55 protein-coding genes and 1 tRNA gene (1 of these 56 cut by a window edge) are annotated in these 56356 nt (G+C 70.2%); 11 read left to right on the top strand and 45 right to left on the bottom strand.

Features of this window, described 5'->3' with window-relative positions; all coding sequences use genetic code 11:
• The 7 genes from HOW07_RS18800 to HOW07_RS18770 all read right to left on the bottom strand — a co-directional run.
• Window positions 1-340, bottom strand: the 5' end (the start) of a protein-coding gene (locus HOW07_RS18800; RefSeq protein WP_175118288.1) for an ATP-binding protein. Its footprint begins 845 nt before the window's first position; the window shows 340 of its 1185 coding nt (coding positions 1-340); its start codon is at window positions 338-340; the stop codon falls past the left edge of the window.
• A gap of 96 nt (window positions 341-436) precedes the next feature.
• Window positions 437-1618: a M20 family metallopeptidase gene (locus HOW07_RS18795; RefSeq protein WP_175118286.1), complete on the bottom strand. Its 1182-nt coding sequence runs from the start codon at window positions 1616-1618 to the stop codon at window positions 437-439.
• The gene (locus HOW07_RS18790; protein WP_175118284.1) at window positions 1615-3285 is read right to left on the bottom strand and encodes an amidohydrolase; all 1671 of its coding nucleotides are present in this window, start codon (window positions 3283-3285) and stop codon (window positions 1615-1617) included. Before HOW07_RS18790 ends, HOW07_RS18795 begins: the two co-directional genes overlap by 4 nt.
• A complete protein-coding gene (locus HOW07_RS18785) occupies window positions 3285-4748 on the bottom strand; it encodes an amidohydrolase family protein (RefSeq protein WP_175118282.1) in 1464 nt (487 codons plus the stop codon). The genes HOW07_RS18790 and HOW07_RS18785 overlap by 1 nt, the downstream gene beginning before the upstream one ends.
• On the bottom strand, window positions 4745-5419 hold the full coding sequence (locus HOW07_RS18780; protein ID WP_175118280.1) for an FMN-binding negative transcriptional regulator: 675 nt from the start codon (window positions 5417-5419) through the stop codon (window positions 4745-4747). Before HOW07_RS18780 ends, HOW07_RS18785 begins: the two co-directional genes overlap by 4 nt.
• Window positions 5416-6396 carry a hydroxymethylglutaryl-CoA lyase gene (locus tag HOW07_RS18775; protein WP_121290492.1) on the bottom strand — a complete coding sequence of 327 codons (981 nt, stop codon included), beginning with the start codon at window positions 6394-6396 and terminating at the stop codon, window positions 5416-5418. The genes HOW07_RS18780 and HOW07_RS18775 overlap by 4 nt, the downstream gene beginning before the upstream one ends.
• Window positions 6393-7667, bottom strand: a complete 1275-nt coding sequence (locus HOW07_RS18770) for a hydroxymethylglutaryl-CoA reductase, degradative (protein ID WP_121290490.1) — start codon at window positions 7665-7667, stop codon at window positions 6393-6395. Before HOW07_RS18770 ends, HOW07_RS18775 begins: the two co-directional genes overlap by 4 nt.
• Before the next feature lie 202 nt (window positions 7668-7869).
• Between HOW07_RS18770 and HOW07_RS18765 the strand changes: the two genes are divergently transcribed.
• A complete protein-coding gene (locus tag HOW07_RS18765) occupies window positions 7870-9675 on the top strand; it encodes a GAF domain-containing protein (RefSeq protein ID WP_217485424.1) in 1806 nt (601 codons plus the stop codon).
• A 14-nt stretch (window positions 9676-9689) separates the two neighbouring features.
• On the opposite strand, the gene HOW07_RS18760 is transcribed toward HOW07_RS18765, so the two are convergent.
• From HOW07_RS18760 to HOW07_RS18710, 12 genes are all read right to left on the bottom strand, one after another.
• On the bottom strand, window positions 9690-10115 hold the full coding sequence (locus HOW07_RS18760; RefSeq protein WP_175118276.1) for a cupin domain-containing protein: 426 nt from the start codon (window positions 10113-10115) through the stop codon (window positions 9690-9692).
• Between the two features lie 36 nt (window positions 10116-10151).
• Window positions 10152-10925 (bottom strand): ATP-binding cassette domain-containing protein, encoded by a 774-nt coding sequence (locus HOW07_RS19210; protein WP_217485423.1) that lies wholly within the window; start codon window positions 10923-10925, stop codon window positions 10152-10154.
• Window positions 10922-11791 (bottom strand): ABC transporter ATP-binding protein, encoded by an 870-nt coding sequence (locus HOW07_RS19205; protein ID WP_217485422.1) that lies wholly within the window; start codon window positions 11789-11791, stop codon window positions 10922-10924. Before HOW07_RS19205 ends, HOW07_RS19210 begins: the two co-directional genes overlap by 4 nt.
• A gap of 57 nt (window positions 11792-11848) precedes the next feature.
• Window positions 11849-13420: an ABC transporter substrate-binding protein gene (locus tag HOW07_RS18750; protein WP_121290482.1), complete on the bottom strand. Its 1572-nt coding sequence runs from the start codon at window positions 13418-13420 to the stop codon at window positions 11849-11851.
• Window positions 13417-14397 (bottom strand): ABC transporter permease, encoded by a 981-nt coding sequence (locus HOW07_RS18745; RefSeq protein WP_175118274.1) that lies wholly within the window; start codon window positions 14395-14397, stop codon window positions 13417-13419. The genes HOW07_RS18750 and HOW07_RS18745 overlap by 4 nt, the downstream gene beginning before the upstream one ends.
• Complete coding sequence (locus tag HOW07_RS18740; protein WP_175118272.1) at window positions 14394-15344, bottom strand: ABC transporter permease; 951 nt, start codon at window positions 15342-15344, stop codon at window positions 14394-14396. The genes HOW07_RS18745 and HOW07_RS18740 overlap by 4 nt, the downstream gene beginning before the upstream one ends.
• Window positions 15345-15348: 4 nt before the next feature.
• The gene (solA, locus tag HOW07_RS18735) at window positions 15349-16509 is read right to left on the bottom strand and encodes an N-methyl-L-tryptophan oxidase (protein ID WP_079002628.1); all 1161 of its coding nucleotides are present in this window, start codon (window positions 16507-16509) and stop codon (window positions 15349-15351) included.
• A 145-nt stretch (window positions 16510-16654) separates the two neighbouring features.
• On the bottom strand, window positions 16655-18601 hold the full coding sequence (locus tag HOW07_RS18730; protein WP_175118270.1) for a GAF domain-containing protein: 1947 nt from the start codon (window positions 18599-18601) through the stop codon (window positions 16655-16657).
• Between the two features lie 57 nt (window positions 18602-18658).
• The gene (locus HOW07_RS18725; protein WP_175118268.1) at window positions 18659-19438 is read right to left on the bottom strand and encodes an enoyl-CoA hydratase/isomerase family protein; all 780 of its coding nucleotides are present in this window, start codon (window positions 19436-19438) and stop codon (window positions 18659-18661) included.
• On the bottom strand, window positions 19438-20724 hold the full coding sequence (locus HOW07_RS18720) for a CaiB/BaiF CoA-transferase family protein (protein ID WP_175118266.1): 1287 nt from the start codon (window positions 20722-20724) through the stop codon (window positions 19438-19440). Before HOW07_RS18720 ends, HOW07_RS18725 begins: the two co-directional genes overlap by 1 nt.
• A gap of 179 nt (window positions 20725-20903) precedes the next feature.
• Window positions 20904-22607: an AarF/ABC1/UbiB kinase family protein gene (locus HOW07_RS18715; protein ID WP_254628493.1), complete on the bottom strand. Its 1704-nt coding sequence runs from the start codon at window positions 22605-22607 to the stop codon at window positions 20904-20906.
• A gap of 61 nt (window positions 22608-22668) precedes the next feature.
• A complete protein-coding gene (locus HOW07_RS18710) occupies window positions 22669-23160 on the bottom strand; it encodes a PadR family transcriptional regulator (protein WP_064295500.1) in 492 nt (163 codons plus the stop codon).
• 199 nt (window positions 23161-23359) lie between these two features.
• Between HOW07_RS18710 and HOW07_RS18705 the strand changes: the two genes are divergently transcribed.
• The gene (locus HOW07_RS18705) at window positions 23360-24232 is read left to right on the top strand and encodes an oxidoreductase (RefSeq protein WP_175118264.1); all 873 of its coding nucleotides are present in this window, start codon (window positions 23360-23362) and stop codon (window positions 24230-24232) included.
• Between the two features lie 21 nt (window positions 24233-24253).
• On the opposite strand, the gene HOW07_RS18700 is transcribed toward HOW07_RS18705, so the two are convergent.
• Window positions 24254-24739, bottom strand: a complete 486-nt coding sequence (locus tag HOW07_RS18700; protein WP_056005205.1) for a glutathione peroxidase — start codon at window positions 24737-24739, stop codon at window positions 24254-24256.
• Window positions 24740-24924: 185 nt separating this feature from the next.
• Between HOW07_RS18700 and HOW07_RS18695 the strand changes: the two genes are divergently transcribed.
• Genes HOW07_RS18695 through HOW07_RS18685 form a run of 3 tightly spaced genes read left to right on the top strand, consistent with a single transcriptional unit; the run spans window position 24925 to window position 27331 of the window.
• On the top strand, window positions 24925-25551 hold the full coding sequence (locus HOW07_RS18695) for a dihydrofolate reductase family protein (RefSeq protein ID WP_175118262.1): 627 nt from the start codon (window positions 24925-24927) through the stop codon (window positions 25549-25551).
• Window positions 25548-26963 (top strand): NAD(P)/FAD-dependent oxidoreductase, encoded by a 1416-nt coding sequence (locus tag HOW07_RS18690; protein ID WP_175118260.1) that lies wholly within the window; start codon window positions 25548-25550, stop codon window positions 26961-26963. Before HOW07_RS18695 ends, HOW07_RS18690 begins: the two co-directional genes overlap by 4 nt.
• A 44-nt stretch (window positions 26964-27007) precedes the next feature.
• Complete coding sequence (locus HOW07_RS18685) at window positions 27008-27331, top strand: YciI family protein (RefSeq protein ID WP_175118258.1); 324 nt, start codon at window positions 27008-27010, stop codon at window positions 27329-27331.
• A 120-nt stretch (window positions 27332-27451) separates the two neighbouring features.
• Here HOW07_RS18685 and HOW07_RS18680 read toward each other — a convergent pair whose 3' ends face one another.
• Both HOW07_RS18680 and HOW07_RS18675 read right to left on the bottom strand, forming a co-directional pair.
• Window positions 27452-28012, bottom strand: coding sequence for an NADPH-dependent FMN reductase (locus tag HOW07_RS18680; protein ID WP_121290461.1), 561 nt, complete (start codon window positions 28010-28012; stop codon window positions 27452-27454).
• A 160-nt stretch (window positions 28013-28172) separates the two neighbouring features.
• Window positions 28173-29030, bottom strand: a complete 858-nt coding sequence (locus tag HOW07_RS18675; RefSeq protein ID WP_175118256.1) for a helix-turn-helix transcriptional regulator — start codon at window positions 29028-29030, stop codon at window positions 28173-28175.
• Between the two features lie 174 nt (window positions 29031-29204).
• Here HOW07_RS18675 and HOW07_RS18670 point away from each other — a divergent pair, with 174 nt between their 5' ends.
• A complete protein-coding gene (locus tag HOW07_RS18670) occupies window positions 29205-30125 on the top strand; it encodes an SDR family oxidoreductase (protein ID WP_175118254.1) in 921 nt (306 codons plus the stop codon).
• Window positions 30126-30246: 121 nt separating this feature from the next.
• Here the strand turns inward: HOW07_RS18670 and HOW07_RS18665 are convergent, their stop codons facing one another.
• Entirely contained in the window at window positions 30247-31236 is a 990-nt protein-coding gene (locus HOW07_RS18665; protein WP_175118252.1) for a YafY family protein, read from the bottom strand.
• 96 nt (window positions 31237-31332) lie between these two features.
• Here HOW07_RS18665 and HOW07_RS18660 point away from each other — a divergent pair, with 96 nt between their 5' ends.
• The gene (locus HOW07_RS18660) at window positions 31333-31716 is read left to right on the top strand and encodes a glyoxalase/bleomycin resistance/extradiol dioxygenase family protein (RefSeq protein ID WP_175118250.1); all 384 of its coding nucleotides are present in this window, start codon (window positions 31333-31335) and stop codon (window positions 31714-31716) included.
• Between the two features lie 132 nt (window positions 31717-31848).
• A complete protein-coding gene (locus HOW07_RS18655) occupies window positions 31849-32400 on the top strand; it encodes an AAA family ATPase (protein WP_175118248.1) in 552 nt (183 codons plus the stop codon).
• A gap of 187 nt (window positions 32401-32587) precedes the next feature.
• On the opposite strand, the gene HOW07_RS18650 is transcribed toward HOW07_RS18655, so the two are convergent.
• Window positions 32588-32953, bottom strand: coding sequence for a DoxX family protein (locus HOW07_RS18650; protein WP_175118246.1), 366 nt, complete (start codon window positions 32951-32953; stop codon window positions 32588-32590).
• A 119-nt stretch (window positions 32954-33072) separates the two neighbouring features.
• On the opposite strand from HOW07_RS18650, the gene HOW07_RS18645 reads away from it, so the two are divergent.
• Window positions 33073-33447 carry a helix-turn-helix domain-containing protein gene (locus HOW07_RS18645; RefSeq protein ID WP_175118244.1) on the top strand — a complete coding sequence of 125 codons (375 nt, stop codon included), beginning with the start codon at window positions 33073-33075 and terminating at the stop codon, window positions 33445-33447.
• A gap of 66 nt (window positions 33448-33513) precedes the next feature.
• Here the strand turns inward: HOW07_RS18645 and HOW07_RS18640 are convergent.
• A tRNA-Pro gene (locus tag HOW07_RS18640) sits at window positions 33514-33587 on the bottom strand.
• 220 nt (window positions 33588-33807) lie between these two features.
• Here HOW07_RS18640 and HOW07_RS18635 point away from each other — a divergent pair.
• Window positions 33808-34008, top strand: a complete 201-nt coding sequence (locus HOW07_RS18635) for a hypothetical protein (protein WP_071260713.1) — start codon at window positions 33808-33810, stop codon at window positions 34006-34008.
• A gap of 59 nt (window positions 34009-34067) precedes the next feature.
• Here the strand turns inward: HOW07_RS18635 and HOW07_RS18630 are convergent, their stop codons facing one another.
• From HOW07_RS18630 to HOW07_RS18615, 4 genes are all read right to left on the bottom strand, one after another.
• The gene (locus HOW07_RS18630) at window positions 34068-35762 is read right to left on the bottom strand and encodes a long-chain-fatty-acid--CoA ligase (RefSeq protein WP_217485429.1); all 1695 of its coding nucleotides are present in this window, start codon (window positions 35760-35762) and stop codon (window positions 34068-34070) included.
• Window positions 35763-36041: 279 nt separating this feature from the next.
• The gene (locus HOW07_RS18625; RefSeq protein ID WP_064295482.1) at window positions 36042-37562 is read right to left on the bottom strand and encodes a flotillin family protein; all 1521 of its coding nucleotides are present in this window, start codon (window positions 37560-37562) and stop codon (window positions 36042-36044) included.
• A gap of 46 nt (window positions 37563-37608) precedes the next feature.
• A complete protein-coding gene (locus HOW07_RS18620) occupies window positions 37609-38097 on the bottom strand; it encodes an NfeD family protein (RefSeq protein ID WP_079002642.1) in 489 nt (162 codons plus the stop codon).
• 100 nt (window positions 38098-38197) lie between these two features.
• Complete coding sequence (locus tag HOW07_RS18615) at window positions 38198-39112, bottom strand: NUDIX domain-containing protein (RefSeq protein WP_175118240.1); 915 nt, start codon at window positions 39110-39112, stop codon at window positions 38198-38200.
• Window positions 39113-39258: 146 nt separating this feature from the next.
• Between HOW07_RS18615 and HOW07_RS18610 the strand changes: the two genes are divergently transcribed.
• Complete coding sequence (locus HOW07_RS18610) at window positions 39259-39906, top strand: TetR/AcrR family transcriptional regulator (RefSeq protein WP_175118238.1); 648 nt, start codon at window positions 39259-39261, stop codon at window positions 39904-39906.
• Window positions 39907-39999: 93 nt separating this feature from the next.
• Here HOW07_RS18610 and der read toward each other — a convergent pair whose 3' ends face one another.
• The 16 genes from der to HOW07_RS18530 all read right to left on the bottom strand — a co-directional run bounded on the left by der (window position 40000) and on the right by HOW07_RS18530 (window position 55655).
• Window positions 40000-41508, bottom strand: coding sequence for a ribosome biogenesis GTPase Der (gene der, locus HOW07_RS18605; protein ID WP_079002645.1), 1509 nt, complete (start codon window positions 41506-41508; stop codon window positions 40000-40002).
• Complete coding sequence (gene cmk / locus HOW07_RS18600; protein ID WP_175118236.1) at window positions 41495-42232, bottom strand: (d)CMP kinase; 738 nt, start codon at window positions 42230-42232, stop codon at window positions 41495-41497. Before cmk ends, der begins: the two co-directional genes overlap by 14 nt.
• A gap of 8 nt (window positions 42233-42240) precedes the next feature.
• On the bottom strand, window positions 42241-43341 hold the full coding sequence (locus tag HOW07_RS18595) for a prephenate dehydrogenase (protein WP_175118234.1): 1101 nt from the start codon (window positions 43339-43341) through the stop codon (window positions 42241-42243).
• Entirely contained in the window at window positions 43338-44159 is an 822-nt protein-coding gene (locus tag HOW07_RS18590) for a pseudouridine synthase (RefSeq protein WP_079002647.1), read from the bottom strand. Before HOW07_RS18590 ends, HOW07_RS18595 begins: the two co-directional genes overlap by 4 nt.
• The gene (gene scpB, locus HOW07_RS18585) at window positions 44125-44760 is read right to left on the bottom strand and encodes an SMC-Scp complex subunit ScpB (RefSeq protein ID WP_121290430.1); all 636 of its coding nucleotides are present in this window, start codon (window positions 44758-44760) and stop codon (window positions 44125-44127) included. Before scpB ends, HOW07_RS18590 begins: the two co-directional genes overlap by 35 nt.
• Window positions 44753-45520 carry a ScpA family protein gene (locus tag HOW07_RS18580; RefSeq protein ID WP_064295504.1) on the bottom strand — a complete coding sequence of 256 codons (768 nt, stop codon included), beginning with the start codon at window positions 45518-45520 and terminating at the stop codon, window positions 44753-44755. Before HOW07_RS18580 ends, scpB begins: the two co-directional genes overlap by 8 nt.
• A gap of 103 nt (window positions 45521-45623) precedes the next feature.
• Window positions 45624-46499, bottom strand: a complete 876-nt coding sequence (locus HOW07_RS18575) for a ParA family protein (protein WP_071260744.1) — start codon at window positions 46497-46499, stop codon at window positions 45624-45626.
• A gap of 85 nt (window positions 46500-46584) precedes the next feature.
• A complete protein-coding gene (gene xerD / locus HOW07_RS18570; protein ID WP_121290426.1) occupies window positions 46585-47520 on the bottom strand; it encodes a site-specific tyrosine recombinase XerD in 936 nt (311 codons plus the stop codon).
• 3 nt (window positions 47521-47523) lie between these two features.
• Window positions 47524-48162 carry an NUDIX hydrolase gene (locus HOW07_RS18565; protein ID WP_175118232.1) on the bottom strand — a complete coding sequence of 213 codons (639 nt, stop codon included), beginning with the start codon at window positions 48160-48162 and terminating at the stop codon, window positions 47524-47526.
• Entirely contained in the window at window positions 48155-49849 is a 1695-nt protein-coding gene (locus HOW07_RS18560; protein WP_199862395.1) for a CTP synthase, read from the bottom strand. The genes HOW07_RS18565 and HOW07_RS18560 overlap by 8 nt, the downstream gene beginning before the upstream one ends.
• A gap of 86 nt (window positions 49850-49935) precedes the next feature.
• Entirely contained in the window at window positions 49936-51633 is a 1698-nt protein-coding gene (recN, locus tag HOW07_RS18555) for a DNA repair protein RecN (RefSeq protein ID WP_175118230.1), read from the bottom strand.
• On the bottom strand, window positions 51630-52640 hold the full coding sequence (locus HOW07_RS18550) for an NAD kinase (RefSeq protein WP_079002652.1): 1011 nt from the start codon (window positions 52638-52640) through the stop codon (window positions 51630-51632). Before HOW07_RS18550 ends, recN begins: the two co-directional genes overlap by 4 nt.
• Window positions 52641-52644: 4 nt before the next feature.
• Window positions 52645-53496 (bottom strand): TlyA family RNA methyltransferase, encoded by an 852-nt coding sequence (locus HOW07_RS18545; protein WP_175118228.1) that lies wholly within the window; start codon window positions 53494-53496, stop codon window positions 52645-52647.
• Between the two features lie 3 nt (window positions 53497-53499).
• A complete protein-coding gene (locus HOW07_RS18540) occupies window positions 53500-53658 on the bottom strand; it encodes a hypothetical protein (RefSeq protein ID WP_167620469.1) in 159 nt (52 codons plus the stop codon).
• Between the two features lie 91 nt (window positions 53659-53749).
• Window positions 53750-54751: an HAD-IIA family hydrolase gene (locus HOW07_RS18535; protein ID WP_240555473.1), complete on the bottom strand. Its 1002-nt coding sequence runs from the start codon at window positions 54749-54751 to the stop codon at window positions 53750-53752.
• 4 nt (window positions 54752-54755) lie between these two features.
• Complete coding sequence (locus HOW07_RS18530; RefSeq protein ID WP_254628491.1) at window positions 54756-55655, bottom strand: hypothetical protein; 900 nt, start codon at window positions 55653-55655, stop codon at window positions 54756-54758.
• Between the last annotated feature and the right edge of the window lie 701 nt (window positions 55656-56356).

The following is a 56356-nucleotide window of genomic DNA, read 5'->3' as shown; positions in this document are numbered from 1 at the left end:
GACTCGAGGCGTAGAACCGGACGTTCGCGATCTCGCCCGTCACGAACGGGTTCGTCGAGAACCGCTCGTCCTGGCGGGCATCGGACACCATCGTGCGGGTGTGCTCCTGGAACACGACCGCGCACATCGAGTCCTCGCGCGAACAGCTCGCCGGTTCGAGCCCGACCGCGGCGATCTGATGCTGGAACCGGTCGTCGATGATGTTGATGACGGCCTTCGGCACATCGCACATGGTCGCGGCGAGCTGGACGAGGCTCTGCAGATCGGTCTCGGGTGGCCGACCGACGACCTGGTACTCGGCGATCGCGGCACGCCTCGTGATGTCCTCTGCGGTGATCACGCGCGCCCTTTCGTCGTCGGAATCCGGAACGTGTCCATGCTACCCATCCAGGGCACATGCACCGCCCCGGCTGTCGGGGATGTCTCATCCCAGCGGTCAACGGATCCGGAGTCGCCTCCAGGCGAGTTCGGCGAGCACCGCGGCCTGCAGGTCGAGGACGCCGTCGTCGAACACTGCGCGTTCGGAGTGCAGGGCGACGGAGCCATCGTCGGGGGCGGCGCCGACGAAGACGAGCGTGCCGGGGACCTCGTCGAGGATGTAGGCGAAGTCCTCCGACGCCATCGACGGCACCTCCTGCCGGGTCACCCGGTCTGGCCCCACGAGCGCGTCGAGCGTGCTGAGGACGAACCGCGTCTCCTCAGGATCGTTGACGGTGACGGGGTAGGACGCGATGAACGTCGACTCGAGGGTGCAGCCGTGCGCCTCGGCGATCGCGGTCAGCAGCTCGGGCAGCTGCTCGCGCACCGTGGTGAGCGTCGCCTTCGACAGCGTGCGGATGTTCGCCTCCAGGCTGACGGCCGAGGCGAGCACGTTGCTGGCCTCGGAGTCGCTGCTCAACCGGGTGACGGAGATGACGGCCTGGTCGGTGGCCGGGAGTCTCCGTGCCGCGAAGGTCTGCACCGCGAGGATGAGGTGCGCGGCGACCGGCACCGGGTCGACGGCGAGGTGTGGAAAGGCCGCGTGACCGCCCGTCCCACGGATGGTGAGCTGCAGGGCGTTGGCACTCGCCATCATGGCGCCCTCCCGGGTGACGAGCTGCCCGCGTGGGGTGCTGCAGTCCACGTGCAGCGCGTACGCCGCGACGGGTCGCTCTCCCGCGCTGTCGAGGAGGCCTTCCTCGAGCATGAGCCGCGCGCCGGCCTGGCCCTCCTCCCCGGGCTGGAACATGAACACGACCGTGCCGGCGAGGTCGTCGCGACGGGCGGCGAGCAGACGGACGGCGCCGAGGAGACCCGCCATGTGGAGATCGTGGCCGCAGGCGTGCATGGCTCCGGACGTCGACGCGAACGGCAACCCGGTCGCCTCGGTCACCGGCAGACCGTCCATGTCGGCACGGAGCAGCACGGTGGGGCCCGGAGCACCACCCCGGAGGACGGCGACGACCGAGGAGAGGCCGGTGCCCGTCGTGACCTCCAGGCCGAGCCCTGCGAGTTCGCGCAGGATGATCCCCTGGGTCGCGGGCAGGTCGAGGCCGACCTCGACGGCCTGATGCAGTTCGCGCCGGACCGCCACGAGCTCGTCGCGTATCGCCGTCGCGTCCTCCTGGAAGACGGTCACGAGCGCACCGTTTCGACGTGCGGCGAGCGCCGGTACACCTGCTCGCCGCGGATCCACGTCTCCGCGACCCTGACGGTGGCGATCTCGTCCGCGGGGACGGAGAAGACGTCGCGGTCGAGGACGGCGAAGCTGCCGTCGTACCCCGTGGCGATCCGACCGACACTGTCGAGCGGCGAGAGCAGGCCGGCTCGTCCCGTGTACAGCAGGAGCGCCTGGGCGACGCTGACGGCTTCCTCGGGGACGAAGTCGGCGCCGTTGTAGGCCTGTCGTCGGACGGCGGCCTCGACGGAGAGCATGACGTCGTCGGCGCCGCTCCAGGCGGTGGCGGGGCGATCGGAGGAGAGCGCGAGTGGCCCGATGGTGCGGAACAACCGGGCGATCGGGTAGGCGTCGGGGACCTGTTCGGCGCGGAGTGCGAGTTCGTAGCCGTCGTATTCGGCGAAGAAGAACACGGTGTGGGTGGCGATCCCGAAGGTCATGCGCGCGCCGCGGAGCCGTTCGGCGTACTCCTCGCTGATGATGGTCGCGTGCTCGATGCGGACGGACGGGATGCCGTCGAGCCAGGGCTCCTGGTCTGCGAAGAGGCTCGCGACGCGGTCGAGCGCTTGGTCACCCATGGCGTGCACCGCGAGCTGGACGCCGTTGCGGCGAGCCCAGGCGCCGGCTGCGAGGACGTCGTCGTCCTCGACCAACCGGAGTCCGTGGTCGCAGGATTCGGGATACGGTTCGGCGACCCAGGCGGTGCGGTTCGAGTAGGCCCCGTCGAGGACGACCTTCACCCCGCCGATGCGGATCCGCCCCTCGCGATCGTCAGGGGTCAGCTCGTCGAGTGGCGCGGAGGGGTCCCAGCCCGGGTAGAGGGCGACGCGGGTGCGGAGCCCCTTGGCGGCAGCGGCGCGGAAGGCGTCGAGCGGGTCGTGCAGCCGGTTGGACAGCAGGTCGCACACGGCGACGATCCCTCGTGAGGCCAGTTCCTCGCCGATCGCGACGAGCGAGGCGACCTGCTCGTCGCGTTCCGGCACGGGGATGAACCTGGCGACCGCATCGACCGCGGCGATCTCGGTGAGGACGCCGTTCGGTTCGCCGTCCGGTCCGCGTTCGAAACGTGCTCCGGCCGGGTCGGGCGTGATGGCCGTGATGCCCGCGAGGCGGAGCGCCGCGGTGTTGCAGACGGCGGAATGGGCGTCGCAGCGCCAGACGAGGACGGGGCGTTCTGTGGACACCGCGTCGAGATCGGCCGCGGTCGGCATCCGCCCCTCGGGGAACTTCGTGTCGTCGAACCCTCGGCCGAGCACCCAGGCGCTCGGCGTCGTCAGGGTCGCCTGGTGCTCGCGCAGCCGCTCCACGAGTCCGTCGATCGAGACCACCGACGGCGGGAAGCACTCGGCGGCCACAGCGGTGGCGACCATGAGCGCCGGGTGGGTGTGGCTGTCGATGAGGCCGGGCAGCACGGTGCGTCCGCCGAGGTCGACCGCGGATTCCCCCGCAACGGCGGACGCTTCGCCCACCCAGTCGAAGCGGCCGTCGACGATGCGGAACGCGGAGGCGACGTCCGTTTCGTCGGTGCCGGTGAACACCCGGGCGTTCGTGAAGAGCTGCGAGGTGGCCGGCGTCACGGTGGGTTGCGGTGTCACGGTGGGGGTCTCCGTCTCGGTCTCGGCTGCCATCAGATCGCGCGCCAGGTGAATCGACCGCCGAGCAGGGTCGCGGCGACCGGCATCGACCGCAGCCGCTCGGCGTCGGCGTCGAACGGATCGAGGTCCGTGATGACGAGGTCGGCGGGCTGCCCGACCGCGATCGACGTCCGGACGCTCGCGGCCAGGGCCACGTCCAGCGGGAGCCGTTGCTCGGGGTGCCAGGCGTCGCGTCCGTCGCGACTCCGGCTCGTCGCGGAGGCGATCGCCTGCCACGGGTCGAGAGGCGAGACCGGAGCATCCGAGCCGAGTCGGAGGCCGACGCCTGCGCGGTGCAGGGATCCGAACGCGAAGGCGCGACCCGTGCGGCCGCTCCAGTGGCGGTCGGCGACGTCGCGGTCGTCCATCGCGTGCTCGGGTTGCACGCTCGCGATGAGCCCGAGGCTCGCGAACCGGGCGAAGTCCTGCTCGCGCACGAGCTGGGCGTGCTCGATGACGCCAAGCATCCCGAGCGCTTCGAAGGTGTCGAGGACCTCGGTGTTGGCTCGGTCGCCGATCGCGTGGACGGCCGCCTCGATCCCGGCGCTCCTCGCTCGTTCCAGCAGTCGGCGAAGCTCGTCGACGGAGACGCTCTCGACCCCGCAGGCGTGCGGGCTCGAGGGGTCGGCGCCCGGATACGGGTCCCAGCACCAGGCGGTCCTCGTGTTGAGGGAACCGTCGACGACGACCTTGAGTCGTCCCATGGTGAGGAGTCCGGCCGGGTCGATCGTGTCGCCGGTGCGGAGTCCCGCCGCGATGACGGACTCCAGCCGGTCGGGCCACGCGGCGGCCTCGATCCGCAGGCTCGTCGCGCCGTCCGCGATGCGCTCGGACCACTCGCCGAGGTTGTCGGTGTTCTCGAACTCGACGACTCCGACGACGCCGCGGCGGGCTGCCGCGTCGGCGGCGTCCCGGTAGGCGTGCGCGGCGAGCCCGGAGCGCTGGTCGATCCGCTGCAGCGCCTCGATCCACGGTGCTTCGGCGACGACCCCGCTCGCGTCGAGGTCCAAGCCGAGGCGTCGCGCGGCGCGCGTGTTCATCCAGGCGCAGTGCAGGTCGCCGCTGACGAGGACGACGGGCACGTCCGATTCGGTGGCCTCCAGCGCGGCGAGGGTCGCCGGCTGCGTCCACAGGCCGTCACGGAAGCCGTACCCCATGAGGAAACCGTCGGTGAGGGGTGCATCGGTCTCGACCGCGCGACGGACGGCCGCGAGGACGTCGGCCGCGCTCGCGGTGGCGGTCAGGTCGATCCGGCGCCGCTGGATCACCCACTGGGTCATGTGGACGTGGGCGTCCCAGAGCCCCGGTCCGACGGTGCGTCCGGCGACGTCCACGACCTCGCCGGACGCCTGGACCGTCCCGGCCGGTCCGATCTCGGCGATCCGACCCTCGCGGACGAGGATGTCGACGGGCTCGCCGCCGGAGGGCCGTGCATTCCGGAGCGTGAGCTCGGTCACGGTGTCCCTGTCCCGTCGTCGGTGGTCGGCGCCGTCGTCCCCGTGTCGAGCCCATGGAGGGCCGCCATGCGGGCGGCCAGGGTCACGTTCTGGTACGGACCCGGCTCCCCGAGCGCCGTGACGACCCGTTCGACGACCGCGGCCGGTTTGTCCTGGCTCATCTTCTCCTTGGCCTCGAACCGGGTCACGCGCAGGCGGAACCCGACCGTCCCGTGGACGATGCGCGCCGCGTACTCGCTGTTCGCGATCGTCCCGTTCATCAGGTACGGCTCGGGCAGCACACGCTCGAAGTGGGCGACGAGGCGGTCGAGTACCTGCAGGTTCTCCTCGTCCGGGAGCAGTTCGGGCACCCCGTACAGGTGAGCGACCGCGAAGTTCCAGGTGGGGACGGCCGGCGAGGTGTCGTACCAGCTCGGGGACACGTACCCCTGGGGCCCGTAGACGATCACCATGACCTCATGCTGGCCGAGCTCGTGCAGTCGCTCATCCGGCCGCCCGACGTGGCTGAGGAGCACGATCCCGTCCTCGTCCTCCTCGAGCAGGACCGGATAGTGCGACGAGACGAGCCCACGACCGGGGACGTGACTGACGACCGTCGCCCAGGGGTGCTCGCGCACGAGTGCGCGGACGGCTTCGACGTCGCCCTGGACGTACTCGGGGGTGTGCCTCATCTGCCGCCTCCTGCGGTGCTCGGGGTGTCGACCGCGGACGCTGCGGCCGCCAGGGCCGTCGCCACGTTCGAGGGGGCTGCGACGCCCCGGACGCGCGCCAACCAGGCGGTCGTCGCGGCGAGGGCCCCGAGGTCGAGCCCGGTCTCGATCCCGAGCCCGTGGAGCATCCACACGAGGTCCTCGGTTGCGAGGTTACCGGTGGCGCCCTTCGCGTACGGGCAGCGACCCAGGCCACCCACGGAGGAGTCGAACTCGGCGACGCCCAGGGAGAGCGCCGCGTACACGTTGGCGAGTCCCTGCCCGTAGGTGTCGTGCAGATGCAGCGCGACCGCCTCGACCGGTATCCCGGCGGCGAGCACGTCCCGGACGACGCGGGTCGTGAGCCCGGGCGTCCCCACGCCGATCGTGTCGCTGACGGCGACCGTCGAACACCCGGCGCGGTAGAGCCGCACGGCGGCCTCGACGACCGTCGCCGGATCGACAGCACCCTCCCAGGGGTCCCCGAACGCCATCGACACGTAGCCGCGCACCGGGACGCCCTCCGCGGTCGCGGCGGCGACGACCTCCTCGGCCCGTTCGACGGCCCCCTCGCGCGAGGTGTTGAGATTGGCCCTGGCGAACGACTCCGACGCGCTCACGACCACGGACGCCTCCCGGACACCCGCGTCGATCGCCCGATGCAGACCGCGCAGGTTCGGCACGAGGCCGACCGCCCGAGCACCCGTCGGCACCTCGAGTCCCGCGACGAGCCGTTCCGCATCCGCGAACTGCGGGATCCAGGTGGCCGGTACGAAACTCGTCACCTCGAGGTCCCGCGACCCCGCCTCGTACAGGCGCCGACAGAGCTCCGCCTTCACCGCCGTCGGCAGGATGTCCGTCTCGGCCTGCAGCCCGTCCCGCGGTGCCACCTCGTAGACGCGCACCCGTGTCGGGAGACCGTCCACCGGTTCCATCCGGGGCTGCGGAAGGCCGCTCATGCCGACGTCGCCCGGAGCTCGTCGAGCACCTCACGCGCGTACTCGACCCGGATCCGACGGTCGGCGACGATCCTCGACGCGACCGCCCCGATCTCGTCCACGGTCGCGCCGGCGCTCGCCGCGATCGTCCGTGCGTGCAGCGTCATGTGTCCGCGCTGGATGCCTTCGGCGGCGAGCGCCCGACACGCGGCCAGGTTCTGGGCGAGGCCCACCGAGGCGATGACGGCTGCGAGTTCCCGGGCTGTCCCCACACCGAGGAGGGTGACGCCCGCCTGCGCCGTCGGGTGTGCTTTCGTCGCTCCACCGACGAGTCCGACGGCCAGTGGGACCTCGATCGTGCCGACGAGGTTCCCGTCGACGTCCTGCTCGAACTGCGACAGCGCCGAGTAGTGACCGGACCGCGCCGCGTGGGAGTGGCAGCCGGCCTCGACGGCCCGGGTGTCGTTGCCCGTGGCGAGGACGACGGCCGTGATGCCGTTCATGATGCCCTTGTTGTGTGTGGCCGCCCGGTACGGATCGGCCTCGGCGAACGCGCTCGCGGCGACGATGTCGGCGACGACCTGCGCACCACCGAGGAGGTCGGCGTCGAAGACCGCTCTCGCCCGGGTGATGCGCTGATCGGCCTTGTTCGTGAGGATCCGCAGGAGGGTCCGCGATCCGGCGATCTCGGCGATGCGGGGCGCGATCGCCTCCGCCATCGTGTTCACGGCGTTCGCGCCCATGGCGTCGCGGACGTCGACGTGGAGGTGGACGATGACCTGCGTCCCGACGCGCGTCGGCAGGATCCGGACGTCGATGTCTCGGGCGCCACCGCCGAAGGAGACGAGGATCGGGTCGAGCTCGTTCGCGAGGGCGAGCAGTTCGTCCCGGGCCTCGAGGACACGGAGCCGCGCGGCGTGCGGGTCGACCGCGTCGAGGATCTGGATCTGCGCGATCATGACGTCGCCCGACGACGACGTCCGGAAGCCGCCGTGCACGCGCGCGATGCGGGCGGCGTTGGAAGCCGCGGCGACGACGCTCGGCTCCTCCGTCGCCATGGGGACGAGTCGGTCCTCGCCGTCGATCGTGAAGTTCGTCGCGACGCCCACCGGGACGGCGATGACGCCGACGACGTTCTCCACCAGGTGGTCCGCCTGGGCGATCGACAGGCCGGCGTCGGGGCGCAGTGCGGCGAGAGCCTCCGCCTCGATCCCGGCCCCATCGGCGACGAGCTCGAGCCGCTCGTCCGGCGTGTGGTCGCGCAGCCCCTGGATTCGGCTGTTTCTCGGCATGGGTCGCCCTTCGGTACAGGCAGACACCGGATCCTCGGTGCTGCGGTCAAGACGACCCTAGGAGCGGTGATCGTCGACGACGATGGGTGGATGACTCAGCGGATCGACGATCGTGTGGGCGGATCCCACACCCCGCTGGACCGGCCGTCGCTTTAGACTCCTGAGGGACCAGTCAGGAGACCCGATGCGAGAGCCTGCCGACATGCGAACGGCCACCGACCTCGTCGACGCCGACCCCGTCCACGACACCGAGCGGGAGCTGATCCGGCTGCGACGCCGCGAGCACGAGCTCTCCGCCCTGTTCTCCAGCGCCCGTGAACTGGCCGAGCTCCGCGACAGCGACGCCGTGCTCGCCAGGCTCGTCCAGCGCGCCCACCAGATGATGGGCGTCGATCTGGCCTACCTGTCCGAGTTCGACCCGGTCACGCACGAGTTACGGGTCCGCGAGACGAGTGGCTCCGTCAGTCCGTCGTTCCAGACGCTCCGGGTGCCTCCCGGGCGAGGGCTCGCGAGCGTCGTCGTCGAATCGCGCACGGCCCAGTGGGTCGCGGACTACTCCGACTACTCGACCGACCGACACGAGCGCGGCATCGATGACGCGGTCGCAGCGGAGGGGCTCGTCTCCCTGCTCGGCGTGCCGATGCTCACGAGCGACGACGTCATCGGCGTCCTCTTCGTCGGTAACCGCGACCGGAAGGACTTCTCTTCCGACGAGGTCGCGCTCCTGGCGGCGCTCGCGGACCACGCCTCGGTCATCCTCCAGACGACGCAGACCCTCCGCGACCTGCAGGACTCCGAGGACGCCAGCCGACGGAACCTCGCGGACCTCACCGCCCACCTCGTCGAACGCGACCGGGCGAACACCGTCCACCAGGAACTCGTCCAGGCGGTCCTCGCCGGGGGCGGATTCGCGCCCGTCGCGGAGACGCTCGCCACCGCACTCGGCCGTGCGGTCGCCGTGACCGACGCGCAGGACCGGGTGATCGCGGCGGCCGGGCTCCCGCTCTCCCCCGGCATGCTCGACCTCGACGACGCCACCCGCGCAGCCATCACCGACAGCCGTCGCTCGGGCCACTGCGTCCTGGTCGCGAGCGGCGGTGTCGGAGCGGTCGCCGCCCTGTCCGCCGGCAGCCGTCATTTCGGTGCGCTCATCCTCGGTGACGGCGACTTCGAGCTCGGCGCCGTCGACCTCCGCACCGTCGAACGCGCGGCCCAGGTCGCGGCCCTCCTCGAGCTGCAGCAGGAAGCGGCCTCGGGCGCCGACCACCGCGTCCGCAGCGAACTCATCGCCGACCTCCTCGACGACGTGCCCGAACGCCGATCCGACGTCGAACGACGCGCCAGGCGCCTCGGCATCGACCTGCACGAACTCGACTCCCTGCTCATCCTCGCCGTCCCGGGAGACCAGCAGACCACCGCCGCCAGAGCGCTCAGCCGCCGACTCGACGACCATGCGCTCGTCGGCGAGTACCGCGGGTACGTCGTCGCCGCACACGCCTCCGACGGCCGGCCGCTCGACGCCGACGCCGTCCGCCGACACGTCGCCGGCAGCATCCAGCAGCCCGTCGTCGCCGTCGTACCCCGCACCGCTCCCGACGCCCTCACCTCCGCGTTCACCAGCGCGATGCGCACCGCCAGACTCATCGCCGCGCTGGAACTCTCGGACCTCACCGCTTCGACCGACGACTTCCTGCCCTACTCCGCGATCTTCGACACCGATGCGCGGGCGCTCGCCGACTTCCTGCGCGACACCATCGGACTCGTCCGGCGCTACGACGCCGAGCGGAACGCCGACCTGCTCGGGACGCTGCGCGCGTTCGTGCGGAACAACGCGAGCCCCACCCGCACGGCGCGCGCCCTGAACTTCCACACGAACACGATCCTCCAGCGGCTCGACCGGCTCGACCAGGTGCTCGGAGCGTCCTGGCGCGAGGACGAGCGCATGTTCCGGCTCGGCATCGCCGTCCGCCTCGACGAGCTCCGTGAGCAGTTGCAGGCCGGACGGTAGGCGAGGTCGCCGGATCAGCGGTCCGTGTCCGCGGAGAAGGCCTCCACGCCCGACTGCGGGAACGGGTTGCCCGTCGGAGGGCCGAAGACGAGGATCATCTCGGCCACGGCGTCGGACTCGTTGCGGACACCGTGGACGAGCCCGGCCGGCGCGTAGAACGCGTCGCCGGATCGCAACAACCTCCGGTGCTCACCCGAGGTCACGACGAGTTCGCCCGCGGTGACGACGTACAGTTCGTCGGAGCTGTTCGGCGAACAACTCGCGTCGTCACCCTCCAGGTGGAGGTGCTCGCCCTCTGCTGCTCCGGGTTCGAGGCGATACCGCATGACCGATGACGGCAGGGCCGTGGTCTGCTGGAAGTACCACTCCAGCTCGATCCGGCCCGGGCCCTCGTACAGGGCCGCCTCGTGAGCGTTGTCGCCGAGTCGTTGCACGCGCATCAGATTCCTCCCGGTGGTCGTCGATCGGTGGTGGGATCAGGTCCGGTAGAGGACGGGCATCGACTCGAGGAGTTCGCGCGTGTAGGCGTCCTGAGGCCGGGTCATGACCTGCTCCCCCGTCCCCTCCTCCACGACGCGGCCGTTGCGCATCACCGCCACCCGATGCGCGACGTGATGGACGACCGCGAGGTTGTGGGTGATGAAGAGGTACGTCACACCCGTCTCCTCCTGGAGGCGGACGAGCAGGTTGAGCACCTGCGCCTGCACGGAGACGTCGAGGGCCGAGGTCGGCTCGTCCAGGACGACGAACTCGGGCTTCGCCGCCATGGCCCTGGCGATCGCGATGCGCTGCCGTTGCCCGCCGGAGAACTCGTGAGGGAAGCGCCCCGCGGCGTCCCCCGGCAACCCGACCTGGTGAAGTGACTCGACGACCCGGGCTCGACGCGCGGCCGAACCCATGCCTGCGGCGACGAGCGGTTCGGCGATCGAACGTGCCACCGTGAAGCGCGGGTCGAGGGAGTCGCTGGGGTCCTGGAACACCATCTGCACCCGCCGCCGGTGCGTCCGCAGCGCCGACCCACGGAGCCGCGAGACGTCGCCACCGTCGAACTCGATGCGGCCCGAGCTCGGTCGCCGCATCAGGAGGATCGCCCGGGCGAGGGTGCTCTTCCCGGAGCCGGATTCTCCGACGAGTCCGAGCGTCTCGCCCCGACGCACCTCGAGCGACACGTCGTCGAGCGCGAGCGTCGCGTGCTCACCGTGGCCGAACCGTTGCGTGACGCCGTCGACGCGGAGCAGGGTGTCGCTCATCGGACCTCCTCCAGGACCGCCGGTGCCTCGGCGAAGCCGTTGTCGACGGGGATGACCGCCAACGGCGACCGCACCGGCACCGACGGTCGCGGAATGCTCTCGAGGAGCGCCCGGGTGTACGGATGCTGCGGGTCCGCGAGGACCCGCTCGGCGCGGCCGGTCTCGACGATGCGCCCGCGGTACATCACGGCGACCCGCTCGCAGAGCTGCCCGATGACGCCGAGGTCGTGGCTGATGAACAGGACGCCCATCCCCGTCTCGTCGCGCAGAGTCCGCAACAGCTCCAGGATCTGTGCCTGCACCGTCACGTCGAGCGCGGTCGTCGGCTCGTCTGCGACGAGCAGGGTCGGTCCGGCGGCCACCGCGATGGCGATCACGACTCGCTGGCGTTGGCCGCCGGACAGCTGGTGGGGGTAGTAACCGAGCCGTCGTTCCGCGTCGGGCATCCGAACGAGGTGCAGGATCTCCAACGCCCGCGCCCGAGCCTGCCGTTTGTCGGCGATCCCGTGGATGCGGAGGACCTCGGCGATCTGCGCCCCGATCCGCATGCACGGGTTGAGGGCGGACATCGGCTCCTGGAACACCATCGAGGCGCGCGCTCCGCGGAGCCCCGACCAGTCACGTTCCGTGGCACCCTGCATGTCGGTCCCCGCGACGTCGAGACGGGACGCCGTGACCGTCGCCGAGTCCGGCAGCAGCCCCATCATCGCGAGGGCGATGCTCGACTTCCCGCTCCCGGACTCGCCGATCACCCCGACGATCTCCCCCGGACCGACGCGCAGGGACACGTCCTGCACCGATGGCGCAGCGCCACCGTAGGCGATGCTCAGCCCCTCCACGTGGAGGGCGTCGACGTCTCGATCCATGGTCAGACCAGCTTTCGCTCGAGTGGTGCGGGAGGGACGGTGGGGTGGACGACAGGACTACTGGCTCAGCCAGGCCTCGTCGAGCCGGTACCTGGAGTAGTACGCGTCGCTCTGGTAATCGTGCAGCTTGGCGCTGTCCCAGACCTCGAAGTAGACCGGGACCGCGACCGGCACGATCTCGAGCACCTGCTCGGCCGCTTCCTCTGCCAGCTGGTCGACGAGTTCGGCGTATTCGCCCGGGTCCGAGGCGCTCTTCGCCTGCTGGAAGAGCTCTCGAGCCGCATCCGCCTCGGGGTTCCCCTCCCAGTGGTTGTAGACCCCGCCGTCGACGAGCACGGGGTCGTAGTAGAACAGCGACGCAGCACGAGGGCTGCCCGGGATGGCGACGAGGTCGGTCCAGCTCTCGCCGGTGGTGAAGACCGGGGCGATCTCCGACAGCGGCTTCGCGTCGAGCTTCAGGGTGATGCCCGCTTCGGCGAGCTGCTGCTGCATCATCTCGTAGACGGGGTGGTGCGACTGTGCGACGTCGCCCATGTAGCTGAGCGTGATGGTCGGATTCGGCTGGCCGGCGTCCGCGAGGAGTTCCTTCGCCCGGCTGACGTCGCGCTCGTAGTACGGCAGCCCCTTCGGGTCGAGCGCGCCGGGGTCACCGGCCGGTGGCACGAACGACAGCGCGGCGTAGCCGAGCATCGCCGTGTCGACGAGGGCCTGGCGGTCGAGGGACAGCGCGACGGCGCGACGGACGTCGATATCGGCGAGCGGCCCGGTCTCCGGGTTGATGTAGATCGCGAGGTTCTGGCGGTAGGACGCCTCCCCGAGGGTGAATCCGGCCTGGACCGCCTGATCGGCGAGGCTCCCGTCCGTGAAGTAGGCGGCCTGGATGCTGCCCTGCTGCAGCGCGGCGAGGCGTGCGGACTCGTCGGGGATGAAGTCGAAGACGATCTCGTCGAGGTACGGTTTCGTGTCCTGCCAGGCGTTCTCGTTCTTCGCCATCGTGACGCTGACACCGTCGCTCCAGTCGGTCACCTGGAACGCGCCGGTCCCGAAGGTGGTCCGCTGCCGCTCGTCCGGGGTCGCCGCGCCATAGCCCTCCTCGCTCACGATGAAGAACGTCTGGCGTGCGGAGACCGCGTCCACGAAGGTGCCGTCCGGTGCGCTGAACCGGAACGTGACCTCGGTCTCACCGGTCTTCTCGATGCTCGAGACGTTCGCCAGGTAGGTGCTCGCCGACGTGGTGGCCTCTTTCATGAGGTTGAAGGAGTAGACGACGTCGTCGGCGCTGAACGCGCTGCCGTCGGCGAAGGTGACGTCGTCGCGCAGCTCGAAGACCCAGGTGAGTTCGTCCGGTTGCGACCACTCGGTGGCGAGCGCCGGGATGACCTCGCCGTCGTCGTCCTTCGCGAGCAGCGTGTCGTACGCGACGGCGTTGATGACCTCGGCGGCGATCGCGCTGGCGGCCATCGGGTCGAGTCCGCCGGCCGACGGCTCGGCCGGGACTCCCCAGTGCAGGGTGCCGCCGGCGACCGGGTCGCCGCCCGCGTCGGCCGTGGATCCGCCGGGCGCACAGCCGCTGAGCGCGAGGGACGCCGCCACGATGGCGACCGTCCCCGCGAGGATGCGTGTCTTCATTGCTGCCTCTTCTCTGGAGCGTCGTCCGTGGACGCCGCGTCGATGGTGGTGCCGGATGACGTGCCGTGGTGCGCCGCTGACGCTCGGCGACGCCCGCGTGGGCGGCTGAGCGAGAACGCGGGCTCCCGCCTCGGGGCGAAGCGGTCCTGGAGCCCGTCGGCGAGGAGGTTCCAGGCCGCCGAGAGCAGGATGATCACGAGGGAGGGCAGGACGATGAGGAGGGGCTGCACCTGCATGAAGCGCGTGAACTCGCTGATCATGCGGCCGGCCGAGGGTTCGGGCGCCTGGACACCCTGTCCGAGGTAGCTGAGCGCGGCTTCGATGAGGACCACCTGCGAGGCGACGGACGCGAACTGCACGAAGAGCGGCGTCAGGACGTTGGGGAGCAGGTGCTCGACGATCACCCGATGTCCCCGCACACCACTGAGCGTCGCTGCGAGGACGAAGTCCCGTTCGCGCAGCGCGATGACCGGGGCTCGCATGACCCTGGCGAATCCCGGCGCGAACACGAGGCCGAGGGCGATGATGAGCGGCCAGGGCCCGGTGCCGATGACGACCCCGACGACGAGCGCGACGAGGATCGCCGGCAGGGCGAGCGCCGCGTCCACGATCCGCATGATGATCGCGTCGACCCAGCCGCCCAGGTACCCGGCCACGAGCCCCAGCGCGGTGCCGATGACCGCACCGAGCAGGGCGGCGGCGCCCGAGATGAGCAGACTCGTCCGTGCGGCGAGCGCCAGCCGGGTGAGGTTGTCGCGGCCGAGGTTGTCGGTGCCGAGCAGGTGGTCGAGGCTCGGCGCGGCGAGGGCCGGTCCGGAGGCGGCGAACGGGTCGTAGGGCGGCGCGAGGGTCATCCATCCGGCGAGCAGGAGGATGCCGACGAGGATGCCGGATCCGCTCCAGAAGGCGGGGCCGAACCCGTTGCGACGGCGGCGGCCGTCGATCTTCGCGAGCGCGATGGCGCGGGTGACCGTCATGACGTGTGGGCCCTCACTCGTGGGTCGATCAGCGGGTAGATCAGATCGACGATGAAGTTGATGAGCACGTAGACCGCACCGATGAGCAGCACGGTCGCCTGGATGATCGGGTAGTCGGACGAGCGGATGCCGGTGAGGAGGAGCGAGCCCATCCCGGGGAGCGCGAACACGGTCTCGATGACGACCGTCCCGCCGACGAGCGCGGCGAGTTCGATGCCGATCACGGTCGTGACCGGGATGAGGGCGTTGCGCAGCGCGTGCCGACCGACCAGCCGGGACGGTGACGCCCCTTTGGCTCGCGCCGTGCGGACGAAGTCCTGTCCGAGCGTGTCGAGCAGGGTGCCGCGGGTGTACCTGGCGACGATCGCCGCGAGGACGAGACCGATGAGGAGTGCCGGCAGGACCAGCACGCCGACGAGTCGCAGCGGATCCCCGCTCGCCCCCGCCGTACCCACGAGCGGCAGGCGCAGGGTGAGTGAGTTCACGAGGATGAGGACGGTGCCGAGCACGAACGGCGGCGTCGCGAGGAGCACGAAGGACAGCCCTCGGACCGCGTTGTCGGGGGCCCGACGCCACCGGGTCGCTGCGAGGACACCGGCCGGGATGCCGAGGACGGTCCCGAACAGGGTCGCCATGACGGCGAGGGTGAGGCTGAGCGGGAGGCGCTGGGCGATGAGGTTGGACACCTCGTTCGGGACGGTGATGGCTCGTCCGAAGTCACCCTGCAGGACACCGAGCAGCCACGCGAGGTACTGCGTCAGCCAGGGTCGATCGAGGCCGAGCTCCGTGCGGAGGGCGTCGAGCGCGGCCGGGTCGGGGTTCGAGGGGTCCGCGAACGCCGACAGGGGGTCGCCCGGGATCACCCGGACCATCGAGAAGACGAGGACGGACAGGACGAACAGGACGAAGAGCGACGACAGGACCCGGGAGACGATGTATCGCGCCATGGGATCAGCTCACGGAGGTCGGCATCGGTGAGACGCGGTCGGCGCTGCGGGCGTGGGACGGGGCGAAGCTCGAGATGTCGTCGCTCGTCCGCCCGTCGAGTGCGAGCTCCGCGAGGATGCGTCCGAACGCGGGCGTGAACTTGAAGCCGTGACCGGCGGCGAGGGCGACGATGACGTCCGGGTGCTCCTCGAGCGGGCCGAGGACGAAGTTCCGGTCCGGGGTGAGCGCGTACTGGCAGGTCACCGTGCGGAGCTCGCGGCCCGACGCCGGCACGAGGTCCGCCATGAAGTCGGCCAGCTGCCCGGTGAGCTCCGGCGACGGGACGAAGGTGCGCTCCGCCGGTGACATGCGGTTCTCAGAGACGTCGCGTGCGGCCTTCACGGTCGGTTCCCCGAAGGTCGGGAAGCCGTAGTAGCACTCCTCGTCCTCCCAGATCCACACCGGGAACCGCTCGCGATCGAGCTGCTCGGCATCGGACGGGCGGAAGTAGGTGACCTGCTCCTGCATCACGTCGAGCGGGATCGCCGCGTCGAGCGGCTCGAGCAGCTCGTTCGCCCAGGCGTCGGCGGCGAGGACGACCTTGCCGGCACGCACCGGCCCGCTGGAGGTCTGCACGACGACGCCGGCTCCGTCAGGGGTGAGCGCGTCGACCCGGGTGCGGTCGCGGATGTCCGCCCCGAGCGCCCGAGCACGGAGCTGGAGCGTCGCGACGGTACGGGCCGCGTGGGCGATGCCGGTGTCGGCGGTGTAGACCGTCTCCACGTTCTCGGGGATCCGGAACTGCGGCCAGCGCGCCTGCACCTCGGCCGGCGTCAGCAGCTCGTGCGGCACCCCGCACTCATCCAGGGCCGCGGTGAAGTCGGTGGCCGAGTAGGGTCCGTCGACCGGCAGGAAGATGACGCCACCCGTGATGGTGAGCAACCGTTCGCCCGACTCCTGCTCGAGGTCAGCCCAGTCGCGGTACGCCGACTGCGCGAGTCGCACGTACTGCGGAGCCCCGTACGACGTCCGGACGATCCGCGAGGTGTCGTGCGAGGCGCCGCGGACGTGCCCGAGTTCGAACTGCTCGAAGGCGACGACCTTCGCGCCCCGACGGGCGAGGTGGTAGGCGGCGGCACTGCCCAGAGCTCCCATGCCGACAACCGCGACGTCGAACGATTCCATCCGGTGGTGCTCCTTCGTGCTTGCCCGATCGATTCAGGCAAGTGTGCTGGAGCGCCGGAGACCGGCCTATGGACCGAGCACCCATGTTTCCGCCCCGAGAGTGTGTCGGAACGACGGACGGCGCCGATCAGTGTCTCGCTTGGGTTCAGCCGGCCGGGTGTGCGTCGCGCAGCGATCGTCGGAGGCGCTCGAGTCGCGCGGCGGCCTGCACGCGGAACCGGTACTCGCTGTCGTCCCAATCCCCGACGAGCAGTGAGCGGATGCGGTCGAGGCGCTGCTGCACCGTGTTCGGATGGATGCGGAGGCGTCTCGCCACCGCATGTCGGCTCTCGCCGTCGTCGAAGAAGCCGGCCAGCGTGTCGAACAGCGCGGTGCCACGTCGTTCGTCCCAGTCGAGGATCGGTCCGAGCAGTTCGTCCACGAAGCGGATCACCGCTGTCGGCTCGCCCGAGGTGAGCGCGTGATAGGGCGCGAGACCGTCGGACGGCACGGTGGCGGCTTCGATACCGAGCGGGCGGAGGAGCCGCAGATCGTCCGTCGCGCGTTCGACGGCCGGACCGAGCTCCGCCCATCCGCCGAGGCCGGTGCAGACCACCGCCGTGAGAGCCGATTCGTTCAGTCGGTCGGCCAACAGCCGCCGGAGCCGTTCCGTGTCGGCGACAGGATCCTCGACCGACCAGGCCACGATCACCCGGTGATCACGCCGGGCCACGACGCCATGGTCTCCGACGGCGCTCGCGGCGACGAGCGCCGCGTCGGCGACGTCCCGCTCGAGGACGTCGACAACCGCGCAGGCCTCCGGCGTCATGGCACGCAGCGCCGGTTCGACGTCCGCTGAGCGGTCATCGTCCGTGCCGTCCACGACCGCCAAGAGCCAGCGCGCGCGACGTTCTGCTCGGAGGGCGATCACCGCGTCGCGCTTGAAGGAGACCAACGCGGCGACCTGGGATGCCCGCTCCAGCGTGCGGCGGAGGACGCTGTCGTCGGGACCGGATCCGGCCTCGGCGACGATGGATCCGAGGACGCGATCGGCACCGACGATCGCCACGACGAGCCAACGGCGCACCCCGGCTTCCACCAGCTCGGCGTGCCCGCTCAGTTGGCTCCGACCGACCGCGTCACGGAGCACCGGTCGGCTCGGCAGCTCACCTCCGCCGTCGAGGAGTCTCGCCTGGTCGTCCAGCGCCCAGACCCGCCGTCCGAGCCGTTGCGCGAGGGTCGCGACGAGGTCCACCACCGTGCCGCCCGACATCGCCGCCGACGTGAGCTCCTCGTGGATACCGCTCGCGAGCTCCGTCGCGGCGAGGTGACGTTCGAGTTCGCGGTAGGCCTCCTCCGCGCGCACGACGGCCGCCGCCCGCTCCGCGAGCGCCCGAGCGGTGTGCAGGACGGCTGCAGCGTGGTCGGCGAACGCCGAGAGCAGGAGGATGTCGTCCGGCGTGTAGTCGTACCCGAACCGGTTGCACGCGAAGAGCGCGCCGAGCACCTCGTCGCCGACCGCGAGCGGGACGCCGAGGAACGACACGAGCCCCTCCGCCCGAACAGCGGCGTCGATCCGGTCGTCGTGCCCGACCTCGGTCATCGCCTCGTACCGCGCGACCCACGCTGGTTCGCGCGTCCCGGTGACCAGGCTGGCGAGTCCCACCCCGGCCGGGACGGCCAGATCTCGGAACCCGGGCGTCACCGTGCCGACGGAGTGCCGGACCCGCAGGTCCCCACCGGCGTTCTCGACTTCGGAGAGATAGGTGACGTCGGTGCCCATGAGCTGGTGCGCGCGCTCCACCAGGCGACCGAGGACCTCGTCGACGTCCTGCAGGCGGACGAGCTCCCGCGCGGTCGAGAAGAGCGCCTCGAGCTCGTTCGCCCGGCGCCGCAACCGTGCGCCGCGCAGTTGCGACTCGCGGACGGTCTCGACCACCGCCTCGGCCTCCGCTCCCGCGACACCGGCCCGGGCGAGCAGGTCCCGGACGCCCGCCCCGGGGCGCCCGGGCTCGTCGCGGGATGCCGCGAGGAGGTCGAGGACCAGTGAGGCCTCCGACGTCGCTGCTTCGACACTCGGGCGTGGTTCGTCGGAGCCGATCGCCGGACTCATGCGGACTCCATCAGCGTGGTGGCGGCACATGACCGCCTCGGGCAGGTTGGCCTCAGTCTAGGAGTCGTGCGAGGGGAACACGGGCGGGGTGCGGGCGGCGAAGGCGGCGAGCCCCGCCCGGGCGTCCTCACTGGTGAAGGCCTCTTGTCCGAGAACCGCCTCGCGGTGGAACGCCTCCTCCAGCGGCAGATCCGAGAGTTCGCGGACCGCCTGTTTGACGGTGGCGATGGCGGTGCGACTCTTCGCGAGCAGCTCGTCGGCGACCCCGAGCGCGGTGTCCATGAGCGCTGTCGCCGGGACGACGCGGTTGACGACGCCGTACCGGAGGGCGGTCGGGGCGTCGATGCGCTCACCGCGCAGCATGAGGTCCATCGCGAAAGCGTACGGGATCTGACGGACCAGACGGCTCAGCGTGCCTCCCGCGGGCACGACACCGACGCCCGTCTCCGGGAACGCGAACCCCGCGTGCTCCGCGGCGATCCGGATGTCCGTGGACAACAGGATCTCGAACCCGCCCCCGAGGCAGAGCCCGTTGACCGCGCCGATGACCGGCTTGTCGAGACGGGTGTGCTTCTGATGCGCGTCGTCCCACTCACTGATGTCGAACCGGCCGTCGGCCAGCGCGGGGATCGATTCGCCGAGGTCCGCGCCGACGCAGAACGCCCGGTCCCCCGCACCCGTCAGGATCGCGACCCCGATGCGCGGGTCGTCGCGGACCTCGACGAACGCCTCACCGAGCTGTTCGTACATCGCGAGGGTCAGCGCGTTGCGTTTGTCCGGACGGTCGATCGTGATCACCGCGGTCGCCCCGGACCGGTCCAGTCGGATTCCGCTCATCAGATGGTCCCCGCGGCCCGCAGCTCGTCGATGGTGGCCTCGTCGTAGTCGAGCAGTTCCCGCAGCACTGCCGCAGTGTGGGCCCCCGTCGCCGGCGCCCGGCCGTTCGTCCGCGGCGGGGTCGCGTCGAGTTTGACGGGTGACCCGAAGGTCCGGAGTGCGCCGAACCCGGGGTAGGCGGTCTCGACGACCATCTCCCGCACCGCGATCTGCGGGTCGGCCACCACCTCGCCGATGTCCTTCACCGCGCTCAACGGGACGAGGTCTCCGGCGAGCGCCTCGAGCTCCGCCTTGCTGCGGCCCGCGAACCAGCGCTCGACGAGGGGACGAACCGCATGCTCGTAGACCTGGTCGTCGAAGCGGTCCACCATCGCGTGGAGCCCCGGGTGCGCCTCGTACTCCCCTGGACCGCCGAAGAGCTCGCAGGAGATCCGCCAGAACTTGTCGGTGTAGCCGCCGAAGAAGACGAACCCGTCGCGGCATGGGAACGCCTCGTAGGGCCGCACGAAGGGGTGCGCGTTCCCGAGCGGACCGGGCACCGTGCCCTCGGCCGTGTAGGCGACGACCGCGTTCTCGGTCAGGGTGAGCACCGAGTCCTGTTGCGAGATGTCGACCAGCTGTCCGGTGCCGGTGGTCTCGGCGTGCCGGAGAGCGGCGAGGACGCCGATCGTGCCGTACAGGCTCGCCGCCAGATCACCGATGATCGTCCCGACCCGCGTCGGCGGCCCGCCTGCGGGTCCGTTCATCGACCAGAGACCGCCCGTCGCCTGGGCGCTGTTGTCGTAGGCAGGGCGGCCGCGCGACGGACCGGTCTGCCCATATCCGCTGAGGGCGGCGTACACGAGGCGAGGGTTGATCGTGCGCAGCTGCTCGTAGCCGAGGCCGAGGCGGTCCATCGTGCCCGGGCGGAAGTTCTCGACGAGCACGTCGGCACGCGCCACCAGTCGTTCGAGCAGCGCGGCGCCCGACGGGTGCCGGAGGTTGGCGGTGACGCCGAGCTTGTTGCGGTTGTATTGCGCGAAGAAGCCGCTCAGCGGGTCCTCGCCCACCTGACCGTCGGAGTCACCCTCCCCGGGGAGCAACGGCGGGAAGGTCCGGGTGTAGTCGGGTTCGTCCGGGTGCTCGACCTTGATCACGGTGGCCCCCAGGTCCGCGAGGACCATCGAACAGTACGGACCGGCGACGACCCGGGTCACGTCGACGACGACCACGCCTGCGAGCGAGCCGCGCGCCGTGTCGAAGCCGCCGAGATCGGCGAGGCGGATACGCAGGTCCTCGTCGATCATCGCGTGCCCCCGGTCGTCGAGGTGGTGTGGTCCGGCCGCCTGCGCATGTCGCTCCGCTCTGCACGTCGGAACGGTCCCGATCGTGCGTGGCGATCCTGTCACCGAGGCCGACCGCGGGGACATGTCCGTCGGGACCATATCCGCAGTCCCCTGGACGGTCACGACACATGCTGGACGGGTCAGCGGCCGCGTCGCCCCGAGAACAGTGCGTGGAGGAGCGGCACGGCGGAGACCACCATGAAGACGGTGCCGAGGACGGCGTCGTCGGCTCGGAGGACAGCGCCGGCGACGAGCAGCGCGGCGAACAGCACGGCCGAGACGACCCGGCCCGTCGTGCGGTCGAGCCGCGCGATCCGCTGTTCGAGTCTCGGGTTGGTGGTCGCGACAGCACCCGCTTCCACCCGCGTGATGACCGCGTCGAGACGCTTCGGCAGGCGGACGGCGACCGTGGCGATGTCGAGTGCCTCGCGACCGAGGTCCTGGACGACGTTGCCGCGTTCGTCACGGAGCAGCTGCGCGGCGTAGGGCTCGACGGAGTCCCAGAGGTTGAACTCGGGGTCGAGGGCGCTGCAGACACCGGAGGTGAGCGAGATCGCACGGATGATGAGCAGGAAGTTCTCGGGCAGCTGGAACGGCAGGGTGCGGATGACCTCGCTGAACTGGTTGCCGAAGTCGCGGAACTCCTTCGGGTCGACGTCGCGCAGTTCTGCGAACCCCATGCCGCCGAATCGCCCGAACAGCGCGGTCATGGCGCGTTCGAGCTCGGTCGTGTCGGCCGAGGGCAGGAGGACACCGAGGTCGCGGATCGCGTCGACCAGGCCTTTGCCGTCACGGGAGGCTGCGGCGATGAGGAGCTTCCGGAGGCCGCGTCTCGTGGTCGGCGGGACCTCGCCCATCATCCCGAAGTCGATGAACGTCAGCTTCCAGGGTCGCTCCCCCGGGGCGGCGTCGACGGGCGTCACGAAGATGTTGCCGGGATGCGGGTCGGCGTGGAAGAAGCCGTTGGTGAAGAGCTGGTCGAACATGACGGCTGCGAACACGGGTGCCACGTCGACCGGGTCGATGCCGGCGGCGCGCAGGGCGTCCGCGTCGGTGATCTTGATGGCGGTGACGTCTTCGAGCGTCAGGACGCGCTGGGTCGTTCGCTCCCACACCACCGCGGGGACGGAGACGCGGTCGTCCCCGGCGAAATCGACGGCGAACCGCTCGGAACTCGCGGCCTCATGGAGGTAGTCGATCTCTTCGAGGCTCGTCGCGGCGAACTCCTCGACGAGTGCGGGCATGTCGACGCGGTCGGAGACGAGCCGGACACGGCGCAGCCAGCCGCCCACCTTGCGGAGGGCGGCGAGGTCGACTGCGACGATCTCATCGATGCCCGGCCGCTGGACCTTGAGCACGACGGCGTCGAGCCCGGTGTCGGCAGCGAGCGCCGGCGCGAGCGTGGCGCGGTGCGCTTGTCCGAGCGAGGCTGCTGCCACGGGACGTTCATCGATGCCGGCGAAGACCTGCGAGAGCGGCACGCGGAGTTCCGACTCGGCGAGCGCGCGGATGCGAGGGAAGGCGACGGGCGGGACCTCGTCCTGCAGGCCTTCGAGTTCCTTCGTGATCTCCGGCGGGAGCACGTCGAGGCGCGACGACATGAACTGGCCCACCTTGATCATGAGACCGCCGAGGTCGACGGCGAGCCCGTGGAAGCGTCGTGCGAACGTCTGCATGCGGCGCGTGCGGGTCCGCTCAGTCAGTTTGATGAGTCCGAACCGCGGCATGACGATCTCGAACCACCAGGCGGCGGCCAGGTGCCAGCTCGCGAAGCGGAGGATGCGACGGTACCGGGCACGCCCGTGAGCGGGCGGACCGGCTGGAACGCCGGCCCGCCCGCTCAAGGGGAGCTCGCCGAAACGGGACGCCGTGTCGCTGGGCGTCCCGCCGGTCGACGACACTCGGTCAGTCCTGGGCGAGGATCGCGTAGAGGCGCTTGCGAGCGTCGTCGAGGATGGCGACGGCCTGCTGGACCTGCTCGGGCGTTCCGGTGCGGCCGACCTGGGCTGCGGCCTGGGCCAGCTCGACACCGGCCTTCGGCAGGGCGGTGAAGCCGGGGTGGTCGGACGAGTCGGCGTTCTGCCACGGAGCGGACGCCCCGGACTCGGCGACCTCGTCGCGACCGGCTTCGGTCAGCGCGTAGGTCTTGCGACCGCCCGACTCCTCGGCCGTGATGATGCCCTCGTCGGAGAGGAGCTGCAGCGTCGGGTAGACCGAGCCTGCGCTGGGCTTCCAGGAGCCGCCGCTGCGCTCTTCGATCTCGCGGATGATCTGGTAGCCGTGCATCGGCTGCTCGGCCAGGAGGGCCAGCACGGCGGAGCGGACGTCGCCGCGGCCGACACGGGAGCCGGCGCTCTTCTCGAACTTCGAACGCAGCTGTTCCATCATCTGCCACATGCCGTCGGTCCCGAAGCCGGCTCCGCTGCCGAAGCCTCCGCCGTTACCGAACCCTGCGCCACCGAATCCTGTGCCACCGCTTGGGAATCCACCCATGATTGCTCTCCTCCGTCGTACGTGAACGATGCTCAACGATATATCGGTGAAGCTGTGAACGATATGTGTAATCGGAAGATCGTGATGGCGTAACGTCGCCCTCATGAGCCCCTGGACCGCAGCAGACATCCCCGACCAGCACGGCCGCGTCGCGATCGTGACCGGTGCGAACAGCGGGATCGGCGCGGTGACGGCCCGTGAGCTCGCCGCCAGCGGCGCCGCCGTCATCCTCGCCTGCCGCGACACGGAGAAGGGCGCGCGGGCAGCGGCGACGATGACCGGCGACGTCGAGGTGCGGCAGCTGGATCTCGCCGACCTGGCGTCCGTCCGTCGATTCGCCGACGTGGTCGAGCGGGTCGACGTACTGATCAACAACGCGGGCGTCATGGCGGTCCCCGAACGCCGCACGACCGACGGCTTCGAGATGCAGATCGGCACGAACTTCCTCGGGCCCTTCGCACTCACCGGCCTCCTGATCGACCGCATCACCACGCGGGTCGTGACGCTGTCGAGTGCCGCGCACCGGGCCGGCAAGATCGATCTGGCCGATCTCAACTGGCGCAACCGGACGTATCGACGATGGTCGGCCTACGGCCAGTCGAAGCTCGCCGACCTGATGTTCTCGGCCGAGTTGCAGCGACGCCTCACGGCGGCGGGGTCCTCGGTGCTGTCCGTGGCCGCGCACCCCGGCTTCGCGTCGACCGAGCTCCAGTCGCACACCGAGTCCGCGCAGGGTCCGCTCCTCGCATGGGGAACCCGGCTCCTCGGTCAGAGCGCGGACATGGGTGCACTTCCGACGCTGTATGCGGCGACCTCGCCCGACGTCGAGCCCGGCGGCTACTACGGTCCGAGCGGCTTCGGGGAGATGCGCGGAGCTCCGAAGCCCGTCGGCCGGACCTCGGCGGCCAGCGACGAGCACGTCGCCGCCGAGCTCTGGACGACGGCCGAGGCGCTCACCGGAGTCACCTACCGGTGAGCGCGCCCGGCCGTCCCGGCGTCACGCGGGAAGGCTCTCCTCGATCGCGGCGATGACCTCGGGGGCGTCCGGCTCGGTCGTCGGACGGAAGCGGTGAACGGTCCCGTCGGGCGCGATGAGGAACTTCTCGAAGTTCCACTTGACGTTGCCAGCCTTGCCGTTCGCGTCGGCGGTCTTCACGAGCTCCTGGTAGAGCGGGTGCCGGTTACGGCCGTTGACCTTCACCTTGTCCATCATCGGGAAGGTGACGCCCCAGGTGGCCGAGCAGTACTCGGCGATCTTCTCGTTGTCGCCGAGCTCCTGCAAGAACTGGTTGCTCGGGAACCCGATCACCGTGAAGCCGCGGTCGGCGTACTCCTTCTGGAGTGCCTCGAGCTTCTCGTACTGCGGTGCGAGGCCGCAGCGGCTCGCGACGTTGACCACCAGTTTGGCCTTCCCGTCCCACTCAGCGAGGGTCGTGTCCCGGCCGTCGAGGGTGGTGACGGGGATGGTGTCCAGATCGGTCATGGTGTGATGCCTCTCATCTGTCGAACGACGTCCTGCTCGAGCACCGTTGTGCGCAAGCGGATCCACTCCGAACGCTACTCGCCCGGGGCGCGACCGGCGCCCTTTCGGCAGGGCGTTCCCAGCCGACAGGCGTTGACACCGCCTGCCCGCCGGTGGATCGTGAGTGCAGCAGATCGGAGCAGGACATGGGACGCATCCACATCGACCTCTTCATGACCCTCGACGGCGTCGCGCAGGCACCCGGCGGGCCGGAGGAGGACCACAGCGACGGGTTCGCGTTCGGCGGCTGGCAGGCGCCGCTCATCGACGAGGTCGACGGGGAGCAGATCGACGCCGGCATGGTCGGTATGGACGCCCTCCTGCTCGGGCGCCGGACCTACGACATCTTCGCCGGGTACTGGCCGCACCAGGAGGGTGGCCAGGACGACGGCATCGCGCGGTTGTTCAACCGACTGCCGAAGTACGTCGCGTCACGTGAGCCGCGGGAGCTGGGGTGGGCGAACTCGACGCAACTCGGACCGGACCTCCCGGAGGCCGTTCGCGCTCTGCGCGAGCGTCACTCGCAGATCCACGTCATCGGCAGCCTCGACCTCGTGCAGACCCTGCTGGCCGACGCACTCTTCGATCAGCTGAACCTCTGGGTGTACCCGATCACGCTCGGCACCGGGAAGCGCGTCTTCGCGACCGGCACGGTCCCGTCCACGCTGCGCCTGCTCGGCCCCGCGACCACTTCCCCCGCCGGGACCGTCCACCTTCGCTACGAACGGATCGACGGCATACCGGCCACCGGCGACATGGGCGACCCGCGATGAGCGCGTCGGACGAGGCGTCGGCGCAGCGGCCCGCAGCAGACACCCGCTTCGACACGGTCGTCGTCGGTGCCGGCGTCGCGGGGCTCGTCGCCGCACGGTTGCTCGCGGCCGCCGGACGCGCGGTGGTCGTCGTCGAGGCCCGCGACCGGGTCGGCGGGCGGGTGTCGACCGAACGTCGCGACGGCCGGGTGACCGATCTCGGCGCCTCATGGGTGCACGGTGTCGATGACAGCGCGGTCGCCGCGGCGGCCGAGGCGTTCGGGATGCGGACGGTCGAGTTCACCGTCGGTGGTTACCAGCCGGACAGCCGACCGATCGCGTACTACGGTCCCGACGGCAGGCGCCTGTCGGACGCCGAGGCTCGCGGTTTCGCCGAGGACGTCCATGCCCTCGATGCGACGCTGCTCGGTGTCGTCGCCGAGTCGGCCCCGGACGCGTCGTACCGTGACGTGACCGAGGCGGCACTCGCCCTGCAGGCGTGGGAGACCGAGCGGGCGCAGCGGGTCCGCGAGTACCTGGAGCATCGTTCGGAGGAGCAGTACGGCGCGTGGATCGAGGACCTCGCGGCGCACGGGCTCGACGACGACGCGATCGACGGTGACGAGGTCGTGTTCCCCGACGGGTACGACGTGCTCCCGCGGCGGCTGGCCGAGGGGCTCGACGTGCGTCTCGGGCGCCTCGTGTCGCACGTCCGGTGGTCGGAGGGTGGTGGCGCCGCGGTCACGACCCGAGGGCCCGCCGGCGAGGAGTCCTACCATGCGGACTCCGTCGTGGTGACCGTGCCGGTCGGGGTGCTGCAGTCGGAGGGGTTCGTGATCGAGCCCCCGCTCCCGGAGCCGGTCGCCGGGGCGCTCTCCCGGTTGCGGATGAACGCGTTCGAGAAGGTGTTCCTCCGGTTCGAGCGGCGGTTCTGGGACGACGACGTGTACGCGATCCGCCAGCAGGGGCCGGAGGGTCGCCGGTGGCACTCCTGGTACGACCTGACGACGGCGCACGGCGCCCCGACCCTGCTGACGTTCGCCGCCGGCCCGACGGCCAGGGAGATCCGGGACTGGGACGAGTCGCGCGTCGTGGACTCGATCCTCGATCAGCTCCGACGCCTCTACGGTGATCGCGTCGAGGCGCCGACAGATGTGCACGTCACCAGGTGGCAGGACGATCCGTTCTCCCATGGGTCCTACGCCTACATGACCGTCGGCTCGACGACCGCGGACCACGACGCCCTCGCGACCCCGGTCGGCGACGTCCTCCACCTCGCGGGTGAGGCGACGTGGACCGACGACCCGGCGACCGTCACAGCGGCCCTGCACTCCGGCCACCGGGCCGCCGAGCGCGTCCTCGGTCGGTCGATTCCCATCGAGACCCTCTGGCGCGACGAGAGCGCAGTACCGGTCGTCGACCCGGTCCGATGACGACCACGAGTGCGCTCTCGCGGGCGTCGAAGGAAAGGAAACGTATGCGATTCATGATGTTCGTCCTCACGGACCCCGTGCCCGACGAGCCAGCCGATGACGCGGACGTCGACCACTGGGTCCAGGCGCTCGACACGACGGGGAGGCGTCTCCACGGCGACGTGCTGGACCCGAGCGAGGCGCGCGGCGTCCGTGTGCGCGCCGGTGAGCGACTCGTCACCAACGGCCCGATCCCGGGAGCGACCGACACGCTCTGGGGCTTCGACATCCTCGAGTGCGCGGACCTCGATGAGGCGATCGACGTCGCCGCCCGCCACCCGATGGCCCGCAACGGCCGCCTCGAGCTGCGCCCGTTCCCGGGCGCGTAGGAAGCCGACGGGCTGAGCGGACACCCGGGCACCGACCACGAGTCCCAGGAGCCCGCCGGCGTGACCCATCGACCTCGGGCCGACGAGGGAGGCGGAATCGCCGAGCGTTCGGTCCTTCGATCAGGCGCGGAGCGGCTTCAGGGCGCCTGCCCACGCTTCGAGCTGGTCGAACAGCACCCCGGCGGCTTCGGCGTGCTGGGGCCCGGGCGTGAAGGTGCTGAAGTCCTCGAAGTCGGTGAAAAGCGAGAAACTCAGCTGCTGCCGTACATCCGCGATCTGCAGTTCCGCGCTGATGCCGCGAAGGTGTTCGATCGCGCGGGCACCGCCGAGGCTCCCCCACGCCACGAACGCGGCGGCCTTGTTGTTCCACTCGGCGTACAGGTAGTCGATGGCGTTCTTCAGGACGGCGGACGTGGAGTGGTTGTATTCGGGAGTGACGAAGACGAATCCGTCGTAGGGCGCGATCGTCGCCGCCCAGGCCTTCGTGTGCTCGTTCTCGTACGCCCCGAACGACGGCGGCGTCGGCTCGTCGAGGAGAGGCAGCGGGTGGTCGAGCAGGTCGATGAGCTCGTAGCTCGCGCTCCGACCGGCGGCCTGCTCGACGACCCAGTCGGCGACGGCCTTGCCGTTTCGGCCGGGGCGGGTGCTGCCGAGGATGATGGCGATTCGGAGGTCTGACATGGGTGCTCTCCTTCGATGTGCGTGCCCGTCCCGCGAAGCACGGGACGTGGTGGTGCCTGGCTCGCACTGTAGCCGGGAGGCTGGGCAGGTGTCCCCATCCGGGGTGGGGCTTGCCGAAGGGCTCCGGGCGTGCTGGGATCGGCGAGCCCGGGCGTCAGGCTCAGGAGCCTGCCGGCCGGCCCGGCAGGGTCTGCGCACCGATGACGGCGAGGAGCCGGAGTTTCTCGGCGCTTTCACTCCCGGGCTCAGCGGTGTAGACGAGCAGCCGGTGGGACTGATCGGGGTCCAACAGCGTCTGGCAGTGCAGTTCCAGGTCGCCGACCTCGGGGTGGAGGAACCGCTTGACCTCCGTCGGCCGGAGACCGACCTCCTGCGCGGCCCACAACTCGCGGAAGGTCGCGCTCTGTTCCAGCAGAGCGTTCGCGAGGCGTTCCGCACGCGATCCGGGTCCACGCATCGTGACGACCTCGCGGAGCCCGGCGGCGTACACGCGCGAGAGCAGCAGACGATCGGCAGGCGGGTATGCGGCGCTCGCGGTCGGGTCGGTGAACCAGCGGTAGCCCAGGCTCCGTCCGTCACCGGTGAACCGGGAGGCGTCGCCGTTGAGGGCGACGGCCATCGGCGTCTGTCGCAGCGTCTCACCGAGTTCGTTGATGATCTCCGCCGGAGTGTCCTGCAGGCGGTCGAGAATGCGCAGCAGACCGGGACCGACGTGGTCGCCGTGCACGCCACGAGCGGGAGGCGTGCGGCCGGCCAGCCGGAAGACGTGGTCCCGTTCGTCGAGGGAGAGGTGCAGGCCCTGCGCGATCGCGGCGATCATCTGCTCGGACGGTTGGGGCCCGACGCCGCGCTCGAGCCGGGCGTAGTAGTCGGTCGACATGTTGCAGAGCGCCGCGACCTCCTCGCGGCGGAGGCCGTCCGTCCGTCGCCGCGGACCGCGCGGGAGCCCGACGTCCTCCGGCTGCAGCTGGTGCCGACGGTGGCTGAGGAAGGTCGCCAGGCCGTGCCGATCGATCATGTCGCGTCTCCTCGTCGTGCAGCGGTCCGTGGACCTCCTTTCTATCGTGCGAGAGCGGTGCCAGCCACGGATCGCCGATCAGTGGATGAGCCGGTCCTGGACCGGCCGAAGCCGACCGTCGAGAGTGGTTCCCACACGCCGGACCACGGCGACACCCACGACGAAGGAACGACCATGCCACGAACACCCGCGTTCACCATCCCCGACCTGACCGGGTCGTTCGCCGTCGTCACCGGCGCGAGCGACGGCCTCGGACGGGTCATCGCGACCGAGCTCGCCCGGGCGGGTGCCGAGGTCGTCCTGCCCGTGCGCTCGACCACGAAGGGCGCGCACGTCGCCGACGACATCCGTGCAGCGGTTCCCGGCGCGACGGTGTCGGTCCGCAGTCTGGACCTCGCCTCCCTGGATTCCGTCACAGCGCTCGTCGAGCAGCTCACCGCCGAGGACCGCCCGATCGACCTGCTCATCAACAACGCCGGCGTGATGACACCGCCCGAGCGGCAGGAGACGCGGGACGGCTTCGAGCTGCAGTTCGGCGTCAACCACCTCGGCCACTTCGCGCTGACCCTCGGTCTGCTACCGCTGCTCAAGGCCGGTGGAGCGCGCGTCACGCACCAGACGAGCATCGCCGCCCGGAGCGGATCGATCAACTGGGACGACCTCGACTGGAAGAGCAGCTACGACGGGATGCGGGCCTATCAGCAGTCCAAGATCGCCGTGGCATTGTTCGCCCGCGAACTCGATGCTCGGAGCCGAGCCGGCGGCTGGGGTGTCTCGAGCAACCTGTCGCACCCCGGCGTCTCCCCCACCAACCTGTTGGCCGCCCAGCCGGGCATGGGCCGACAGCGCGACACCGGAGCCCGTCGTGTGGTCCGCCTGCTCTCACGCCTCGGCGTCGCAGGCACGGTGTCGAGTGCCGCTCAGCCCGCGCTCATGGCCGCGACGGCACCCTCTGCGCGAGGCGACGAGTTCTACGGCCCGGTCCGCACGATGGGTGGCCGACCCGCGCTCCTCCCGGCACTCTGGCCGCCGATGCGGAACCTGGACGACGCCCGTCGACTCTGGGACGAATCCGAGCGGCTCATCGGACGGTGACGCGGCGGCTGGGCGCTGGTCGGACGGCCGGCGCTCTGAGCACGCCCGCCGGAACCCGTGGCGGTCACCGCCACCCCGGACGTCCGGCGGCGTGCTTCGACGTGATTCGCATGGTCGCGCCCTACGGGAGCGGAGGCGTCCCATCCGCGCCGCGTGCGATGCGGAGCATCCGCGTCGCTGTCGCGTGGAGGAGTTCGCAGAGATCCTCGGGTTCGTCGACGATCACCGCATGATCCCCCAGCCCGGCGATCACCGCTGGAAGCCAGTCGAGGCGTTTGGCTCGGATCGAGACCCGATGCCAGGTGGGTGCGTCATCGATCGACTCCACGACGGCCACGCTCTCCGGGAAGTGGGCCCGGATCTGCGGGACGCTCGCCTGGATGCGCAACCGGACGTGCCATCGGTAGTCCGCCCCCGCGAAGCGATCGACGAGTGGAGGGCGCTCCGCCCGAGCACCCGGGCCCGAGAAGACGCCGGGCAGCGTCCGCGCCGATCGGATGCGGTCGACCCGGAAGGTGCGTTCCTCCGCTCGCTCGACGTCGAACGCGTCCAGGTACCAACGACCGGCATGGACGAGCAGCTCGAACGGATGCACCGTGCGACGCGAGGGCGTGTCCTCCGCGTCGCGGTAGCGCAGTTCAACGGGGCGTCTCGCTCGGATCGCGTCCGACACGGTGAGCAGGACTCCCGCGTCGGGCACGTCGTGGCGCTTCGGCCTCCGTGCTGCGGCCTGCAGGACCGCCTCGAGGCGGTCCACGGATACGGCCGGGAGGGATCGTCGGATCTTCGCGAGGGCGATCTGCGCTGCGAGATCCGGGGAGTCCGAGGACGACTGGGCTTCACTCAGGCCGAGGAAGACGGCGACCGCTTCCTCGTCAGTGAGCATGATCGGCGACACCCGTCGGCCGACGGCGAGGCGGTACCCGCCGTAGCGACCGCGCACCGACTCGATCGGGACATCCATGTCCATGAGACGCTGCACGGAGCGGCGCACGGTCCGTTCGTCCACGCCCAACCGCTCGGCGAGCTCTGCCACGCTGCGGATCTCCGCGGACTGCAGCAGCTCGAGCAACTGCAGCGCTCGAGCAGTCGGCGAGCCAGTATGTCCCATCTCATGAGAATACCGGGCGAAAACAGTCCGGTATTGGCTCTATCGTCGTCACCGCCCCGCACCTGTGGGGGAAGACCACCAGCCAAGGAGACACGCATGCACCTCGCAGCCACCCGGATCATCACCGACGACGTCGACACCCTGGTCGCGTTCTACGAACTGGTCACCGGTGCGACCGCGGCACGATTGCACCCGTTGTTCGCTGAGGTGCGCACCGACACCGGCACGCTCGCCATCGCCAGTTCGGCGACCATCCCGCTGTTGGGCGAGGACGCCGCCGCACCGCGTGCCAACCGATCCGTCATCCTCGACCTGCTCGTCGAGGACGTCGACGCGGTCTACACGAGGCTGCAGGGCGTCGTGGAGACGTTCGTGAACGAGCCGACGGATATGCCGTGGGGCAACCGGTCACTGCTGTTCCGCGACCCCGACGGCAACCTCGTGAATGTCTTCACCCCGATCACCACTGACGCAGGGTGAACGCGTCGACTCGTGACGTGCGTCCACGGCCTGCGCCGGGGTGACACGCTCGCCGACTGTGGGAGGCGTCCGAGCAGCTCATCAGCTGACGCGCCAGAGCCGGCGAGCGGAACACGGTCTATCCTCGGTCCCGTGAAGATCGTCGTGTCGGGCACCCACGCCAGCGGGAAGAGCACGCTCATCGCGGACTTCGCGCTCCGCCACCCGGAGTTCACGGTCCTCGGGGAGCTGTTCGACCTCGTGGAGGACGCCGGAGACGTCCCGAGCAGCACCATGTTCGCCGCCCAGCTACGCCTCTCGGCGGACCGACTGCTGGACGAGTCGGATGACGGAGACGTCATCGCGGAACGCGGGCCACTCGACTTCCTCGCATACCTCCTCGCGTCAGCGGAACTGGCCGGCACCGACCTCGACACCGGGTTCCTCGAGCGGGCGACCTCCCGCACCGCCGCGGCGCTCCAGACGGTGGATGTGCTGGTGGTCCTGCCGTTGACGCCGAACGACGGGATCCACGTCGGCGTGGACGAAGACCTGGAGCTGCGGACGGCCATGAACGCCGTCCTGCTCGATCTCGTCGGCGAGCCCGATCTCATCGCCGACCACGTCACGGTCGCGGAGATCACCGGCGACTCGTCAGACCGATTGGCCGCCCTGGAGGCTCTGGTCGCGTCGCAGCAGCGCTGACCTGCCACCGGACACGCCCACGACTGGGTGCCAGGTGGTCGTCATCCGGGTCACCGCGGGCACGGGCACACGCCTACGCCGGGATGACGCTCGGGATGAGTCGCGGCGCTGGAGGCAGCGGTCCGTGCCGGGCGCATCGTGCTCGTCCCCTGAGTCGGCTGACGAGGCAGGCACCGATCCGCCATCGCTACAGCCAGACGGTCGCCAGCCAGACCTCGACGGCGGCGAGCACGAGCAGGGCGACGTTCAGCCCGAGGACCCGGAACTCGCCGCGGCGCACGTGCACGGTGATGCCACCGATCTGCACGAGGACGAGGCCGACCGCAGCCGCGACGGTCAGCCAGGTGAGGACGCCCACGAGCGGCGGCAGGATCAGGCCGACCACGCCCAGGATCTCGAGGGCGCCGATCACACGGACGGTCCACAGCGGCATCGTGTCGACCCAAGCCATCATGGGGCGCAACTGATCAGCTGAGCGGACGAGCTTCATGCCGCCCGAGTACAGATACATGACCGCGAGCAGTCCTGCGACGATCCAGTAGGCGATGACCATGTGCAACCTCCGAGTGCGTGTGTGCGTTGATGGTTACGATAAGTAACCGACGCAAGTGTGGACCGGTTCGGACCGGCGTACAAAAGGCACACGCGTGTGACCGAGCCGCGAGGGGTGCCGTGTTCCGCTACCAGAGACTGTGTTCCGTCCGGGGCGATCAGGGCAAGGCCATCCGCTCACTCCTCGACCGCATCGCCGACAAGTGGGCACTCCTCCTCATCGCGACGCTCCATGACGGCCCGTTCCGGTTCACCGAGCTCGAGCAGCGCATCCCGGGCATCTCCCGACGCATGCTCACACTCACCCTCAGGAACCTCGAGCGCGACGGGCTCGTCACCCGCACCACCTTCGCCGAAGTGCCGCCACGGGTCGAGTACGAGCTGACAGACCTCGCGCAGTCGCTCATCCCCCACGCGGTGGCACTCGCCGAGTGGGCCGGCGAGCACGTCCCGACGATCGAGGCGAGCCGCAGGGCATACGACGAGCGGTCCTGACGACCCGTCCGCACCGCTGGCAGACGAAAAAGTCCCGGAAACCGTACGGTTTCCGGGACTTCGCGGTCGGGCTGACAGGATTTGAACCTGCGACCCCTTGACCCCCAGTCAAGTGCGCTACCAAGCTGCGCCACAGCCCGATGCCATCTCCGCGGGCGGAGAAGACAACTCGAACAGTCTAGCGGATTCCGAGGGCGCTCCGTGACACGGCTCCGGCGACGGTAGCTCATCCCAGACAAGCCGCACTCGTCGGGCAGGAGGTCTCCCCTGCCCACCCTCGAACGGGGCACGCTACGGTGACTCGTCCGCAATCGCGTGACAGGACGAACGGACCGATCCGGCCACCAGATGGAGGACCCCATGCGCTACAGCCACTACTGGAAAGAGGTCCGCGTCGCGGCCCTCACCGCCCTGCCCGTCGCGATCGGCTCCGGCATCGTCCAGGTCAGCCGCAACACGCCGATCGACGACGCCGTCATCGGCGGCGCCATCACCTTCGTCGCGCTGTCGCTGCTGATTCCGGTCGTGCGCCACTGGCTGCACCCCGAATCCCGCGGCTGACCACCGCGGCACGCCTTGCACGACGTGCCGCGAGAGCGGGCCCATGCCGGTCCGAGCGACTACTCGGCGTCGCGATCCGCGACGAGCTGGTCGCGCACCTTGCGCCGCAGCACCTTGCCGATGAGCGACGTCGGCAGCTCGTCGAGCTGCACGACCCGCTTGGGCACCTTGTAGGCCGTGAGGCGGGTCCGGCAGTAGTCGCGCAGCGAACCGGCGTCGAACACCGTCCCAGCACGCATGACGACCGCGGCCGTCACGTCCTCGCCACCGGAGTCGCGCGGCAGACCGACCACGGCGGCCGACTCGACGTCCGGGTGGGACAGGAGCGTCTCCTCCACCTCGGACGGGCTCACGTTGAACCCACCGGTGATGATGAGCTCCTTCACCCGGTCGATGACGGTCACGAAGCCGTCCGCCGACACCGTCACGATGTCACCGGTCCGCAACCAGCCGCCCTCGAGCAACGCCTCACGCGTCTCGTCCGGACGACCCCAGTAGCCCTGGAAGACCTGCGGGCCACGGAGCAGCAACTCGCCCGACTCCCCCGCCGCACGATCGACCGCCGGGTTCTCGGGATCGACGACGCGGATCTCGGTGCTCGGGAACGGCACACCGACGGTGCCCGGCCGACGCGACGGACCGATCGGGTTGCCGAGTGCCACCGGCGACGACTCCGTCATCCCGTAGCCCTCGACGAGCAGACCGCCGGTCGCCTCCTCCCAGCGCGTGACCGTCGACACCGGGAGGCTCATCGCCCCGGAGATCGCGAAGCGGACACTCGTCAGGTCGACACCCTTGCGGCTCGACGCACGCGACAACGCGTCGTAGATGGGCGGCACCGCCGGCAGGAACGTCGGCGGCGACTTCTTCGCCGCCGTGAGCACCAGCTCCAGGTCGAACTTCGGGAACAGCACGAGCCGCGCCCCGATGCTCATCGCGAACGTCAGGCACAGCGTCATGCCATAGGCGTGGAAGAGCGGCAGCACGCCGTAGAAGACCTCGCCACCCTCGCTCAGGCCCGGCACCCAGGCGCGTCCCTGAGCCGCGTTGGCCCGCAGGTTGCGGTGTGTGAGGATGGCCCCCTTCGGCGCCCCGGTCGTCCCGCTCGTGTACTGCAGGAGCGCGGTGTCGTCGAGCGTCGGACGCACGACCCGCTTCGACAGCTTCCGTCCGCCGATCAGCCGCTCCCACGGAAGCACGTGCTTCGCCGACGGGGTCGCGGTCATCGCCGCACGCGACTCGCGGGCACGCTTCACCGGCAGCCGGAGCGCCAGCCGCTTCGACAACGGCAGCGCCTGGGTGATGTCGACCGAGACGATGCGGCCGCGCATCACGTCGGCCGGGAGGTCGGCCACGAGGTCGTAGACCTTGTCCCACACGATCGCGACGTGCGCGCCGTGGTCCTCGAACTGATGACGCAGCTCGCGAGCCGTGTAGAGCGGGTTGTGCTCGATGACCGTCGCGCCGAGCCGGAGCGCCGCGTAGAACGCGACGACGTGCTGCGGACAGTTCGGCAGCACGAGGGCCACGCGGTCGCCCGGCTTCACACCGAGCTTGCGAAGCCCTTCGGCCGCTCGCGCGACCTGTTCGCCGAGCTCGCTGTAGCTGGTCTCCGCACCGAAGAACTCGAGGGCGATGCGATCACCGAAACGCTTGACCGAGGTGTCGAGCAGGTCGACGAGCGTCTCGGTGACCTCGTCGATGTCGGCTGGCACGCCACTGGCGTAGGACGACAACCACGGCCGTTCGGCCAGACGCTGACGCTGTGCCTCTCCGGCCTCGGTCGGCTCCGACGACTGCTCGCCCTCGCGCTGCTCGGCTGTGTTTCCTCGATGGTCCACGATGATCCTCCAGATGACACCGCGCGCACCGCACGCATGCCTCCACCCTAGGCGGGCGCGTATGCCCGGCCGGGGATGCGACCGGACTGCTTGACAAGCTCCAAACCGACACCGGTGAATCGCCCGAGGAACGGTGGAACAACGCCAGAAGCCGGCCACCCGAAGGCGACCGGCTCCTGAGGATCGAACGACTCAGACGGCGTCGGGCGACGCCGGCGTCTTCGGCTGACGCTTCGCGGCCGCAGCGGCGTTGTCGGACATCGCCTGCTGGAGGTTCTCCCCCAGCGCGCCACCGGCGACCCCACCCAGGAGGGCGGACAGGTCGAGCCCGGTGATGTCCTTGACGACCTTCGGCACCTCGCTGACGACCTGGCCGACCGTCTTCGTGACGGCTGACGCACCCTCAGTCGAGATGACCGTGAGGTTCGAGATGTTGCCGAGCGGCTCGGACACGGCTCGCGTGATCTCAGGCAGACGAGCGATGATCTCGGATGCGAGTCCGGCCTCACCGTACTTCTTCAACGCCTCCGCCTTCGCGTCGATCGCCTCAGCCTCGGCCAGACCCTCCGCGGCCACGGCCGACGCCTTCGCGTCACCCTGGGCGCGGATACCCTCGGCCAGCGCGATCTGCTTGTCGCGCTCAGCGGTACCGGCGAGGCGCACGGACTCCGCAGCGGCCTGGGCGTCCTGCACGGCCGCGACCTTGTTCGCCTCGGCGATGGTCTTGCGCTTGAACGCGTCGGCCTCCGTCGCGGCATTGGCTGCGTCTCTGGCCGCCTGCGCGCGCTGGACCGTCGCGTAGGCGTCGGCCTCGGCCGGCTTGCGCACCTCGATGTCGAGGCGTTCCTGCTCCACCTTCGCCTTCTCGGCGAGCGCCTCACGCTCCTGCTCCGCGACCAGACGGTCCTGCTGCGCCGTGGCCAGCTGACCGGAGGCCTCGGCCTCGGCGTTCGCGCGGTCGGTCTCCGCCTTGATCGTCGCCTGCTTGAGGCTCAGCGCCTTCTGACGCTCCGCGACCTGCTCCGCCGCTTCGATCCGCGCGAACTCGGACGCACGAGCGGTCTCTGCCTCCTTGATCTCGGCGTTCTGCCGGGCGAGCGCGTTCTCCGCGCGCCCGAGGTCGGCGAGGTAGTTGGTGCCCGGCGTCGAGATGTCGGAGATGTTCAGCAGGTCGACCTGGAGGCCCTGCTCGGCGAGATCCGTCTTGGTCGCCTCGACCACCGCTTCGGACAGGGCGTTGCGATTGGAGATGATCTCCTTGATCGGCATGTTGCCGATGATGGAACGCAGCGACCCCTCGAGGGACTGCTGGATGATCTGCGTCAGCGACCCCTGCTGGGAGAGGAAGCGCTGCGCGGCACGGCGCACACCCTCCGGCGTGCCGGAGACCTTGAAGTTCACGCTCGCCTGGATGGCGACCTTGATGAAGTTGGTGTCGACACCCTCCACGACGATGCCGATCTGACGCTGCTCGAGCGAGATCGGGAAGCCCTGCTGCAGGATCGGCCAGATGAACACCCGCCCACCGATGACGACCCGCTGACCGCCATCGGGCTCACCGGTCTTGGCGCCGGCCCCCCGACCGACGATGACGAGCGCCTGGTTCGGCGGCACGCGCTTGATGCGTCCGGCGACGAACGCGACGATCGCGAGCGCCACCACGACGAGTGCGATCACGGCGATCACCGTGATGTTGGTGGTGATGAAGTCCATAGGGCAGGTGCCTTCCCCTCGAGGGCGTGCTGGTGGATGGATGGAATCAGGGCTGCGTGTCGGCAGCGGCTCCGCTCGACACGGGTTCGACCTTCACGCGGGAACCCTGGAGCTCGACCACGCGGATCCGGCTGCCCGTTTCGATCCGCGTGTCGGAGAACGCGAGGCGCGTCTCGATCTCGTGCGGACCGTCGAGGCTGACCTCGCCGAAGGACGCCGAGATGGTCGACCGGGCGACCCCGTAGAGACCGAGCGGTGAACTCGGCGTGCCGTCCTCCGAACGCTTGAAGCTCCGGATCATCAGCTGGACGCCGACGAGCACGAGGACACCGATGACGGCCGAGATGACATAGGCGGACCAGACGGGCAACCCGTTCGCCAGCACGATCGCGCCGACGGCGCCGAAGACGGTGAACGCGCTCCCCAGCGCGGTGGCCGAGACCGCCCCGTCCAGGAAGTCGAAGATCTCACCGAAGACCAGTGAGATGAGGACGATCACGAGACCGACGGCGCCGACGATGATGAACAGGGTCATGCCACCAACCCTACTGAACGCCCAGGCGACGTGCAGGAAAGCGGTCTCCCGTCACGGCGGCGACGGGCTGCGGGCCCCTGTGGAGCGACGGCAGGGGCCCTCAGCCCACTGCGTCGAGCAGCTCCGTCAGCCAGCCGGCAGCGCGCGTCGTCGCGCCCAGACGCTCGACGCGTTCGCGCAACCCGCGGTCCGAGGTGACCACCACGACCGCCCCGTCGAGTTCACGGACGACGCCCGCGATCGCGTCGTCGCCACTCCCCGCAGCGTCGACGATCGAGACGCCGGCCCGCAGTTCGTGCCCGGGCTCTCGTACGCTGTCATCTGTGTGGACGCCGCGGGCCTGTCCTTCCACGACGGCGATGTAGGCCGGCCACCAGCGGTCGAAGTCGAGGTCGAGCGCCTGGGCGTCGAGACCCTCGTGCGCGAGGCGGCCGAGGCGCGCGACGAACCGCTGTGCGGCACCCGCACGGTCCTTCCACCACCCGTCGGGTCGCGAGCCGACGACGTTCGCGACGTCGACGACGACCGTGACGCGGCGCTCGAGCTGCGACCGCAGGCCGGGCCACGAATCGGCGAAGCCAGGGTGCAGAGGCAAGGTCTCGACCTCGGCGAGCGGCACCCAGGCGAGGGCGATGCTCTCCGGGTCGGACACCACGGGTTCGAACGGCTCGACCGCCTCGACGATCACCGTCGTGTACGACCAGAACCCGAGATCGAGCACGGAGTCGAACCGCAGCTCGATCGACTCGGCGGGGACACCTGCCTCCTCGTGCGACTCGCGGACCGCACCGTCGACAGCGCTTTCGAACTGGTGACGCGCGCCTCCCGGGATGCCCCAGGTGCCGCCGAAGTGGCTCCAACCGGCCCGGTGCTGCAACAGCACGCCGCGCGCCCGATCGTGCACGAGGAGTCCTGCTGCACCGAACCTCCCCCAGAACTTGCGGCCGTCCCCGGATTCGACCCAGGCATCCCCGGCGTCCCGGAGGGGGCCGCCGGGAGGATGCGCATCAGTCATTGGACCAGCCTGGCACGAAACGCTGGGCGGCACCCCCTTGCCCACCGTCATCTCCACACCACGTGCAGAATATGTTATATATTGAACTCCAGTATTGCATCGGCAGCGTTCGCGCCCGCCGCACCGAACCCACGCGAAGGACCCCCATGGATGCACGTCAACGCCGGACGCGGGCACGGCTCGCGCGCACGATCCTGCAACTCGCCGCCGAACGCCCGACCTCCGACATCTCCGTGTCGGAGATCGCCGCACGCGCCGGCATCAACCGATCGACCTTCTACCAGCACGCGGCGGCGCCGTGCGAGCTGCTCGAATCGGTCCTCGCCGAGGAGCTCACGGAACTGAGCATGACCCACCTGGCGACCGTCTCCGCGGACGACGCCCCGGCGGCGATCACCAGCGCCACAGTCGCCGCGCTCCGCCACATCGACGAGCGCGCCGACATCTACCGCGTCGGTCTCGGCGACGACCTCATCGGTGCGAGTCTGCAGCCGATGCTCAACCGCGTCTTCACCTCGACGGTGCTCGAGATCTTCGAGCGCGGGGCGATCACCCTCCCCCACGCCGAATGTCTGAGCGAGGAGCAGCGCGAGCTGTTCACGCGATCGGCGGCGCACTTCGTCGCCGCGGGCTCCGTCGCGGCGTTCCGCGTCTGGCTCGACACCCCTGCACCACGCGACATCGCGTCGTTCCTCGAGGTCATCGGCGAGCTGCTCCCGAGCTGGTGGCCGTTCCACGCCGAACACGAGCCCGCCTTGGCGCCAGCGGACGAGCCCGCCCTCGCTCGCCCCTGATCACGCCTCGACCAGGACGAAGAAGGCCCGGGACCACTTCATGGAGTGGTCCCGGGCCTTCGTCGCCACCGTCAGGCAGACGGACGCCGCGGGTCAGCGCTGGCGCTTCTCGCGGACGCGCATGTTGACGTTGATCGGCGTGCCCTCGAAGCCCCAGATCTCGCGCAGGCGACGGACCACGTAGCGACGGTAACCGGGATCGAGGAAGCCGGTCGTGAAGAGCACGAAGGTCGGCGGACGGCTCGCGGCCTGCGTGCCGAACAGGATGCGGGGCTGCTTGCCACCGCGCAACGGGTGCGGGTGCGCCGCCGTGAGCTCGGCGAGGAAGGCGTTGAACTTGCCGGTGGGGATACGCATGTCCCACGACTCGAGGGCGACCTCGAGGGCTGGGACGAGACGCTCCAAGTGGCGGCCCGTGCGCGCGGAGATGTTGACGCGCGGCGCCCAGGACACGTGCGAGAGGTCCTGTTCGATCTCGCGCTCCAGGTACTTCCGGCGTTCGTCGTCGAGCTGGTCCCACTTGTTGAAGGCGAGCACGAGGGCGCGACCGCTCTCGAGGACGAGGTCGATGATGCGCACGTCCTGCTCGCTGATCACCTCGGTGACGTCGATGAGGACGACGGCCACCTCGGCCTTCTCGAGCGCCGTGCTCGTGCGGAGCGACGCGTAGAAGTCGGCACCCTGCGACAGGTGCACCCGGCGACGGATGCCTGCGGTGTCGACGAAGCGCCAGATCTTGCCGCCGAGCTCGATCTGCTCGTCGACCGGGTCGCGGGTGGTCCCGGCGAGGTCGTTGACGACGACGCGCTCCTCGCCTGCGGTCTTGTTGAGCAGGCTGGACTTGCCGACGTTCGGGCGTCCGAGGATCGCGACACGGCGGGGGCCGCCGAACTCGTCCTTCGCGACGGCCGAGACCTGCGGGAGGACCTTGAGGATCTTGTCGAGGAGGTCGGCGACACCACGACCGTGGATCGCGGAGACCGGGTGGGGCTCGCCGAGGCCGAGGTTCCAGAGGGCTGCGGCCTCCGGCTCCTGACGGGCGTCGTCGACCTTGTTGGCGACGAGGAAGACGGGGCGTCCGGTCTTGCGGAGCAGCTTGACGACCTGCTCGTCGGTCGCCGTGGCACCGACCATGGCGTCGACCACGAAGATCACGACGTCGGAGAGGTCGATGGCGATCTCGGCCTGGGCCGCGACAGATGCGTCGATGCCCTTGGCATCGGGCTCCCACCCACCGGTGTCGACGACCGTGAAGCGACGGTCGTTCCACTCGGCCTTGTAGTTCACGCGGTCGCGGGTGACACCGGGGGTGTCCTCCACGACGGCCTCACGACGACCGAGGATGCGGTTCACCAGCGCGGACTTGCCCACGTTCGGTCGTCCGACGATCGCCACGACGGGCAGCGCCGGCAGGAAGCGGATCTCGTCCGGGTCCTCCGTCGCGCCGTCGAGGATGTCGAGGTCGTCGCCCTCGAGGTCGTAGTCGGCCAGGCCGGAGCGGAGGGACGCGGCCCGCTGGGTCGCGAGCTCCTCGTCCATGTCCTGGAGGCGGTCCGCGAGGTCGTCGGGGCCTCCGTCGAACTGCTCGTCATCGTGAGCCATGGGAGTTCCTTGCTGTGAGGGATTCGGTGACGCGGACGACCGCGTCGACCGTCTCGTCGAAGTCGATGTGCGTGGAGTCGACCGTGGTCACTCCGTCCGCCGCGTTCATGAAGTCGACGACCCTGGAGTCCGCCCGGTCACGCCGCTGCAGTTGTTCCGCGACGTCGCCGGCAGGGTGGCTCTCGAATTCCGCTGAACGCCTGGCCATTCTAGCCGCTTCGGACGCCGTGAGCAGGATTCGAGCCTGAGCATCCGGTGCGACCACCGTGGTGATGTCGCGTCCCTCGACGACGATGCCCGGGCGGTCGACGCCGGCGATGAGCGATCGGAAGGTCTCGTTGATCCACGCACGCACCTCCGGGACACGGGCGACGGCGGACACGACCGCCGTCACGCGAGGGCCGCGGATCTCGTCCGTGACGTCGCGATCACTGAGCGTGAACGCGGTCACGTCCGGGTCGAGGGAGACGGTGAAGGCGCCACCGAACGCGTCGAGCGAGCCGATCACCGCCGCCGAGTCCTCCGGGTCGACGTCTGCATCGAGCGTGTGGAGCGCGAGCGCGCGGTACCAGGCGCCCGTGTCGAGGTAGCGGTAACCGAGCCGACGGGCGACGGCCTTGCTCACGCTGGACTTACCGCTGCCGGCCGGTCCGTCGATCGCGACCACGACGGGTGCGTCAGGCGTCGTCGACGCGCCGGTGCTGGTGGGGTGCTGTTCGGTCATGTCTCTTCCTATACTTCCGCGATGCGCCAGCCGCGCGACTCGAGGTCGTCGACGGTGCGCTGCTTCACCTCGGGGAGGACCTGGACCTCCGCGAGACCGATGTTCGCGCCGGGCGAGTGCTCCAGACGCAGGTCCTCGATGTTGACGCCGATCTCGCCGAGCTCCGTGAACAGGGCGCCCAGCTGGCCGGGGCGGTCGTCGAGCAGGACGACGATGCTCGCGAACCGGCGGTTCTGGCCGTGCTTGCCGGGGAGCCGTGCGACGCCGGTGTTGCCGGCGGCGATCGTGTCCGCGATCGTGCGGCGAGCGCCCGGCACCTCCGGGTCCCGGAGCGCCGAGATGACGGACGCGAGGTCGGTGGACAGCTGCTCGAGCACCGGGAGGACCTCGGCGTGGTTGGCGCTGAGGATCTGGACCCAGAGCTCCGGCGCGCTCGAGGCGATGCGGACGGTGTCGCGCAGCCCCTGTCCGGCGAGCTGGATGGCGCCCTCCTCGGCGTCCTGCAGCTGGGCGGCCAGGAGGCTCGCGACGAGCTGCGGCGTGTGGGAGACGAGCGCGACGAAGCGGTCGTGTTCGTCCGGCGTCATCTCCATCGGGATGGTGCCGAGGTCGAGCGCGAGGCCCTCCACCTGCGACAGCGCCCAGGCGGGTGTCTCGGCGTCGCGGCAGATCACCCACGGGCGACCGAGGAAGAGGTCGGCCCTGGCGGAGATCGCTCCCCCGCGCTCACGGCCGGCGAGCGGGTGCGAACCGATGTACCGGGTGAGGTCGACACCGCGCTCGAGCAGTGCGCGGTACGGTTCGAGCTTCACGCTCGCGACGTCGGTCACGACGGCATTTGGGAACGCGGCGAGTTCGGCCTCGATGACGCGGGCGGTGACGTCCGGCGGGACGCAGATGACGACGACGGACGGGTCGTCGGAGGGTTCCGCCGCACGACCCGCGCCATAGTCGACGGCGAGGCGCAACTGACTGGGCGATGCGTCGTCGAGGATGATGTCGACGCCCTTGGCGCGCAGCGCGAGTCCGATGCTCGCGCCGAGGAGGCCGGCTCCGACGATGCGGACCGAGCCCTGCACGCGCGCGGGAGCTGCGCTCAGGTCGCTCATGCCGTCGGCTCCGGCGCCTCCGCTGCCGTGCCGTCGGCCGCACGGGCTTCAGGACCGTGTGCGCGGGCGATGGTCAGGATGGCGCCGAGTTCGTCCTTGCTGAGCTCGCGCAACTGGCCGGATCCGAGCGTCCCGAGGTGCAGCGGACCGAACTGACGGCGCACGAGGTCGACGACCGGGTGGCCGACGGCGTCGAGCATGCGACGGACGATGCGGTTCCGCCCGGAGTGCAGCGTGAGCTCCACGAGACTGGAGCCGTCCTCGGTGCCGAGCAGGCGGGCCTTGTCGGCGGAGATCGGTCCGTCCTCGAGCTCGATGCCCGCGGTCAGCTTCGCGAGGACCTGGGGGGTCACCTTGCCCGTGACCTTCGCGATGTACGTCTTCTGCACACCGAAGGAGGGGTGGGCGAGCACGTGCGCGAGGTCGCCGTCGTTGGTGAGGATGAGCAGACCGCTCGTCTCGGCGTCGAGGCGGCCGACGTTGAACAGCCGTTCCTCGTACTGCTCGGTGAAGCGGCGCAGGTCGGGGCGACCGCGGTCGTCCTTCAGCGAGCTGTAGATGCCCACCGGCTTGTTGAGCATGAGGTAGCGCTTCGAGGCGTCGAGCTGGATGGCGCTGCCGTCGACGGACACGAGGTCGTGCTCCGGGTCGATCCGCGAGCCGAGCTCGGTGACGACGACGCCGTTCACCTCCACGCGGCCGTCCTCGATGAGCTGCTCCGACACGCGCCTCGAGGCGACGCCGGCGTTCGCCAGCACCTTCTGCAAGCGGATGCCCTCTGATTCAGTGCTGGTCACTGTCGAATCCTTCCCGGCCATCGTCGAGCAACGGCGAGATCCGCGGCAGCTCCTCGATGGCGTTGATACCAAGTTGGGTGAGCAGGAGATCGGTGGTGCCGTAGTTGATGGCACCCGTCTCACTATCGGTGAACATCTCCGTGATGAGTCCACGCCCGAGGAGGGTGCGGACGACGGAGTCGACGTTAACGGCGCGGATCGAGGCGATCGCGCCGCGGCTGATCGGCTGCTTGTAGGCGATCACGGCCAGGGTCTCGAGCGCCGCCTGCGACAGCTTCGTCGGGTTCTGCGTCACGACGTAGTCGGTGACGAGCGCGTCGTAGTCGGCTCGGACGTAGATCCGCCAGCCGCCGCCGACCTCGCGGAGTTCGAATCCGCGTCGGACGCCACCGCGTTCGCCGTCGTAGTCGGCGACGAGGTCGGCGATGGCCCGTCTGACGGCTCCGACCGGCACGTGCACGGCAGCGGCGAGGTTCACGAGGCTCTGCGGTTCGTCGGCGACCATGAGGATCGCCTCGAGCGCCCGTGGGACGTCCGGTGCGGGCACCGGCGCGGGCTCGGGCGGCAGGCTCTGGGCGGCGTCCGTCGGCCGCCCGATCGACTCGGGTGTCGCGTCAGGCATCGTAATCGGCTCCCAGGTTGGCGAGGCTGTCGTCGTTCCAGGTCTCGGCGGTCCAGCGGAGCGTGAGCTCGCCGAGCGGTTCGATCTGCTCGAAGGACAGCGCAGCGTGCCGGTACAGTTCGAGCACGGCGATGAAGCGCGCGATGACCACGCCCTTCAGCTCCGCACCGGCCACGAGCTCGCGGAAGGTGTGGGACCCGCCGCGGCGCAGGATGGCGACGACGTGCGCCGCCTGCTCCCGGATGCTCACGAGCGGTGCGTGCAGGTGGTCGAGACCGACGGTCGGCACCTCGCGTGGCGTGAACGCGAGCGTCGCGAGTGCGCCGAAGTCCTGCGCGGTCAGCGTCCAGACGAGTTCCGGGGTCTGCTGGCGGTACTGCTCCTCCAGCCGGACCGCCCGGAAGTGGCGCGCCGCCTCCAGGTCGAGGCGCTCCGCGAACCACGCGGACGCCTGCTTGAACGCGCGGTACTGCAACAGGCGGGCGAACAGCAAGTCCCGCGCCTCCAGCAGGGCGACGTCCTCCGCGTCGACGAGTTCGCCCTGCGGCAGCAGCCCCGCGATCTTGAGGTCGAGCAGGGTGGCCGCCACGACGAGGAACTCGCTCGCCTGGTCGAGTTCGTCATCGGCCTCGAGCGTCCGCAGGTAGGCGATGAACTCATCGGTCACGCGGCTGAGCGAGACCTCCGTGATGTCGAGTTCGTGCTTGCCGATGAGGGTCAGCAGGAGGTCGAAGGGTCCTTCGAAGCCCTCGAACGACACCCGGAACGACGGTGCCGGTGCGGGGTCGACGGTCGTCGCCTCATCGGAGCGCGAGCCGGTGTCGCCGGCCGGAGGGAGGACGGCAACGGGCGTCCGCGCGGGATCAGGCGATCGCGCCACGGGAGATGAGCTCTCTCGCGAGCTGACGGTAGGCCTTCGCGGCGGCGTGCTCCGGTGCGAACTCGGTGATCGGAGTGCCGGCGACGCTCGCGTCGGGGAACTTCACGGTCCGTCCGATGACCGTCTCGAGGACCTTCTCGCCGAACGCGTCGACGACGCGCTCGAGGACCTCGCGCGAGTGCAGCGTCCGGGAGTCGTACATGGTGGCCAGGATCCCGTCGAGCTCGATCGCCGGGTTGAGGCGGTCACGCACCTTGTCGATGGTCTCGATGAGCAGCGCGACACCGCGGAGCGCGAAGAACTCGCACTCGAGCGGGATGAGCACCCCGTGGCTGGCGGTGAGGGCGTTGACCGTGAGGAGGCCGAGCGAGGGCTGGCAGTCGATCAGGATGACGTCGTAGTCGTCGGACACCTTGCGGAGCACCCGGGCCAGGATCGTCTCCCGCGCGACCTCGTTGACGAGGTGGACCTCGGCGGCCGAGAGGTCGATGTTGGCCGGAAGCACGTCGAGACCCTCGATGGCGGTGTGCTGGATGACCTCGGCCGGGTCCTTCACGGTGCCGAGCAGCAGGTCGTACACGGTGTTGGAGTCGTGGGTGGAGATGCCGAGACCGGCGGACAGCGCGCCCTGCGGATCGAAGTCGACGACGAGCACCCGGCGGCCGTATTCGGCCAGCGCGGCGGACAGACTGATGGTGGTCGTCGTCTTGCCGACCCCGCCCTTCTGGTTGCAGAGCGAGATGATGCGTGCCGGTCCGTGCTGCGCCAGCGTGGGCGGCACCGCGAACTCACGACGCGGGCGGCCGGTCGGGCCGTTCGGGTTCAGTTCGGCGGCGGTCTTGCGCGCAGAATCCTGCACTGCGCTCGTGTGCTTCGTACCGGCCACCGGTGTTGCCTCGCTCCCGCTTGCTGTCGTTCGAGTGACGAGTCTACCGGGCCACGGGTCAGGCCTGCGGTGCCGCTCCGCCCGCGGTCCATCTCGCCCGGGGATGGGACTGCGTGTACACATCACGGAGGTTGTCGACCGTCACCAGCGTGTACAGCTGCGTCGTCGCCACCGAGGAGTGACCGAGGAGTTCCTGCACGACCCGGACGTCGGCTCCGCCCTGCAGCAGGTGCGTCGCGAAGGAGTGTCGGAGGGTGTGCGGCGACACGTGCGACTCGAGTCCGGCGCGCTCGGCGGCACGTTGGAGGACGAGCCACGCGCTCTGCCGGGACAGTCGCGCACCGCGCTGCCCGAGGAACAGCGCCGGCGTCGACCGACCGAGGCCGGAGAAGACCGGCCGGACGCGCACGAGGTAGCGGTCGACGGCGTCGCGGGCGAAGCTCCCGAGCGGCACGATCCGCTGCTTGCCGCCCTTGCCGAGGAGTCGGACGATGTCGGTGTCGATGACGTCGTCGACGTTCAGGCCGACGGCCTCCGAGACGCGGGCTCCGGTCGCGTAGAGCAGTTCGAGGAGCGCCTTGTCGCGGACGGCCAACAGGTCGTCGCCGTCGGTCGTCTCGAGCAGCGCGCGGACCTGGTCGATCGTGATCGCCTTCGGGAGCCGCCCCGGGAGCTTCGGCGGCCGCACCTCACGTGCGACGTCGACCTCGACGAGCTGTTCGTCGAGCAGGAACCGGTGCAGACCTCGGATCGACGACAGCACCCTGGCGAGCGAGGACGCACGCACCGGCTGCCCCTCCGGTGTCCGGAGCGACGCCGTGTACTCCGACACGTGCGCAGCGGTGACGGCCGGCGCCTCGACGACGTCGTGCGCCCCGAGCCAGGCGAGGTAGCCCTCGAGATCACGCCGATAGGCGGCTTGCGTGTTGGCCGACAGCCCGCGCTCGATCGCGATGTGCCGCAGGTAGTCGGCGACCGCGCGATCGAGCGCCACGCCTCAGGCTCCGCCCGGCCCGATCGTGGAGTCGCCGCTGTCGCGCAGCGTCGACCACCCGCGATCGCGAGCCGCGGCGGCCGTGAGGACACCGAGCATCAGGATCGAGTTGTGGAGCCGACCGTCGAGTACCGCGGCCACGGCGTCGTCGAGCGGCACCCACTCCACGAGGATGTCCGCCTCCTCCTCAGCACGGGCGAAGGCCTCGGCGGTCGCCGTGAGGTCACGCGCGAGATAGATGCGGATCGACTCGTTGCTGCCACCGGGCGTCGTGTAGAACTCCGTCAGCAGCTGGAGCGAACCGGCGACCAGATCGGCCTCCTCCTCGAGCTCGCGACCCGCGGCCACGGCCGGGTCCTCCCCCGTGATGTCGAGCAGGCCGGCCGGCAGCTCCCAGTCGCGCTCCCCGATCGGGTGGCGGTACTGCTGGATGAGCAGGACGCGCTCGTCGGCGTCGAGCGCCAACACCGCCACCGCCCCGGTGTGGTCGACGAACTCGCGCACGACCTCCCCGTCACCGTAGCGGAACGTCTCCCGACGGATGTCCCACACCTTGCCCGCGAACGCGCGCTCGGAGGACACCACCTCGACGGGGTGCGCCTCGTCGCGCAACGACGCGGCGTCGCCGAACGACTCAACCATTGGCGACGTCGAACAGCCGGCTCGCCTGCTGGCGCTCGAGCGAAGCACCGACGAGGCCGGCGAACAGCGGGTGCGCGTGGTTCGGGCGCGACCGCAGCTCGGGGTGCGCCTGCGTGGCGACGTAGAACGGGTGTACCTCACGCGGCAGCTCGACGTACTCGACGAGCGTGCCGTCGGGCGACAGGCCGGAGAACTGGAGGCCGGCGTCCGCGATCTGCTGGCGGTAGCCGTTGTTCACCTCGTAACGGTGACGGTGACGCTCGGACACCTCGTCCGCACCGTACAGCTCGGCGACGATCGAGCCCTCGTCGAGCTTCGCCGCGTACAGGCCGAGGCGCATCGTGCCGCCGAGGTCGCCGCCGGCGATGATCTCGACCTGCTCGGCCATCGTCGCGATGACGGGGAACTGCGTGTCGGGGTCGAACTCGGAGGAGCTGGCACCTTCGAGCCCGACGACGTTCCGGGCGTATTCGATGACCATGCACTGCAGGCCGAGGCAGAGGCCGAGCACCGGGATGCCGTTCTCGCGGGCGAACTTCAGGGCGCCGAGCTTGCCCTCGATGCCGCGGATGCCGAAGCCGCCGGGGACGCAGATGCCGTCGACGTCGGCGAGCGCCTTGATCGCTCCCTCGACGGTCTCGCAGTCGTCGGACGGGATCCACCGGATGCTGACCTTGGTGTCGTGGGCGAAGCCGCCGGCCTTGAGCGCCTCGGTCACCGACAGGTAGGCGTCGGGCAGGTCGATGTACTTGCCGACGAGGCCGATGGTGACGGCGTGCTTCGGGTGGTGGACGGCCTCGAGGAGGTCGGCCCAGCCACTCCAGTCGACCTCGTTCGTGACGAGACCCAGGCGGTCGGCGATGTAGGCGTCGAGGCCCTGGTCGTTCAGCATGGTGGGGATGTCGTAGATGCTCGGGACGTCGACCGCGTTCACGACCGCGTCCTCGTCGACGTCGCACATGAGCGCGATCTTGCGCTTGTTGCTCTCGGTCACCGGGCGGTCGCTGCGGAGCACGAGTGCATCGGGCTGGATGCCGATGGACCGGAGGGCCGCGACCGAGTGCTGCGTCGGCTTCGTCTTCTGCTCACCGGAGGCGCCCATGTACGGCACGAGCGAGACGTGGACGAAGAACACGTTGTTCCGGCCGAGCTCGTGGCGGATCTGCCGTGCCGACTCGATGAACGGCTGCGACTCGATGTCGCCGACCGTGCCACCGATCTCGGTGATGATCACGTCGGGCTGGGGGGTCTCGGACGCTTGGAGGCGCATGCGGCGCTTGATCTCGTCCGTGATGTGCGGGATCACCTGCACGGTGTCGCCGAGGTACTCGCCGCGACGCTCCTTGGCGATCACGGTCGAGTAGATCTGACCCGTCGTCACGTTCGCGGCCTGGCTCAGCTCGATGTCGAGGAACCGCTCGTAGTGGCCGATGTCGAGGTCGGTCTCGGCGCCGTCGTCGGTCACGAAGACCTCGCCGTGCTGGAACGGGTTCATCGTGCCCGGGTCGACGTTGAGGTAGGGGTCGAGCTTCTGCATGACCACCCGGAGCCCGCGCGCCGTCAGCAGGTTGCCGAGGCTGGCTGCGGTGAGCCCCTTGCCCAACGAAGAAACGACACCACCAGTCACGAAGATGTGCTTGGTCGTGCCGTTGGAGCCCGAGACGATGCCGTCGGTCGGAGAGTTCAGGTTGCCCGCTTCAGAAGTATTCACCACGGGCTTTTATCCTACCATCCAGTTCGGGTTCATGTGTCGCTTCCTTCGCGGTCGCGTCGTCAGGAGGCTGCGAGGGCGAGCAGTTCGCGGGCGTGGGCGAGACCGCTGTCGGACTCCGCGAGCCCGGAGAGCAGCCGCGCCATCTCCGCCTCCCGGTCGGCGCCGACGAGCTGGCGCACGCTCGACGCCGTCACCGAACCATCTCCGCCCTTGACCACGCTCAGGTGGTTGTTCGCGAAGGCCGCGACCTGCGCGAGGTGGGTGACGACGATCACCTGCGAGCGTTCGGCGAGGGCCGCGAGGCGACGCCCGATCTCGATCGCCGCGGCTCCGCCGACGCCGGCGTCGACCTCGTCGAACACGAAGGTCGGTACGGGGTCCGCACCGGCGATGACGACCTCGAGGGCGAGCATCACCCGGGACAGCTCCCCACCCGAGGCGCCCTTGCCGAGCGGTCGGGGCTCGGCACCGGCGTGCGGCCGGAGGAGGAAGGCGATCACGTCCTTGCCGTGCAGCGTGAGGTCGTCGCGATCGGACACCTCGACGACGAGCTCCGCCTCGGCCATCGCGAGCGAGCGCAGTTCCGCGCTCGCGGCTGCGCCGAGTCGAGCAGCGGCTTCGACCCGGACGGCGCTCAACGTCGCGGCAGCGGCATCGACCTCCCCGGAGTGCCGCTCGACGTCGCCCTCGAGCTGAGTGATGCGGTCGGAGTCACCGTCGAGCTCCATCAGGCGGGTGCTGCCCGTCTCGAGCAGGTGCAGGACGTCCTCAGGCGTCGGCCCGTACTTCCTGGCGAGTGTCGCGAGCGTGGCACGGCGCTCCTGGACGACCTCGAGTTCGCGAGCGCCGTCCTCGTCGAGTCCGGCGAGGTAGCTCGAGAGCTCGGCGGCGATCTCCGCGGCCAGGTAGCTCGCGTTGGCGACACTCGCGGCGATCGCGCCGAGAGCGGGATCGTGCACCGAGGCCCGGTCGAGCTGCCGCCGCGCGCCTTCGAGGAGTCCGACGACGTCGCTCTCCTCGCCCGCCTCGGCCGAGACGAGTTCTCGGGCGCCGGCAGCCGAGAGACGGAGCTCCTCGAGGTTCGTCAGTCGATCGGCGCGCTCGGCGAGCTCGGCGTCCTCGCCGGGCTGCGGGTCGGCCTGCTCGATCTCGGCGAGCGCGACGCGCAGTTGCTCGGCCTCGAGGAGTCGCGTGTCGCGCTCGTTCGTCAGGGTCTCCAGTTCCGTCCGCAGCTCGAGGAGCTCCGTGTAGCGCCGCTGGTAGTCGCCGAGGGCCCGCTGGAGCGGTTCACCGGCGAAGCGGTCCAGGGCGTCCCGCTGGGCCGGCGCGGCCCGCAGCCGGATCTGGTCGGACTGCCCGTGCACGACGACGAGCTGCTCGCCGAGTTCGGAGAGGATACCGATGGGCGCCGTCCGGCCGCCGACGATCGCGCGGCCGCGGCCCTCGGCGGTCACGATCCGACCGAGCAGCAGCTCTGCCGCATCACCCGCGGGGTCGAGGTCTCCCCCGGCCTCGCGGACGCGCTCGGCGACCGCGCCGTCGCCCGGCACCAACCAGCGTCCCTGGACACTCGTCTGCTTCTGGCCCGCTCGCACGACGCCGCTGTCCGACCGCTGACCGAGGAGCAGCCCGAGGGCGGTGACCACCATCGTCTTGCCCGCGCCGGTCTCGCCCGTCACGGCGGTGAAACCGGGTCCGAGTGGGAGCGTCCCGGACGCGATGACGCCGAGGTCGCGGATCTCGATCTCCTCGATCATGCGGTGCCCTCCTGATCGCTGTGGTGCCGGGTGGCCGTGGAGGCCGGGACGTGAATGGTGCCGGTCATCGGCTCCTCGCGTCCGACGGGGCCGCGCCAACCGGTGACCGGCAGCCGGAACTTGTTGACGAGACGATCGGTGAAGGTGCTCTCGTGGAGGCGCGCGAGGCGGACCGGCACCGAGGAGCGTCTGACGACCACCCGTGCGCCCGGCTGGAGGTCCTTGGCCCGGCGTCCGTCGCACCAGAGCACGCCGAGGCCGTCGGTGCGTTCCAGGACCTCGACGGCGAGGGACGACTCCGGGCCGACCACGAGCGGCTTCGCGAACAGGGCGTGCGCGCTGAGCGGGACGAGGGTGATGGCCTCCACCGACGGCCACACGACCGGGCCGCCCGCCGAGAAGTTGTAGGCGGTGGAGCCGGTCGGCGTCGAGATGACCACCCCGTCGCACCCGAAAGAGGAGAGCGGACGCTGATCGACCTCGATCACGACCTCGAGCATGCGCTCCCGACTCGCCTTCTCGACCGTGGCCTCGTTGAGCGCCCAGGTCTCGTAGACGACCTCCGCGCCGACCTTGACCCGGACGGAGAGCGTCATGCGCTCCTCCACGAAGTAGTCGCGACGCACGACGCGTTCGACCGTCTCGGCGAGGTCGTCGCGTTCACTCTCGGCGAGGAAGCCGATGTGACCGAGGTTCACCCCGAGCAGCGGCGCCGCCGATCCTCGGGTCACCTCGGCCGCTCGCAGGATCGTGCCGTCGCCGCCGAGGACGATCGCCAGTTCGATGTCGCCGAGGGAGACCTCCTCGTCGAGGATGGAGACGACGTCGAGCTCCGGGTCGACGGCGATGAGGTCGGCCCGCTCCAGCGCGCTGAGGACCGGGCGGACGCCCGCCTCCAGGAGCAGCCTGGACACGAGCACGGCGGCATCGCGGGAGTCGTCGCGACCGGTGTGCGCGACGACCAGGATGTTCCTCGCCGCGACCGCAGGATCGGTGGAATGTGCCATCGGGTTACGCTCCAGCCATCGAGGTGATCTGCTGCATCCATTCTGTCGGATTGGTTCCGTGCTCGGCCGATATCCACACCACGTACTCGCGGTTGCCGTGGGTGCCGACGATCGGCGACGGGATGAGCCCGGCCGTCCCCAGCCCGAGGTCCCAGGCCGCCCACAGGACGCCCGCGACGGCGTCGGCACGGAGCGCGGGATCGGTGACGACGCCCTCACGGACGCCACCACGACCGACCTCGAACTGCGGTTTGACGAGCAGGACGAGTTCCGCCGGTGACGCGACGACCGACACGAGTGCCGGGAGCACCTGGGTGAGCGAGATGAACGAGAGGTCGCCGACCACGAGCGACGGACGCTCGTCGAGGCCGGTGAGGTCACTGAGCTGCTCCGGCGTCAGGAAGCGGACGTTGCACCCCTCCACGACCCGCACCCGCTCGTCGTCTCGGAGCTGCGGCACGAGCTGGTCGTGCCCGACGTCGAGGGCGACCACCCGACGCGCTCCGCGCTCGAGCAGGACCTGGGTGAACCCGCCGGTGGAGGCGCCGGCGTCGAGGACGAGCGCGTCGTCGACCACGACCGGGAAGGTGTCCAGGGCGGCGAGCAACTTGTGGGCGGCTCGACTGACGTAGTGGTCGGCGCCGGCGACGGCGACCCGCGCATCCGGGTGGACCCGGTGGGAGGCCTTCACGATCGTGCGGTCGTCGACGCTCACGAGCCCGTCGGCGATGAGCTGGGCCGCATGGGTTCTGGAGCGGGCGAGTCCTCGCGCGGCGAGGGCGGCGTCGAGGCGGGCGGACTGCGCGGCGCCGTCCGGCGAATCGGCTGCAGCCGGTGCTTCGGGTGTGTTCTCCATGCGCTACGCCGACGTCTTCGGCGAGTCGCTCCCCTCGAGCGTCGCCCGGAGTTCGTCGACGAGCTCGCCGTACGCGGCGGCCCGCTCCTCGAGCGGCTGCTCGTCGATGAGGCGGACGCGGGACACGAGGCCGTCGGTCGGGTGCTCCGGTTCGTTCGTCACAGGGCAACCCTACCGGCCGCCACCGTCGCCGCCCCCGGGAACCGCTGTGGGCGAACACCCGTGGCGACCCGCGCCTCCCGAGGGGTGGGCATCACTCCGCGTACAGGTGCTCCGGGACGTTGAGCCCGTAGATGGCCCGGCCGGACGCCCAGATCGCGGCGCACGCGGCGCGCAACAGGTCGATCCGCGACGGGCCGTCGGACTCCACCACGACGTCGTTCCCACGGATCCGCACCGTGGCCGCACCGACCGTCGCCGCCTTGCCGTCGCGCGACATGGTGGTGGCCGGATACGGCTCGTGCAGCTGCCGCAGGTCCTCGAGGATGAAGGTCGGCCGGGAGTGCTGGTCGGCCGCGAGGACGTGCTTGGCCCGATCGATGCCGGTCAGGACGAGGGCCGACGCGATCCCGGCGCGGTTCGCACCGAGGATGTCGGTGTCGAGTCGGTCGCCGATGAAGAGCGGCTTCGATGCGCCGAAACGGACCTTCGCCTCGTCGAAGATCGGAACCTCCGGCTTCCCGGCGACGGTCGCCAGACGGCCGACCGCCGTGTGGACGGCCGACACCAGCGTGCCGTTTCCCGGAGCGATCCCGCGAGCCTGCGGGATGGTCCAGTCCGTGTTCGTCGCGACCCACGGCAGCTCAGAACCGTCGGCGGTCGGCGTCTGCAGCGCGAACGCCGCTTCCGCCAGCTGCGACCAGCCGACTTCGGGAGCGAACCCCTGGATCACCGCAGCCGGCGAGTCCTCAGCCGAGCGGGTGACGACGAAGCCACCCTTCTCGACCTCGTCGACGAGCCCGGCGCCACCGACCACCAGGATCGTCGACCCGGCGGGCACGAGGCCGGCCAGCAGTCTGACCGCGGCCTGCGGGCTCGTGACGACCTCTGCCGGCGCGACGCTGAGGCCGAGGTCGGTCAGGTGCTGCGCGACGGAGGCGTCCGTCCGGGAGGCGTTGTTCGTGATGTATCCGACGCGAACGTGTTCCGCCGCCAGGTTCAGCGACTCCACTGCGTGCGGGATCGGGTTCGGACCGGCGTAGACCACGCCGTCCAGATCGGCGAGGACCACGTCGACGCCGTCGAGCGGGGTCACGGGCTTAGGCCTTCTCGTCAGCAGCGGGCTCACCGGACGGCTCCTCCCCGGGCTGATCGTCGGATTCAGGGGCGTCAGCCGTGGGCGACTCGGGTTCATCGTCGAACTCGAGGAGCTCCTCCACGACCACCATCGTCTCGCCCTCGTCGTCCGCAGCGGACTGCTCGAGCGCCTCGGAGGCGATCATCGCCCGGTCGTGCCAGACGGCCGCCTCCTCCTCGCGACCGAGGACCTCGAGGGTCTCGGCGTAGGCATTGAACAACGCCGGGCTGTAGGAGAACGCACGCTTCGGGTCGAGCTGCGGGATCTGCAGCTCGAGCAGCGCGTCCTCGGTCTGCCCGAGGTCGAGCCGGGCACCCGACATCGCGATCGCGAGGGCGACGCGGACCGGCACGTCGAGGGTCGAGCGATCGACGGACCGTCCGAGTTCCAAGGCACGCTCCGGTCGGCCGACGCCGCGTTCACTGTCCACCATGAGTGGCAACTGGTCGTCCTTGCCGGAGATACGGCGGTAGGTCCGCAGCTCGCGAAGCGCGAGGGCGTAGTCGCCGGTCTCATAAGCGGTGATGGCGAGGGTCTCGCGGACCATCGCGATCCGGCCGGCCCGACGGGCAGCGGACATCGCGTGGAGGTGGGCCAACGCAGGATCGCTGTCGATCAGTCGCGCCGCCATCGCCAGGTGCTGGGCGACGCCGTCGGCGTTCTCCTTGCTCAGGGTCTTCAGCTCGTTCCGCGCACCCTTGTCGAGGTCCTGCGGCGTGACGTCGTCAGGGATCTCCGGGTCGTCGTGACGCGGCCGGATCGACTTGAGCTCGAACGCGATGCGCTCTTCTTCGGTCAGCTCGCGCTCGCGTCGGAACGCGTCGCGGTCGCCGCGGGCAGGAGCACCATCGCGCGTCCACAACTCGCGTCCACCGCTGTCGCGCCCGCGGTCGGGACGGCCACCACGCTCAGAGGAGTGTCCACGGTCGGTCCGGTTCCCACGGTCCGGGCGATCGCCGGACGAGGGGCGGTCGCCGCTCCGCGCAGGACGGTCAGACCGCTGCGGACGATCCCCCGACGATGAACGGTCCCGTTGCCAGGCAGGACGGTCCGACCGTTGCGGACGGTCGCCGGACGCCGGCCGATCCTTCTGCCAGGCCGGACGATCCGAACGCTGCGGACGGTCTCCTGATGAAGGACGGTCACCGCTGCGCGCGGGACGATCCGAACGCTGCGGACGGTTCTCTGACGACGGGCGGTCACCACTCCGTGCTGGACGGTCGGATCGCCCGGGACGTTCGGTGCCACGAGCGCGATCATCGCGCCGTGCAGCACCACCGTTCCCACGGTTGTCACCGGAAGATCTCGGAGGACGTCGCTCACCCTTGTCGGGCTGGTCTGCTGACTGGTCACTCACGATGATCTCCACGGTGCTCGGACGCCGTCACCCGGCGTCAACCTGCTGTTGAATTCTTGTCCCACGGTACCCGTGAAACGACGACTTAACGCAAAATGGCCACCCAAGAACCTTGGGTGGCCATTTCAACGAAGAAGTCCGGCGGTGTCCTACTCTCCCACAGGGTCCCCCCTGCAGTACCATCGGCGCAAAGAGTCTTAGCTTCC

This window comes from Plantibacter sp. MCCC 1A11337, from assembly GCF_013349365.1.
Taxonomy (GTDB): Bacteria; Actinomycetota; Actinomycetes; order Actinomycetales; family Microbacteriaceae; genus Plantibacter; species Plantibacter flavus_A.
Note: the sequence above shows the minus strand (reverse complement) of the source record. Positions and strands in the feature narration are given on the sequence as shown.

What these genes read in the sequence shown, in the direction of transcription:
- HOW07_RS18790 (WP_175118284.1), bottom strand. Translation starts at nt 3,285, where the DNA reads ATGGCAGCCGAGACCGAGACGGAGACCCCCACCGTGACACCGCAACCC.
- HOW07_RS18780 (WP_175118280.1), bottom strand. Translation starts at nt 5,419, where the DNA reads ATGAGGCACACCCCCGAGTACGTCCAGGGCGACGTCGAAGCCGTCCGC.
- HOW07_RS18775 (WP_121290492.1), bottom strand. Translation starts at nt 6,396, where the DNA reads ATGAGCGGCCTTCCGCAGCCCCGGATGGAACCGGTGGACGGTCTCCCG.
- HOW07_RS18770 (WP_121290490.1), bottom strand. Translation starts at nt 7,667, where the DNA reads ATGCCGAGAAACAGCCGAATCCAGGGGCTGCGCGACCACACGCCGGAC.
- HOW07_RS18765 (WP_217485424.1), top strand. Translation starts at nt 7,870, where the DNA reads ATGCGAACGGCCACCGACCTCGTCGACGCCGACCCCGTCCACGACACC.
- HOW07_RS18760 (WP_175118276.1), bottom strand. Translation starts at nt 10,115, where the DNA reads ATGCGCGTGCAACGACTCGGCGACAACGCTCACGAGGCGGCCCTGTAC.
- HOW07_RS19210 (WP_217485423.1), bottom strand. Translation starts at nt 10,925, where the DNA reads ATGAGCGACACCCTGCTCCGCGTCGACGGCGTCACGCAACGGTTCGGC.
- HOW07_RS19205 (WP_217485422.1), bottom strand. Translation starts at nt 11,791, where the DNA reads ATGGATCGAGACGTCGACGCCCTCCACGTGGAGGGGCTGAGCATCGCC.
- HOW07_RS18750 (WP_121290482.1), bottom strand. Translation starts at nt 13,420, where the DNA reads ATGAAGACACGCATCCTCGCGGGGACGGTCGCCATCGTGGCGGCGTCC.
- HOW07_RS18745 (WP_175118274.1), bottom strand. Translation starts at nt 14,397, where the DNA reads ATGACGGTCACCCGCGCCATCGCGCTCGCGAAGATCGACGGCCGCCGC.
- HOW07_RS18740 (WP_175118272.1), bottom strand. Translation starts at nt 15,344, where the DNA reads ATGGCGCGATACATCGTCTCCCGGGTCCTGTCGTCGCTCTTCGTCCTG.
- solA (WP_079002628.1), bottom strand. Translation starts at nt 16,509, where the DNA reads ATGGAATCGTTCGACGTCGCGGTTGTCGGCATGGGAGCTCTGGGCAGT.
- HOW07_RS18730 (WP_175118270.1), bottom strand. Translation starts at nt 18,601, where the DNA reads ATGAGTCCGGCGATCGGCTCCGACGAACCACGCCCGAGTGTCGAAGCA.
- HOW07_RS18725 (WP_175118268.1), bottom strand. Translation starts at nt 19,438, where the DNA reads ATGAGCGGAATCCGACTGGACCGGTCCGGGGCGACCGCGGTGATCACG.
- HOW07_RS18720 (WP_175118266.1), bottom strand. Translation starts at nt 20,724, where the DNA reads ATGATCGACGAGGACCTGCGTATCCGCCTCGCCGATCTCGGCGGCTTC.
- HOW07_RS18710 (WP_064295500.1), bottom strand. Translation starts at nt 23,160, where the DNA reads ATGTGGCAGATGATGGAACAGCTGCGTTCGAAGTTCGAGAAGAGCGCC.
- HOW07_RS18705 (WP_175118264.1), top strand. Translation starts at nt 23,360, where the DNA reads ATGAGCCCCTGGACCGCAGCAGACATCCCCGACCAGCACGGCCGCGTC.
- HOW07_RS18700 (WP_056005205.1), bottom strand. Translation starts at nt 24,739, where the DNA reads ATGACCGATCTGGACACCATCCCCGTCACCACCCTCGACGGCCGGGAC.
- HOW07_RS18695 (WP_175118262.1), top strand. Translation starts at nt 24,925, where the DNA reads ATGGGACGCATCCACATCGACCTCTTCATGACCCTCGACGGCGTCGCG.
- HOW07_RS18690 (WP_175118260.1), top strand. Translation starts at nt 25,548, where the DNA reads ATGAGCGCGTCGGACGAGGCGTCGGCGCAGCGGCCCGCAGCAGACACC.
- HOW07_RS18685 (WP_175118258.1), top strand. Translation starts at nt 27,008, where the DNA reads ATGCGATTCATGATGTTCGTCCTCACGGACCCCGTGCCCGACGAGCCA.
- HOW07_RS18680 (WP_121290461.1), bottom strand. Translation starts at nt 28,012, where the DNA reads ATGTCAGACCTCCGAATCGCCATCATCCTCGGCAGCACCCGCCCCGGC.
- HOW07_RS18675 (WP_175118256.1), bottom strand. Translation starts at nt 29,030, where the DNA reads ATGATCGATCGGCACGGCCTGGCGACCTTCCTCAGCCACCGTCGGCAC.
- HOW07_RS18670 (WP_175118254.1), top strand. Translation starts at nt 29,205, where the DNA reads ATGCCACGAACACCCGCGTTCACCATCCCCGACCTGACCGGGTCGTTC.
- HOW07_RS18665 (WP_175118252.1), bottom strand. Translation starts at nt 31,236, where the DNA reads ATGGGACATACTGGCTCGCCGACTGCTCGAGCGCTGCAGTTGCTCGAG.
- HOW07_RS18660 (WP_175118250.1), top strand. Translation starts at nt 31,333, where the DNA reads ATGCACCTCGCAGCCACCCGGATCATCACCGACGACGTCGACACCCTG.
- HOW07_RS18650 (WP_175118246.1), bottom strand. Translation starts at nt 32,953, where the DNA reads ATGGTCATCGCCTACTGGATCGTCGCAGGACTGCTCGCGGTCATGTAT.
- HOW07_RS18635 (WP_071260713.1), top strand. Translation starts at nt 33,808, where the DNA reads ATGCGCTACAGCCACTACTGGAAAGAGGTCCGCGTCGCGGCCCTCACC.
- HOW07_RS18625 (WP_064295482.1), bottom strand. Translation starts at nt 37,562, where the DNA reads ATGGACTTCATCACCACCAACATCACGGTGATCGCCGTGATCGCACTC.
- HOW07_RS18620 (WP_079002642.1), bottom strand. Translation starts at nt 38,097, where the DNA reads ATGACCCTGTTCATCATCGTCGGCGCCGTCGGTCTCGTGATCGTCCTC.
- HOW07_RS18615 (WP_175118240.1), bottom strand. Translation starts at nt 39,112, where the DNA reads ATGACTGATGCGCATCCTCCCGGCGGCCCCCTCCGGGACGCCGGGGAT.
- HOW07_RS18610 (WP_175118238.1), top strand. Translation starts at nt 39,259, where the DNA reads ATGGATGCACGTCAACGCCGGACGCGGGCACGGCTCGCGCGCACGATC.
- der (WP_079002645.1), bottom strand. Translation starts at nt 41,508, where the DNA reads ATGGCTCACGATGACGAGCAGTTCGACGGAGGCCCCGACGACCTCGCG.
- cmk (WP_175118236.1), bottom strand. Translation starts at nt 42,232, where the DNA reads ATGACCGAACAGCACCCCACCAGCACCGGCGCGTCGACGACGCCTGAC.
- HOW07_RS18595 (WP_175118234.1), bottom strand. Translation starts at nt 43,341, where the DNA reads ATGAGCGACCTGAGCGCAGCTCCCGCGCGCGTGCAGGGCTCGGTCCGC.
- HOW07_RS18590 (WP_079002647.1), bottom strand. Translation starts at nt 44,159, where the DNA reads ATGGCCGGGAAGGATTCGACAGTGACCAGCACTGAATCAGAGGGCATC.
- scpB (WP_121290430.1), bottom strand. Translation starts at nt 44,760, where the DNA reads ATGCCTGACGCGACACCCGAGTCGATCGGGCGGCCGACGGACGCCGCC.
- HOW07_RS18565 (WP_175118232.1), bottom strand. Translation starts at nt 48,162, where the DNA reads ATGGTTGAGTCGTTCGGCGACGCCGCGTCGTTGCGCGACGAGGCGCAC.
- recN (WP_175118230.1), bottom strand. Translation starts at nt 51,633, where the DNA reads ATGATCGAGGAGATCGAGATCCGCGACCTCGGCGTCATCGCGTCCGGG.
- HOW07_RS18550 (WP_079002652.1), bottom strand. Translation starts at nt 52,640, where the DNA reads ATGGCACATTCCACCGATCCTGCGGTCGCGGCGAGGAACATCCTGGTC.
- HOW07_RS18545 (WP_175118228.1), bottom strand. Translation starts at nt 53,496, where the DNA reads ATGGAGAACACACCCGAAGCACCGGCTGCAGCCGATTCGCCGGACGGC.